Origin of the sequence: Desulfovibrio sp. JC022 (genome assembly GCF_010470665.1) — a bacterium.
In the GTDB taxonomy this organism is placed as follows: domain Bacteria; phylum Desulfobacterota; class Desulfovibrionia; order Desulfovibrionales; family Desulfovibrionaceae; genus Maridesulfovibrio.
In genome coordinates this window covers 57672-115342 of sequence record NZ_VOPZ01000001.1, presented here as the reverse complement: position 1 = coordinate 115342, position 57671 = coordinate 57672, and the positions used below count along the sequence as shown (strand labels likewise).

The following is a 57671-nucleotide window of genomic DNA, read 5'->3' as shown; positions in this document are numbered from 1 at the left end:
ACCTCACCGGATTTTACCCGCACCCGGATGGCATCGCCGTCTGCAACTTCATCAGGGCTGCGCAGAAATGTACCGTTCTTTTCCACGGTCACGAGGGAATAGCCACGCTCCAACAGACTTTCCGGGTCCAGCATGCGCAATGAGGTGGACGAATTTTCAAATTCAGCCAATTTATCTTTCAAAAAAATATCCGCAGCACGGGATAACCTGTTTTGCAATCCAGAAAGGTCATATTCCATGCGTTCAATCCGCTCTTCGCCAAAGACAAAGGCCAAACGATGTGACAAAGCTTCAACCTTATCAGACTTTGCATTCACAAATTTATCCGCAGCTCGATTCAGTCGCCCCCCTTCCTCATCAAAAGAAGTCAGCAACCGTTCGATACGTTGTGCGGGAGAAAGCCAACTCAATCCCTTTTGCAGGGTTTCAAGCCGTGACTCACGCACATTCAAAAAAATTTCAAAACTGCGATTAAGCGAACCGTCCAGTTCGTCCACAGTCTGCATCAGAGTCTCGCGCCGTGGCCAAAGCTCCTGCGCCGCATGGCTGGGGGTCGCCACCCGCTTATCAGCCACGTAATCGGCAATGGACACATCAACTTCATGCCCTACCCCGCAGACCACCGGGACAGTAGCCCGGAAAAGAGCATCCGCCACCTGCTCGGTGTTAAAGGCCCAGAGATCTTCCAGAGAACCGCCGCCGCGAATGAGCACAACAACTTCGGCCCAGCCGTCATCGTAAACAGTGTCCAGAGCCTGTGCAATCTGGCCCGGAGCAAGGTCGCCCTGCACCAGTGTGGGATAAATCCGAATCTCAGCCCCGGTGCCGCGTGCTTCAGCAATCTTCAGGAAATCACGTACAGCCGCACCGGTAGGTGCCGTAACCACCGCCACCCGTTTGGGTGAACGGGGAATTTCCATCTTGCGGTCTTCGTCAAAATATCCTTTCTCAGCCAGTTTGCGTTTCATGGCCTCGAAAGCAAGTTTTAAATCACCGACACCCTGCTCCTGCACCAGTTCAGCGACGAGCTGATACACTCCGCGCGGGGGATAAACATTCATATGTCCGGCAACGAGGATTTCCATGCCGTCCTCAAGTTCCAGCGACCCGCCGGATTCAATTTCCCCGGTCAGAGGATTAACGGACTCTTCTCCGTCACCGCTGCCTGTACGCTGGTTGCCTTTAAACCAGACCACGGAAAGCCCCGCGTCACCGTCAGTGAGCGTAAAATAAATATGCCCGGACGCAGGCCGGGCCAAGTTCGTAACCTGACCCCGCACCCAGATAAAAGGAAATTCCGTTTCCAGAACATCTTTCACAGCGCGGGTAATGTCAGTTACAGAAAATATTTTCATATATTATTTATGTGGTGGTGCTGCGTTGCAGCACCACCACATTATATTATTTGGATTCAAGTCCCCATGACTGCCAGATCTCGGCGCGCCATGCTTTGAAGGCTTCGGTAAAACCTTCGAGGGGCAGTTCAATTTTCTCACCGGTCTTGCGGTTCTTGGCTTCCACAATACCATTCTTAAGTCCTTTGCCGCCGATAACCAGCTGCATGGGGTAACCGATCAGGTCCGCGTCAGCAAATTTTACTCCCGGACGTTCCTTACGGTCATCGTAAGCGGCATCAATGCCCATTTCCATAAGCTCATTGTAAAGTTCTTCTGCTTTTTCATTAACAGCAGCGTCCTTACCGCCAAGGGAAATTACGCAAAGCTCAAAAGGAGAGATAGTCGGCGGGAAGATGGCACCGTTTTCATCGTTGTTCTGCTCAATGGCGGAAGCAACAATACGGGAAACACCGATGCCGTAGCAGCCCATAACCATAGGCTGGCTCTTGCCGTTTTCATCAAGAAAGACAGCTTCCATGGATTTGGAATACTTGGAACCGAGTTTGAAAACGTGCCCAACTTCAATCCCTTTGGTGAACTCGATAGCCGCTCCGCACTCGGGGCAGGGGTCAGCTTCGGTGATCACGCGCAGATCGGCGAACTGTTCGATCTTGCAGTCGCGACCAAGGGAAAGGTGCTTGATGTGGGTATCGCCCTTGTTTGCTCCGGCAATCCAGTCGGTGGCGGCAAGCAGTTCATGGTCGGCGAAGATACGTTCAACCTTGATTCCCACAGGTCCGGCAAAACCGACAGGTGCATCGGTCCATTCCTTGACCTGCTCCTCGGTTGCCATTTCAATTTCGTTACCGCCAACGAGGTTACGCAGCTTGACGTCATTGAGTTCACGATCACCGCGAACCAGAGCAGCAACAGGCTCTCCATCAACGGTGAAGAGCATAGTCTTGACCAGCTTATCCTGACCTACACCGAGAAATTCGCAAACTTCTTCAACAGTATGCTTGCCGGGAGTAGCAACTTCTTCGATAGCCGGACACTCAGCATTAAGCATGGATTCACCGGCAGGAGCAGCAACCTTTGCTTTTTCAAGGTTGGCAGCGTAGCCGCATTTTTCATCCTTGCAGACTGCGATGGTGTCTTCACCGGTATCGGCCAGCACATGAAATTCGTGTGAAAAATCACCGCCGATGGCACCGGAATCAGCCTGTACGGGACGGAAGTTCAGTCCGATACGGGTAAAAGCTTTTTTGTAAGCCTCGAACATGTTCGCATAAGATTCTTCTGCACCGGCTTCATCCTTATCAAAGGAATATGCATCTTTCATGATGAATTCACGGCCACGCATCAGGCCGAAGCGGGGGCGGATTTCATCGCGGAACTTGTTCTGAATCTGATACAGATTGAGAGGAAGCTGCTTGTAGGATTTTACTTCGCCGCGCACGAGGTCAGTAATAACTTCTTCGTGTGTAGGTCCGAGGCAGTAGTCGCGACCATGACGATCTTTCACGCGCAGGAGTTCCTTACCGTAGTAATCCCAGCGTCCGGTTTCCTGCCAGAGATCACCGGGCTGTACCATGGGCATGAGCACTTCCAGCGCGCCCGCACGGTTCATTTCTTCACGCACAATGGCGGCAACCTTGTTCACGGCTTTAAGACCCAGCGGCAGGTAGTTGTAGATACCGCTGGTCAGCTTGCGGATCATACCCGCACGCATGAGCAGTTTATGGGAAACCACTTCCGCTTCGGAAGGATCTTCTTTCAATGTGGGAATATAGTAACGGCTTAAACGCATTTATTGTCCTCTCTTTTCTTTCAGGAATAATTCTATTTCTTTCATAAATTCAGGTAGCAGATTCTCATCGCCCTTGACCTTGCGGATGACTTCGCCTTTACGGAAAATGATGCCCAGTCCGCGGCCCCCGGCAATACCGATGTCGGCCTCGCGAGCTTCTCCGGGACCGTTAACTACGCAGCCCATGACCGCAACAGTAAAGACATCTTCAACACCGCGCAGGTTCTCTTCAACCTTCTGGGCCAGATCAATCAGTTCAATTTCAGTACGTCCGCAGGTGGGGCAGGAAACAATCTCAGGTCCGCGCTCACGAAGTCCCAGTGAACGCAAAATTTCCCATGCAACGCCCACTTCCGCCACCGGATCATGGGTCAGGGAAACACGCATGGTGTCGCCCAGCCCTTCCCAGAACAGGATGCCCAGCCCCACGGCAGATTTAACCGCGCCGCGCACCAGTGTTCCCGCTTCAGTGATGCCCACGTGCTGCGGGTAATCCACTTTTTCGGAAAGAAGTTTGTAGGCGGCGATGGTGTTCAGCACAGAAGAAGACTTAAGAGAAATCTTGGTGTTGTAAAATCCCCGTTTCTCAAGCATGCCCACATGTTCCAGCGCACTTTCGACCATTGCTTCCGGGGTGGGACCGCCGTACTTGGCGAGCAGGGATTTATCCAGCGAACCGCCGTTTACCCCGATACGGATGGGGATGTTATTGGCCTTGGCAGCGGAAACAACAGCGTCCACGCGCTTTTCATTGCCAATGTTACCGGGGTTGATGCGCAGGGCGTCGATTCCGGCATCAATAGCGGCAAGGGCAAGGCGGTAATCAAAGTGGATGTCCGCCACCAGCGGGACCGGGGAGCCTTTACGGATCTGCGGCAGTGCTTTAGCAGCTTCTTCGTCAGGAACCGCAACACGCACGATTTCACATCCGGCCTCGGCCAGAGCATCGATCTGCGCCCGAGTGGAAAGGGCGTCGCGGGTGTCGGTATTACACATGGACTGGACCCTGATCGGGTTGTCTCCACCAATGCCGACATCCCCGATGAACAACTCACGGGTCTTTTTTCTATTGATCATTTTTCACCTGATTCATTCAGTTTGGCAGCTAATTCAAAAATAACGTGCGCGGTAGCATAATACATATTGCTCTGAGAGCCAAGGCTTGCCTCCGGCGGCCAAAGGAGAGGGGAAAACCCTTTTGCTAACGCCAAAAAGTGTTTTCCCCTCTCCTCTGGACTCCTCTCCCCTTTCCCAAAACGCGTTAATAAGCTTCGCGTCTTAAGATGGCAGAATCGTGCGGGATAAAAGCCGCAGTCCGGTTAAATTTTTATTTCACCCAATTAATCTCCGGGCAATCGGCGAAATGGTTTTCACCGAGGAAGGAGCCGGGAGTTTTATTGAACAGACGCGGGTGATAGCTGGTCTTCTTCTGGGCTTCGGGTACAAATGCTGCAAATTCCTGCGCATCCTTGCCCCAGAGCAGCCATTTGGCGTTGGGATTTTTCTGCGCAATGTACTGAAGAAGTGCGGTGGTGTAACCCCGCCATATTTCAGTGTGACTACCGGAATTATCAATCTGACAGGTCAAAGCGGTGTTCAAGAAAAGCACACCCTCTTCTTCAAGATGGGTGAAAAGCTTTTTCGGAGGCAGCACCGGAAATTTACCGGACTCAATATCAGTCCTGATCTTGGCTATACCTTCAACATCATCAGCCTGAAGATAATTCTTATGCAGAAGCTTGAGGATGTTAATCAGCGAGGCATTACGCTTCAGCTCTGCCCAAGCCTTGATGTCACCAACTTCAAAGGCCCTGCCGGTGGCAACGCCCATCTGCGGGTAAGGGTCCTGACCGAGAATGACCACTTTCATATTTGAAAGATCAGTCTTGCAAAAACGCAGAACTTTATCAGCATTGGGCGTAAAATCCTTGCCGATGGATGAACTGATCCTGTCCAGCTCCATCATCCGGGGAAGGGTGAAAAATCCACGCCAGGAATCATCAACATCATAACTGGACAAACAAAAATTAACTCTCATATCTCTATTTCTCTCTTTATATTATACTATACGCCCCTCTAAAAACTTTCCAAACGAAGCGGCGAAGCCTTAATAAAAGTTTTTGAAGAGTCCAGAGAAACTTTTTTCAAAAAGTTTCTTTGGCCGCCGGAGGCGAAATCAAATATCAAAAAGCGCGATAGCGCATCAACTAATTCTTAAAAATATCCCATAGAAGTAAGCTGTTCCAGATTACGCTCTTTTTCTGCACTGCGCCCTGCACGCTCACCATCCCCGCCTTTGGTTGTACAGGGCTGACAACCTAGTGAGCGATAACCCTGATCATAAAGCTCGCAATGCGGAATCTGGTGCATGGTGATAAACGACCAGATATCCATCTCAGTCCATTCGAGGATGGGATTAAGCAAGGTGTGGTCGGGTTCATCACGCACTTCCATATACTTGCGCCCTGCCCTGCTTGGATGCTCGTCACGACGAATCCCGGTAATGAGCAGGTCAATTTCAAATTCTTCTATGGCTTTCTGTAAAGGCTTGATTTTGAGATCGGCGCAACATTTCACCGGGTCCTCGGCAACGGGATAAGTGGTGAGATCAACATCAGGCCTGATAACCTTTACGTCAACTCCCCACTGCAAGGCAATACGGTCCCGGAAGGACATTACTTCGGGAAACTTGATCCCGGTATCAATAGACAATGCCTGCGGAACCAGCACCAGCGAGGCTTCCTTGCCCTTGCTTTTTAGCACCTCCCGCCAGAGGGCCAGCACCACTGTGGAATCCTTGCCCCCGGTCCAAGCCACGGCAATACGCTGCGGCGGATACATTTCCAGCATACCGGACATGAGGCCGGCACTATGTGCCACTTTGGCGTCGAGAGGTGAGGATGCGTTTATTTCAGTCAAAATCAGACTCCTTAACGAAAGTGGTTCCCTTGTTGCCTGAAACAGCTCTTTTTGCAAGCGGCTCAAACCTTATTGCAAACTTAATAATTCTTAATTAAATCTTTATAAACACTGGCCGAAACATTGCTTTGCTTAAGACAGTTTTAAATTTCTTAAACATAAGGAGTGTTTTTATGGTCACGATTGATTCATTGGGAAATTCATCCGCAACGGGCGTATTTCAGCTGAACAAAAATGAACAGGAAGAGCAGAGAAAAGCCATTGATGAACGGCTAAGGGACGGGGATACCGTTAAAATTTCCGCTGAGGCCATGGAACTTTTCAAATCCAAAATGGAAGAATACGGGGCCAGTAATCCCGGTGATCTGACTAAAGATCAGAAGGAAGACTTGAAAGACACCATGGAAAGTTTTGCCGAGGAAAACGGCATTGACCCGGAAAATATGCCCCGTCCGGGCAGGCGTCCCGGAGAAATGCCGCCTGAAGGTGAAGGCGGGAATCCCGGCGGTAAAGGCGACAGGGGCATGGGCGGAGGCAAACAGGCTGCCGCAAGTGGCGCGGCGGGCGGAACATCCTCCAGCTCAAGCACGGATGTAGAAGATAAGGAAGACGAAATCGAAGAACTGGAAAGCGAAATCCAGCAGCTTCGCAGTGAAGCCACCAACGATGAAAAAGCCGCAGAAAAACTGAAGACAAAGGAAGTTGAACTTGCCGCACTTCAAGCTGAACTCGCATTACTTGAAAGCCAATCCGCGTAATTCTTTGTATACGCAGGAATACGAAAGCCCCCGCATCCGATGGATGCAGGGGGCCTCGTTTTATACAGACACTTCTGCTGTGGCTTGATTAATCTTCTGAGTAATCAAGCTCAGCAAGCTGTTTGAGCATTTTGAATCTCTGCTTGCAGTCTTTTTCAAGACCAGCACGCATGGTTTTGGATGCTTCAGGCATCATACGCTCGAGCATTGCGTAACGGTTTTCGCCGGAAAGGAATTCCTGCAAGGTTCCGTCAGGCTCTTTGTATTCAACAACCAGCGGATTCTCGCCGTTTTCTTCGCGACGGGGGTCGAAGCGGTAAAGCGGCCAGTAACCGGACTCAACCGCGAGTTTACCTTCAAGCTGAGTTTTACCCATACCCTTGCGGATACCTTGGTTGATACAAGGAGCGTAAGCGATGATCAGGGAAGGTCCGGGATAGGATTCAGCTTCGAGGAAGGCCTTCATAACCTGATTCTTGTTGGCACCCATGGAGATGGAAGCAACGTAAACGTAGCCGTAGCTCATCATCATGCGACCGAGGTCTTTCTTGGCTGTGTGCTTACCGGCAGCTGCGAACTTGGCAATAGAGCCGAGCGGGGTTGCCTTGGAAGCCTGACCACCAGTGTTGGAGTACACTTCGGTATCCATTACGAGGATGTTGATGTCCTTGCCGGAAGCGAGAACGTGGTCAACACCGCCGAAGCCGATATCGTAAGCCCAACCGTCACCACCGAAGCACCATACGGACTTCTTGGTGAAGATATCTTCCTGCTCTTCGATTTCGAGCAGCAGTTCGTAACTGTCAGCTTCCACAGCAAGGAGTTCACGGAGCTGATCGCCGTATTCGAGGGACTTTGCAGCGTCGTCCTTGTTTTCGATCCAGCCTTTGAGGGCCGCCTTCAGATCATCGGTAATGTCCAGCTCAAGTGCCTTTTCCATCTGCATTTTCAGACGGTCGCGACGGTTGGAGATAGCCATTTCCATACCGAAGCCGTATTCAGCGGCATCTTCGAACAGGGAGTTACCCCAAGCGGGACCGTGACCTTCGAGATTCTCGCAGTAAGGAGTGGAAGGAGCGGATGCACCCCAGATGGAGGAACAACCGGTTGCGTTAGCAATGATCATGCGTTCGCCGAAGAGCTGGGTAAGAACCTTGACGTAAGGTGTTTCACCGCAACCGGAACATGCGCCGGAGAATTCCATCAGAGACTGCTGGAACTGGCTGCCCTTAACGCTGGTGCGAGGCAGGATACGATCCTTGAAGGATACGATTTCAGAGAAGTCGTAGTTGGCAACTTCTTTCTCGGTCTGGGTAGCCAGAGGCTTCATAACCAGAGCTTTTTCCTTGGCCGGGCAGATGTCGGCGCAGTTGCCGCAGCCCTGACAGTCAAGGGTGTTAACCTGCATGCGATACTTGAGTCCTTCCAGACCCTTGCCTTTCGCATCCATGGCTTCAAAGCTCTCGGGAGCAATTTTCATTTCTTCTTCATCTACGAGGACAGGGCGCAGGGCACTGTGCGGGCAGACAAAGGAGCACTGGTTGCACTGAATGCAATTATCCATGATCCATTCGGGGACCTGAATTGCTACACCGCGTTTTTCAAAGCGGGAAGTACCCATGGGGAAACGTCCGTCAGGTGAAAATGCGCTGACCGGAAGTTCGTCACCCTTCTGAGCAAGAATAGGCTTAACAACGTCAGTGATGAATTCAGGTTCGAAGGATTCGACTGCTTCTTCATCTTCTGCGGTTGCCCAGCTTTCGGGATATTTAATTTCAATCAGATTTGCTTCGGCCTGATCAACAGCAGCGTTGTTCATGTTGACGATTTTCTCGCCTTTCTTGCCGTACGCGGTCTGAATGGATTCTTTGAGGTATTTGACTGCATCTTCAAAGGGAATGACGTTTGCCAGTTTGAAGAACGCGGTCTGCATGACCATGTTGATGCGTCCGCCCAGTCCAACTTCACCGGCGATCTTAACACCGTCGATGACGTAGAATTTGAGATTGTTCTGAGCAATCTTGCGACGCAGTTTTGCGGGCAGTTCTGCTTCCAGCTCTTCAAGATCCATGCTGGTGTTGAGCAGGAAGGTTCCGCCTTCACGGATGCCGTCCAGCAGATCGTAAAGTTTTACGTAGCTGGGATTATGACAGGCGATGAAGTCTGCAATTTCAACAAGGTAAGTGGACTTGATGGGGCTTTTACCGAAACGCAGGTGGGATACGGTAATACCGCCGGATTTCTTGGAGTCGTAGGCAAAGTAGCCCTGTGCGTACATGTCGGTTTTATCACCGATGATTTTAATGGCCTGCTTGTTAGCACCAACAGTACCGTCGGAACCGAGTCCCCAGAACTTGCACTGAACAGTACCTTCGGGGGTAGTATCGATGCTTTCGCCCACTTCGAGAGAAAGGCGGGTCACATCATCATTAATACCGATGGTGAAGTGATGTCTGGGAGCCAAAGACTTCATGTTGTCGTAGATGGCCTTGATCATGGCAGGAGTAAATTCCTTGGAACCGAGGCCGTAACGTCCGGCATAAACGGGCAGGTCAATGCTCATTTCCTTCAGTGCGGTGCAAACATCAAGGTACAAGGGATCGCCGATGGCTCCGCCTTCTTTGGTGCGGTCCAGAACGGTGATCTGCTGACAAGTCGCGGGGATGGCGCGGCCGAGATGCTCGATGGAGAAGGGACGGAACAAACGAATTTTTACCAGACCGACTTTCTCGCCCTTGGCAACGAGATGTTCAATTGTTTCTTCAATGGCTTCACAACCGGAACCCATTGCAACAATAACATCTTCAGCTTCAGGGTGACCCACGTAGTCGAAAAGTTTGTATTCGCGACCGGTGATTTCCTTAACTTTAGCCATTGCATCTTCAACATAACCGGGAACAGCATCACGGTAGGGGTTAATTGCTTCAGTGGCCTGAAAGTAGATATCCGGGTTCTGTGCGGTACCACGGGTGTGCGGATGCTCAGGGTTCAGAGCGCGGTCGCGGAAGTCACGGACTTTATCCCAGTTGAGGGCGGCAGCCATATCTTCGTAGTCGATCAATTCGACTTTCTGCACTTCGTGGGAAGTTCTGAAGCCGTCGAAAAAGTGTACAAAAGGAATGCTGGATTCAACGGTTGCGAGATGTGAAACCAACGCGAGGTCGAGAGATTCCTGGACAGAGTTGGATGCCAGCATGGCGAATCCGGTCTGACGACAGGCCATTACGTCCTGATGGTCACCGAAAATGGACAGAGCCTGTCCGGCAAGGGCACGGGCGGATACATGGAAAACTGTGGGCAGAAGTTCACCCGCAATCTTGTACATGTTGGGGATCATCAGCAACAGACCCTGAGATGCGGTAAAGGTACAGGAAAGGTTACCTGCTGCCAGCGCACCGTGCAAAGAGCCTGCGGCACCTGCTTCAGACTGAAGCTCGCGGACTTCCATGGTTGTGTCAAAAATATTCTTAACACCCTGAACAGCCCACTCGTCAGCCAGTTCGGCCATGGGGGATGAAGGGGTAATAGGATAGATGGCTGCGGTTTCACACATAGCGTAGGCTACGTAGGAAGCGGCTTGGTTGCCATCCATAGTTTTCATTTTTTTCGCCATTATAATTCTCCGTGTCTTTATGGTTGGGAAGGCGTGCGCCGAAAAGTGTAACACACGACCCTACGCGTTGCCTACCCGTATTTCACAGCTTCCGGGCTGAACTTTGCAAAAAAGTTGGTCAGCCGTTCAAAATGCCTGAAACCCCTGCACTTCCGGGAGCTATATCCAATCCTGAAAGCAGATATCACCCTTGGAAGTGTATTCAATCACACAAAAAATATTTTAAAAAATCACTCTCCCCCGGCTTCCTTTTTCGCCAGTTCTTTTTCGGCTATGGCCTGAATAGCGGTAATAGCTACGGTGTTGACCACATCACGCACCGTGCATCCACGGCTCAGGTCGTTGACCGGTTTTTTCAAACCCTGCAAAACCGGGCCGATGGCAACGGATTCCGGCTGTGACCGCTGCACGGCCTTATAAGTATTATTTCCGGTATTAAGGTCAGGAAAAATAAGTACGGTAGCACGCCCGGCAACATCGCTGTCCGGCATAAGTTCGGCTCCTACTTTCGGGTCCACGGCAGCATCAAATTGCAACGGCCCTTCCACTGCGATTTCCGGAGCCAATTTACGGACCAGATCCGTGGCCTCCTTGACCTTGTCCACGGAAAGACCTTTGCCGGATTCCCCGGTGGAATAGGAAAGCATGGCTACCCTCGGTTCAATGCCGAAAATTGCAGCGGTATGAGCGGAACTGATGGCGATTTCGGCCAGTTCCTGAGCGTTGGGATTGGGATTCACCGCACAGTCGCCGTAAGCCATGACCCGGTCATTCTGGCACATAAGGAACACGCTGGAGACAATGGAAAATCCGGGTTTGGTCTTAACGAACTCAAAAGCCGGACGAATGGTCTGGGCTGTGGTGGTGATGGAACCGGAAACCATGCCGTCGGCAACTCCGGTATAAACCATCATGGTCCCGAAATAAGTGGGATCACTCATGCGGTCACAGGCATCGTCTCTTACAATACACTTATGCTTGCGCAGTTCTAAATATTCATCCACAAAACGGTCAAAATATTCGGACTTTACCGGGTCTATAATCTCAATCCCGTTCAGACTGACATCAATTGCCGAGGCAACCTGACGAATCTCATCCTCATTTCCAAGCAGGGTCATGCGTACCACTCCGCGACGACGAAGAATGTCAGCCGCACGTAAAATGCGTTCTTCCTTACCTTCCGGCAGGACAATATGCTGTTCATCTTCGCGAGCTTTGTGCAACAGGGTGTGCTCAAACATATAAGGAGTTATCCGTGTGGAACGGCTGGAGACAAATTTCTGCTGCAATTCATGGGAATCAACACAGGTTTCAAAAAGCCCCATAGCCGAAAGCACCTTAACCTGATTTTCCGGGTCAATCTTGCCGTGCAGTCCGCGCAGGATCTGGGCTGTCTTGTGAGTATGTCCCGGTGCGACAAGAATCGGCAAAGGCACTCCCTTCCACCCTTCGATTAAATGATGGATAGTCATGGCCGGACGGATTCCACCGGTAAGCAGGATGCCCGCTACATTGGGATAAGCATCGGAAAGACGTGACGACAGACTTGCGAGAATGATATCGGAACGGTCACCGGGGGTAATGATCAGGCTGCCGTCATTGACGTATTTCAAAAAATTTTCAATCTGCATGGCTGCGACCACATAGTTGTCAATGGGAGTGTCGAGCCTGTCCTTGCCATAAAGAACATTACAGCCCAGCCATTTAACAACATCATTCATGGTCGGATTGCCCAGCCGTTTGTCATTGGGAAGCACGTAGACCAGCGGGTTGCTTTCACTCTTGAGACAACCCCGCAACCGCTCTCCGAGATCCGGGGAAAATTCCTTGGCCGCCCGGTTGACCATGACCGAAATAACATCCAGCCCTTTTTCCTCAAACATGGCTACGGTGCGGTTGGCAAGATCGCAGATTTCATCTTCATAACTGTCCATGGCATTGAGAACAGCCAGAACAGGGCAACCCAGATTGCTCGCCACATCAAGGTTTATCTCAAATTCAACAGCAGCCTCGCCGCCGAGATAATCAGTTCCCTCGCAAAGTACGAAGTCATAATTTTCCTCCAGCTCTTTAAAACGGTCGAGGATATTCTCCATAAGCAGGGCGTGTTTACCGTCATTGAGCAGACGGGTGGCTTCGCTCTGAGTGTAGGCGTAAGTGGTATCGTAATCCTGCGGAAGCTTGAAATGACGCAGGATAAGATCAATATCGTGATCCCGGTCATGAAAATTATCGTGAATGATTGGCCTGAAAATCGCCACCTTGCGCAGGTGGGTCAAAAGCAGCTGCATAACTCCGAGGACGATTGCTGATTTCCCGCTCCGGGCCTCTGTAGCCGCAATGTATAAGCTCTTTGACATTCTTTCTCCTGATTCAGTTACTGCATGGGAATCCACTAATACCAAATCTTTTATTTTTAATCACGCCCATGAGGTAACGGAAAAAGATACGCTTTTTAACCAGACGGTAAAGAAGGTACCAGATGCAAGAAGCAAGAAAAAGATTGGAACGAAGCGTATATCTGCATACGTGAGTTTCAATCTTTTTCGCAGCGCCGCCGCAGATGGTGCCTTATCTGCCGTCTGGTTCGGAGACACCCGGCAGCGGCCACAGGAGGTGCTGATGAGGTCCGCCATGCTGCCTTGAATAAATGCTGCAACCCTTTGTAGCGATAAAAAGGCAAACAGGTAGTGACCCTGCCGGGGAATGTTTGCGGAACATTCGGTGTCTCCAGGTCCGAATTTCGGACGCAGATACGGAACCCGCAACCTTGCGGTTGCAGAAAAAATTCTCAAAAAACGAATTATATCAAATAGCTTTACTGAATTTGTTTCCGGGCGGAACAAACCGCCCGGAAACGTAGGGGGTGTTACTTAGGCATAACAGCCCAGTCTGGGAGGACATTTAAATCGATACCCCAAAGTACCGGAAGCAGATAGACCACGGAAATAGTGATCAAGACCGCGCCGATCATATTGAGCCAGAAACCTGCCGAGGCCATCTGTTTGATGGACACACAGCCGGACCCGAACACAACGGCGTTAGGCGGGGTTGCTACCGGGAGCATGAAAGCAAACGATGCTGCTACGCAGGCACCGACGATGGTTGCAAAGGGGTGCACGCCCATAGCGATTGCAGCACTGCCCATGATTGGGACAAGCAGGGTCGCGGTGGCGGTGTTGGAGGTGATTTCAGTCAGGAAGATGGTGATAACGACCACGATAGCGACGAAGGCAAGAATGGTCAGACCGTCGAGCATGGTCAGTCTGGAGGCGATAAAGGTCGCCAGTCCGGTCTTGGAAAAACCGTTTGCAATAGCAAGACCACCACCGAAGAGCAGGATTACGTCCCAGGGGATCTTAACAGCGGTTTTCCAATCAAGCAGGAATTCACCTTTCTTGAAATTGGTAGGAATGGCAAAGAGCAGCAAAGAACCGAGAATACCGATAGTTGCATCATGCACAAAACCGAAGTTGGGCCAGAGGTCAGCCATGAAGGCAGCTTTCTTGAGGAATCCGCGGGATAACCAGAAAGCGGCTACAAAACAACCGACGATAACAATGTACTTTTCTTCTTTGGACATGGGTCCAAGAGCTGCAATTTCTTTATCGATAATGGCTTCACCACCGGCCAGTTCCAGACCTTTAGCCGGGAACAGGACCTTGGTCAGAATCCACCATGAAACACCGATCATGATTGTTGCCAGAGGCACACCGTAGAGCATCCACTGCCCGAAACCGATCTGCACGCCGTACATTTTGTCGACCATGCCGACCATAACGGTGTTGGGGGGAGTACCGATAATGGTACCCACGCCACCCATGGAAGCGGCATAAGCAATACCGAGCATGAGACATTTACCGAAGTTGGATTCAGGGCCGGAGGTGGCACAAGCTCTGAGTGTTTTGGAATCAAAACCGGTAGCCTGCTGAATAACTGCGAGACCGATAGGAACCATCATCATGGTTGTGGCGGTATTGGAAACCCACATGGAAAGGAAACCGGTAGCAATCATGAACCCAAGGATCATACGGTTCGGGCTGGTACCGACGGTTTTAATTGTATGCAGGGCGATACGCCTGTGGAGATTCCATCTTTCCATGGTCACAGCCAGAAAAAAGCCACCCATGAACAGATAAATAAGATGGTTTGCATAAGGAGCACAGGCCGCTTTGGATTTCATTACACCCAGAAGTGGAAAGAGCGCGATAGGCATTAGAGATGTTGCAGGAATTGGAATTGCTTCAGTAATCCACCAGATTGCCATCAGGGCTGTTACTGCCGCGACTTTCCACGCGTTGGGTTCCATTCCGGATGGAGCCGGCATAAAAATCATGAGCAGGAATACTATCGGTCCCAGAAAAAAACCGATTCTACGTCCGTTACCACTATCTTGTTGATCGCTCATAGTCCCTCACTTGAGCTTATGGCCACCCTTACGGAAGAAATGTCCCCTTCTGCCCCGGCAGTGACATGATTTGTATCACTTTACGGGTTGTCAGCGCATTAGGTAAACAACTGCCTGATCCGTCAGGACCGCCGATACATTACATACAGGACCTCATAACCGTTTTTGTACCCTCCCGATCCCCCACAGGACCGGGAGGGTTAGTTTTCATTATTCAAACAAGACTAGAAATCGAGATTGTAGGAACTGATGAAATCACCCACACGTTCTCTGGAAGCAGCCAGACGTGCGCGCAGTTCTTTCTTGTACTCTTCAATATCGATCTTCTTGCGGGCTACACCGGTATCCATAGCGGCCTGTGCAACTGCTGCTGATTCGAATTCGATCAGACGCAGGTCAAGCGGTTTAGGGATGATGTAGTCAATGCCGAATTCGAGTTTATCCACACCGTAAGCTTCGCAGACATAATCTGGAGCCGGCTCTTTTGCCAGAGCTGCCAAAGATTTCGCTGCTGCAATCTTCATTTCTTCGTTGATGGAAGTAGCATTTACGTCCAGCGCACCGCGGAAGATAAAGGGGAAACCCAGAACATTGTTGATCTGGTTGGGGAAGTCGGAACGTCCGGTACCCATGATGGCATCAGGACGTGCTTCCTTGGCATCGGTGTAAGGAATTTCAGGATCAGGGTTAGCCATAGCAAAAATGATGGGGGAGTCAGCCATAGACTTAACCATATCTTTGGTAACCATGCCCTTTACGGACAGGCCGAGGAATACGTCGGCACCGTTCATGGCATCGGCGAGATCCTTGTACTCTTTGTCGGTAGCAAAGGATTTCTTCTGCTCGTTGAGACCTTCACGGCTGTTATTGATATGACCGCGGGAATCGAACATGGCGATGTTCTCAGACTTGATACCCAAAGACTTGTAGAAGGTGGTGCAAGCAACAGCGGAAGCACCTGCGCCGGAAACAACCAGACGCATATCTTCAATTTTCTTACCGGTAATTTCAGCAGCGTTGATCAGCCCTGCGCCGGAGATGATGGCGGTACCGTGCTGGTCATCATGGAAAACCGGGATATCCATTTCTTTTTTGAGTTTCTCTTCAATGTAGAAGCATTCAGGAGCCTTGATATCTTCGAGGTTGATACCACCGAAGGTGGGTTCCATGGCTTTCACGATCTTGCAGAGTTCATCAGGGTCGGTGACATCAAGGTTGATGTCAAAAACATCAATGTCGGCGAAGACTTTAAAAAGAACGCCTTTACCTTCCATAACCGGCTTACCTGCTTCAGGACCGATATTACCGAGACCGAGAACTGCGGTACCGTTGGAAACAACAGCAACGAGGTTTCCGCGAGCAGTGTAGAGATAGGATTTTTCTTTATCTTCAGCAATTTCCTTGCAGGATTCAGCAACACCGGGGCTGTAAGCCATGGAAAGATGTTTCTGGGTATCACAAGGTTTTACGGGAACGACTTCAACTTTACCCTTTCTACCTTTGGAATGGTAATCAAGAGCTTCCTGTTTAGTGAAAAGAGCCATAAATATTCTCCTTGATTGTCTGCTGTAACTCAGCGGACTTGTTACTCAACACCCGCCGCCTTACGGTCAGGGACGGCGTACAATTCGCCACCGTGGGAATCATTGATGACCAGCAGGGGAAATTCCTCCACGGTCAGTTCACGGATAGCTTCAGGACCAAGTTCATCAAAAGCGATAACTTTCGCATCCTTGATGCACATGGAAAGCAGAGCACCAGCACCTCCGGTTGCTCCGAAATAAACAGCTTTATTATCCTTCAAGGCCTGCTTGACCTCATCATTACGCTTACCCTTGCCGATGCTGGCCTTCTGGCCGAGGCTGTGCAGCCGGGGTGCGTAAGTGTCCATGCGGTAACTGGTGGTCGGCCCTGCGGACCCGATAGGCCTGCCCGGAGGAGCCGGGCTTGGACCGACGTAATAGACCACCGAACCTTTCAGTTCGAAAGGAAGATCTTTACCGGCATCAAGCAGGTCACAAAGTCTTTTGTGGGCGGCATCACGGGCGGTGTAGATGGTTCCGGTCAATTTGACCACATCACCGGCCTTGAGCTGAACCATATCTTCATCAGTAAGCGGGGTGGTAAGTTTGTATTCAGCCATTAGAGTACAACCTCCTCGTGCCTTGAAGAATGGCACTGGATGTTCACCGCCAGCGGCAGGGACGCAATGTGGCAGGGGCGCATTTCGATCTTCACGTCGAAGACGGTGGTCTTGCCGCCAAGGCCCATGGGACCGATGCCGAGCTTATTGATATCTTCCATGAGTTCGGCTTCAAGCTTAGCCATTTCCGGGTCAGGATGAGGCTCGCCCACTTTGCGCATCAGTGACTTTTTAGCCAGCAGTGCGGAATATTCAAAGGTTCCGCCCACGCCGATACCGACCATGGTCGGAGGGCAGGGATTGGGTCCGGCTTCGGCAACCCGCTCGATGACGAATTTCTTGATGCCTTCCCAGCCCTGAGCCGGAGCAAGCATGGTCACCCGGCTCATGTTTTCGGAACCGCCGCCCTTGGCCATGAAAGTGATTTTGATCTTGTCACCGGGGACGATATCAAAATGGATGATGGCCGGGGTGTTGTCTTTGGTATTGGCACGGGTCAGGGGATCGCAGGCCGACTTGCGCAGGAATCCTTCTTCGTAACCCTTGCGGGTTCCCTCGTTGATGGCTTCGCGGATGTTCATGCCTTCCACACGCACATCTTCACCCATTTCAACTATGTAGACAGCCAGTCCGGTATCCTGACAGAGCGGCAGGCCGGATTCTTCAGCCAGTTCCCAGTTTTCCTTGATCTGCCTGAAGACTTCCTTTGCGGCCGGGGAATCCTCAGCAGCAGCACATTCTTCAAAACGCTTGCGGACATCGGCGGGCAGGTAGCGGTTTGCGCTTACGCACATTTTCGCCACAGCATCGATAACCTGTTCAGCTTTAATGGTACGCATGGCTTACTTCCTGAATATTTCTTTGATTGCGGTGATACCCATCTTGCGGCGCAGAAAACCGAGCTGGTTCTGCAACGGCAGACTCTTGGGGCAGACATCTTCGCAGCCGAGGAGGCCCATACAGCCGAAGATACCTTCATCATTACCAATAATTTCAAAGTAATCGCGGTCAGTACGCTGGTCGCGGGGATCAACTACAAAACGGGCCACACGGTTCAGGGATGCAGCACCGAGGAAATCATCACGAAGGCGGGCGGTACCGCAGGCTGCGACACAACAGCCGCATTCGATGCAACGTTCCAGTTCGTAGATCTGTTCCGCAACCTCGTTTTCCATGCGCTCTTCAAGGGCATTGGGATCAAAGGTCTTATTGGTGTGAATCCAAGATTCAGTGGTCTGGTACATTTCCCTGAACCAGGAACCGGTATCAACTGAAAGGTCACCGATCAGCTGATATACGGGCAGGGGCAACAGGGTAATGCGTTCGGGAAGGTCGACAGTCTTAGTCTGGCAGGCCAGACGGGGCTTACCGTTAACGACCATGGCGCATGCACCGCAGATACCGGCGCGGCAACAGAAGTCAAAAATCAGGCCGGGGTCCTGCTCCTCGCGCAGACGGTTCAGCGCGATGAAGAGGGTCATGTTCTCGGTTTCATCCAGCACAAAAGTCTGCATGTGCGGAACCGACCCCTTATCCTGTGGATTGTAACGGAATATATCAAATTCGAGTTGTCTGCTCATCTTTATATCCTTGTCAGGGGTTATTTCTTGAACATTTTGGCTTCAATCTCAGCCTTGTCGGCTTCGATGATGGAACCGCCGCCGTAACCACGGTCTCCCGGAGGAATTTCATAACCGGGTGTGGCTTCTTCGTACTGAAGTTCGGGCATATCCGCGCCCTCACGCCAGTAGGCCAGAGTCCTGTTCAGCCAATTCTTGTCATCACGTGCGGTGTAGTCCTCACGGTTGTGGGAACCACGGCTTTCAGTACGTTCAAGAGCAGCCTTGGCAATACACAGGCCCAGTTTGACCTGACCTTCAATCTTAAGGGCCGCAGCCAGTTCGTGGTTCGCGCCCAGACCGTCGGAAACAAGACCGACCTTGCGGGCTTTATCAAGAGTACCCTGAAGGGTTTCAATGCATTTGTTGAGTCCGGCATCATTTCTGAAAACAAAACAACCTTCCATGAGGGCGTCCTGCATTTCTTCGCGGACCTTGTAGACATTCTCTTTACCGTTGGCACCGCTGCGCAGTTTTTCAATGCGGTCCTGCTCTTTGCGGACAGCTTCGGCAACAACAGCGGTTTTAAAATCGGTCTCATAACCTTTGAGGAATTCAACGATCTTGGTACCGATGATACCACCGGCAACAACCGTCTCAGCCAAAGAGTTACCGCCGAGACGGTTAAAGCCGTGCATATCCCAGCATGCGGCCTCACCGGCGGAGAAAAGACCCTTGAGACCGTAAACCGCACCATCTTTATTGGTACGCACGCCAGCCATGGTGTAATGCTGGGTCGGACGGACCGGGATGAGCTGTGTACGGGGGTCAACGCCCAGGAAGTGATGGCAGATTTCATCAACTTCACGCAGTTTGGTGGAAATGTGCTTGTCACCGAGATGGCGGATGTCCAGCCAGAGATGTTCGCCGTAAGCGGATTTAACACCTTTGCCTTCACGCATGTGATGGGTCATCCAGCGGGAAACAACGTCACGGGAGGCCAGTTCGGCCTTTTCGGGTTCGTAGATGTTCATGAAACGTTCTTCATTAACATCAAGCAGGGTTCCGCCGTCACCGCGACAACCTTCGGTTACCAGAATATCGGTAGGTACGATTCCGGTGGGGTGAAACTGGATGGCTTCCGGGTTACCGATGGGTACAACCCCGGTATCGTGGGCAATGATGTGCCCGCCGCCGTCACAGATAACCGCGTTGGTGGTCGCCTTGTAAATACGTCCGAAACCGCCTGTGCAGATGGAAGTCGCCTTGGAAAGGTACACTTCCAGTTCGCCCGTACGCAGGCAGCGCACAACAGCACCGGTGCATTTGTCTCCGTCATGAATGAGGGAGATGGCTTCTTTGCGGTCGAAAACATTGATTCCGAGTTCGGCACAGCGGTTGTCCATGGTACACATGACCGCGTGTCCGGTTCCATCGGAAGTATAGCAGGTACGCCATTTGGCTGTTCCGCCGAATGAACGGGCGGTAATCAGGCCGCGCTTTTCTTCTTTCTCTTCTTTTTCAAATTTCTCGCCACCTTTGAAATAGAAGGATTTACCGGGAACAACACGGTTCCAGGGCACGCCCCAATGCGCCAGTCTGCGCATTTCAATGGGAGCCGCGTCAGCGAAAAGACGGGCCACTTCCTGGTCACAGCCCCAGTCGGAACCGCGAACAGTGTCGCCGAAATGGACGTCTACATTGTCTCCCTCGCCCTTGGCACAGTTACCCAGTGCGGCCTGCATGCCGCCCTGCGCTGCCGATGAATGTGATCGGCGTGCCGGGACAATTGAGAGACAAATTACATCAAAACCTTCCTGGGCCGCCTCCACAGCCACGCGCTCGCCCGCAAGGCCCGCGCCGATAACAAGGAGATCAGAGTAATATGTTTGCATTTATGAACCCCGTTTAACTTAAAGTGATGAACCTGATCAGGGTGATGATGCCGATAACCATAAAGGTCGCGAAGAGAATAGACTCAAGCTTCTTGGCCTGTTTCCTGTTCTCAGTCCTGATAAATCCCCATTTGACACCGATGCGGTAGAATCCCACGCTCACATGAAGCTCAACGCAGGGCAAAAGAACCAGATAGAAAAGCATCCATCCGCCTTCTCCAACACGGGCCGCCGACTTTGCAGCAGTAATAGGAAGATCATTGAGCACAACCCACATGTGGATGGCACCCATTACGAGGATAACCATTGCGGTCACGGCCTGAACAACCCAAAGCCAGGTGTCACGATGCTTAAGCATCTGTGCATGCTGCCAAATGGTTGCCTGCCCTTCCGGCCGAAAAGGTATCTTTCTGGCCGCCAGCGCGAAATGTAGCAAAAAAGTTAAGAAAATCAAAGGACCACCGACCTGTGCCATGTATGTTGCTTCAAAGAAATGAGCAATGGCATTCATAATCTTGGGCGAAATGACCACCGAGGAGACCAGAATCATGTGACACCACATAAAGGCCACAAGTCCGGCTCCGGTAAGCATTTGCAGCCAGTCGAGGACCGCATCCCTCTTCCCTGGACGCGCCACGTGCATACCTACATTTACAGCCATAATCATCCTCCTTTGACGGGATTTCTCCCGCATTAATGGATTACCAACACGACCTCATCAGCATGAGTACAGTGGTACTGAATCGTTGCCGAACAATGACGGCAACCCCAAACCCACAATTCCATCCGAAAGGCCGCAAGCCCTCCGGAGCCGATTTAAATACCCGGCTTAAAAGGCACAATCCCTTTACAGGGACATACTGTTATTAATGGATATACAAACTTATGCAAAGAGAAAGGCAAAAAATTCAGCCCCGTTTCCAGAGATGAATTATATTTGGTGTGACTATGATGGAAAAATATGGAAAGAACAGGCTGTGAGGATTTTCCTGATAAAAGAAAATCAGGCCCTAAATGATTTCTTACTGAATTGACTTTCGGGAACGAAAAAAACAATTGAAACAAGGCGACTGCCAGAAGACGCACCAAACGGCGCAAGCTTCCCGCTCCCTGATTTTTCACAACGGCGGGTCCCACCCCACACCTTGCGAATATGTTTTGCTCTACAACTGGCATATATCCCTCGGCTCCCTCAGATAACCAGCGGATAATTCAATCAAGTTTATTCCGTACTATCTTCGGGGAGATTTTTTAAAACCAGACACAAAACCTTCAACTGTCAAACAGCGGTTACAGACCGCCTTCCCTCTTAGTTGTAATCTTTCTAACACCCCTTAATTGGCTGGTCAATCAATTTTGAATTTTTTGTTGACTAATACTTGTTTTTTTGTTCACAAGCTCGCGTGTTACGAAATAAAAAAGATTCAAACCCAAAATTCTCTTTTTCAATCCAAAAAGTTGCCCCGATCACAAGAACGATTCTTCTTATCAAAACTGCCAAATCAACCAAACATCTAATTAAATATATTATTTCACCAAAGATTGCCTGTTTCAGCCTTGTTTATTTTTCTATTGAGGATTAATGATTAATTATCAGGAACCTATCAAATACAACCTGTATATATTCTTCACGGTGAACTTGAGAACACTTTATTACGGTGAGTACTCTTTTTCGCAAACCGTCCTGAAACAGCTCAAACTACGGAGCGTATAATGACCAAGAAAGAAAAGATCCTGCTGGCTGCACAAGAGCAGTTCGGAGAACACGGCTACACAGCAACAACATTAAAAATGGTGGCCGACTGCGCAGGGGTTGCTTCGGGACTGGTTTCACACTACTACGGAAACAAAGACAATCTCTTCCTTGAATCCGGAGGAGAGCTTATCGACCAGATGCTTGCCATACTCACCGATAAAGCCAAGGCGGGTAAAAACGGACTGGAGTGTTTGGAAATATTTGTTCAGGCTTATTTTGATTTTACGGACAACCACAGAACCACCTTTCCGACCCTGCTGCGCAGTTCTCCTTTCAGCGATGAATATCCACATCTTGACCGCACCCACATTGCCTCTAAATTCAAGCAGCTCATTGACCGCATCGACGATTATATCAGGCTGGGCATGGAAGACGGGTCCATCCGTGAAGTGTCGCTGCCGCAAACCTCATATCTGGTATACGGGCACATTGTCGGGGCGGTACGAACCGAATTCCTGACCCCTTTCCAGATCGACAATCTTTTTAAAGAAGCATGCCAATTCATAATTCGAAGCCTAGCCAGAACCTGACCCGGTTCAACATTCCCCTGCTGATGGGGGCGGTATTTGCCGCTTCCATGGGTACCGGGGTTTTCACTTTCACCCTGCCGCTGATGAATCTTGACGAGAAAGCCGGCGGCATGTGGCTCGGGAGCGGCTTTGCCGGATACTTCCTTGCCAAACTGCTCATCGCCCCGCTTTCGGGAAATTATGCTGACCGCTTCGGGAGCAGCAAGCCGCTCTTATTTTCCTGCGGACTGGCCGTACTGCTCCCGCTCCTTTATCTCCTGCACCCGGCAATAGAGACTCTCTACACTATTCAATTTATTCTCGGCCTCTGTGCCGGGACAGTACGCACAGTCAGCATGGCCGCCATCGGAGCATCCATGGACGGAGACAAACTTTCTTCACGCTTTGCCATGCTTTCGGCGGTAATGAATTCATCCTTCCTGCTCGGCCCGCTGCTGGGCGGTCTATTATACATAGATAAGGACTACCTGCCCGTATTAGGAACCATGTCCGGCTTCATGGGACTGGCCTTCATCATTTTCATATTCTGCGCCAGACACCTGCCCACCCGCACGCCAGAGCCAATGAAGACAAAAGCCGACTATCCCGGACCGCAACATTTCATAAGTATCATGGCCGCTCTTTTCGGGCGGGGTATGGGCATCGGCAGCCTGATAGCTTTTTATCCGGTGCTGATTAAATCATCCCTGCAACTCAGTCCGGGGACAACTGCACTTATTTTCTCCGTTCCCAGTCTGGCGACAGTACTGCTGCTCCCCGCATCGGGCAGGTTGCTGGCCGGGTTCGACCGCAAACTGACCACCTGCATCGGGATGCATATAAGCGCGCTGGCACTCTATATTCTTGGCAGCTGCTCCACTGCGCCGGGATTCATATTTACCGGAATCCTCTCCGGCATAGGTGCGGCAATCTCCATGCCCGCATCCATGGCCGTATGTTCGGAACTGGGCTGTGCCAAAGGCAAGGCTTTGGGCTTTGCCAATATGGCCGCTAACATCGGCTTCATGGCCGGCCCGCTTTTCTGCGGAACCATGGTCAGCTCCACCGGACACGTGGGAACTCCATTCAAACTGACCGCAATTATCGGAGCTTTGGCTGCCCTTTTCTTATTATATGAAGGGATACGCGCAAAAGGGCACAAGAAAATCGGACTTGCCACAGCTCTATCCAGTGCTTTAATCCTGCTCCTGCTGATTCCACACAACCTGCAACAGAAAAACAACAACGAAATATTCCGTTACAGTGACATTGCCATGGGCACTGTGGTCAACCTGACCATTCCCGATGGAGACAATCCGGCGACCCAAAAAACCGTTCAAGAAGCCGTGACTATCATGCATCACCTGCAAAAAGACCTCGACCACCGCAACAAGCGCGGCTCAGTAGGCCGGGTCAATCATGAGTCTGGCAAAAAAAGCGTGCATGTATCAGCTAAAGCCTTTGATACCATACAACGCGGCCTTGAAATCAGTGAAAAATCAGGGGGGAGCTTTGACATTACCATCGGAGCCATCACCACCACCCCATTCTATTACGCGCTGGATAAAAGCCGTTTTGCCGGACACAAAGAATTGATCAATTACCGGCTGCTGGAAATCGATCCCGCCGAAAACAAAGTCTTCCTGCCCAAAAAAGGGATGGCCCTTGATCTGGGCGGCCTTGCCAAAGGCACCATCATTGATGCTGCCGCTGATCATCTGAAATCAGCTGGAATCACGACCGCCATGGTCGAGGCCGGAGGAGACTTCATGGTCTTCGGTGACCGGGAATGGACCATCGGCATCCGCAACCCAAGGGGCAACGGAATCATCGGGCATATCAAAATAAAAGACGGCGCAGTCTGCGGTTCAGGTGATTATTATCAGTTCATCACCCCGGTCTCCAAAAAAGAAAAAACAAGAAAACATCACATCTTCGACCCTGCGCTGCTGCAATCATCCGCTGAAAGTATAGCCACCACAACCATCGCCCCGGATGCAGAGACAGCCGACGCACTGGCAACCACAGTATTCATCATGGGCCCGGCAAAAGGGATTGAATTTATGAGGAAACATTTCCCGAACTGCTCGGCCATGTGGATTCTGCCGGATATGAGCATTGTAAGCACAAATAATTTTCCTGAAATCTTAAAAAGAATAAATGCCAATTAATTCAAATGCATAACGTACCAGACCATTCTGCTTAAATATTTAATTAACAAAAAAATTAATTTGTCTTAAAATAACGCTTGACCTGCGAATGTTTTCTCCATAGAACCCTCTTCAGCGTGCGCCTGTAGCTCAGCTGGATAGAGTGCCGGACTACGAATCCGTAGGTCAGAGGTTCGAATCCTCTCAGGCGCACCACGCAATGAATACAAAGGGTTACGATCACATGGTTGTGACCCTCTTCATTTCAAAAGTGATCTTCGGTAAGATAATTCTTCGGAGTCACAACGATCTTAAATTTTATAATTCTTCTTTGTTCTTTTTTTTCATTTTTATGAAATTAACACTTGACCAACTCGAAGAATACACATAAATACTCATCTTCGGTGTGCGCCTGTAGCTCAGCTGGATAGAGTGCCGGACTACGAATCCGTAGGTCAGAGGTTCGAATCCTCTCAGGCGCACCACTACGATAAGTCAAAGGGTTACGATCAAATGATCGTAACCCTTTTTTCGTTTCAAAATTCGCTTTCACCTTGCCCTGCTGTGCCCCGCACAAAAAATCGATTTTTTAAGCCCTCAATAGCAATACTTTCTTGTCCCGCTCTCTGAGCAATGATATATTTTAAAATGAAGGCACCATCCCCGTTCAAAACAAACGGGTTGTGCTCAAATCATTTTAACAAATAGAATCGGTAAGTTCATGAAAAGTATTGTCACCATCTTCTCCCGCTCCATACTGACTCTCTGCTTTTCGTCGATCCTGATTTTCGGCGGGATGACCGTATATTTTATGATTTCCGACTATCAGGATGAATTGCAGGAAACGGAAACTGAAATAATGGGCAGCGTGGAAAATTCCCTGAAAAAAGAAGTTTCACGGATGCAGGCCTATATTAAGTTCAGCCGGGATACAGCCAGAGCCGCAAGTCTCAAAAGCATCAAAACTTCCATTCTGGAAGCACACAGCCTGGCCATGAATATATACGAGACATACAAGGGCACCATGCCTGAAGATGAGCTTAAACAACTCATCAAAACAACATTACAGGCCATGATTCATGAATACGATGACTCATATCTTTTCATTATCGGGATGGACGGAGTATTAGAACTGCACACAGAAGCACCGGACATAACCGGAAACAATGTTTTGGGCACGAGAACATCCGACAGCAGATATATTCTTAAAGAAATGATTAGCCTCGCCGAAAGACGGGGCGAAGGCTACATAGATTATTTGTGGACCAAACCCGGTGATTCTAAGGTTCCGTATGAAAAGACCTCCTACATAAAACTTTTCACCCCATACCAATGGATACTGGGCACAGGTAATTACCGGGATACAATTACCCGCCACACTCAAGAGCTTATTCTGAAACGGCTGAACAAGTTGAACTCCGGCGGTGACGAATATTTTGCCGGTACTTTCGGCGGAATCTCCCTGCTTGGAAAAAACAAAGGCAAAAGCATTATGGAGCTTAAAAGCTCGGATGGAGTGTATATTGTTCAAGAATTCATCAAGGCCGCGAAGTCAGGAGGGAAGTTCATTACCTACAGAAGCCCTTCAATCTCATCCGGTTTCAAAACATACAAAAAAACAAGCTATTGCGAAGCTGTTCCGGGCTGGAACTGGGTTATGGGAGCAAGCATCAATATAGACCAGCTGGAAGATACACTCCAACAAAAAACCGAACAGCTCTGGAATACTTTATTGCTGCAACTGACTGCTGTTCTGGCTCTTATTTTTCTGCACTCTCTTCTCGTTCTAATCTTTGCTGAACGATTCAAACGGGTATTGGCTGAAAACTTCAGTTCATTTGAAAACTTCTTCCGCAAAGGCACTGATTCCACATTGAAGATTGACCGCTCACGAATCGACTTCACTGAATTCGACAAAATGGCAGAGCTGGCCAACACAATGATCGACAGCCGGGAAACAGCTAAAAGCGAACTCCTCAAATCAGAAATTACATACCGCGAAATATTCAACGCCACCAAGGATGCCATCGGAGTTCTGGATATCAATAAAAAAGTTTTCATAGATGTGAATCAGACCTTTCTGGACTTCTTCGGCATGGAGAGGGCTGAAGCTGTAGGGATGGGGCCGGAAATAATAAGCTTCAACAGCCCGCCTTACGATGGCAAATACGCGGCAGAATTGTTCAATAAAGCCCTTTCCGGGGAATCTGTCCATTTCGAATGGATGGTTAAAAAGAAAACAGGAGAACCTTTCTGGACTGACAATCTCGCACGGGTGGCATCCATAGGCGGGCAGAAGAAACTTCTCATAGTGATGCGTAACATTACTGAACGCAGAAAAATGCAGAAGCTCATGGTCCAAACAGAAAAAATGATGTCCATCGGCGGACTTGCCGCAGGCATGGCCCATGAAATCAATAATCCTCTCGGTATCATCATGCAGGTGACCCAGAACATCATCCGCAGGACCTCGCCGACGCTCAAAAGCAATCTTCCCGTTGCGGAAAAATGCAATATAGATCTGGATAATCTTCGAAATTACATGGATAAAAGAGGAATAAACGAATATTTAAGCAGTATTCAAGAGGCTGGGACCCGCGCTGCCGCAATAGTGAAATCAATGCTCGAATTCAGCCGTAAAAGTAATTCATCAAAATCTTCCGGCAATATTGAACCGGTGATTGAAACTGCCCTGTCACTGGCTGCCAATGACTATGATTTCAAGAAAAAATACGATTTCAAAAAAATTAATATTATCCGCGACTTCAATTCCTCTCCCATGTTCAACTTCACAGAGATGGAAATAAGTCAGGTAATTCTCAGCCTGATAAAAAATGCCGCTCAAGCTCTTATGGAAGAAAAAAATGAGCACAAAATACCAACCATAACCATCAGGACCTCTTCTGATGAAAACTTTGTGCGGGTGGAAATAGAAGATAACGGTCCGGGAATTGACCAGAAAGAACTCGAAAGAATATTCGAACCTTTTTATTCCACCAAAGATCCGGGAGTCGGAACCGGTCTTGGTCTTTCGGTATCCTATTATATTATCACCCAGAACCACGGAGGAACGATCACAGCTGACTCTAATCCCGGTGAAGGAACCAGATTCACTATTATCCTGCCCATATTGACATAAGGGTTGATCTAATTCAGCCCTTCCAGAAGCATATCAGCATAAATCTGGTTTTTGCTCTTGCCCAGATCAGGAAGATATTCATCACCTGCAATCATTGCCCAGACAAGCCTTGCTACCCGTACAGGGGCTACGTCTGTGTAACTGTTCCCACTCTGACGCAATTTTTCATGCAAAATACGGGAGACATTTGCATCACCGGTAAGATCGAAAATAACTTCTATTTCTATACCAAGCGCAATTATCTCGTTCAACTCCATGACAGGAACGGACTTTTCCTCGGCAAGCTTACGTCCCGGAGTATCACACATTTCACAGACCGCTCTTAAATTCATCACACAATCACTGGATAGAGTTTTTTTAAGAAAAGCAGTCCCCACTCTCCCCAGCCCGATTATCGCAATATTATGATTTTCCAAAACTATCTCCAAAACAACTTAAAATTACACCTTCAATTCTCCATATAACCATACATGGTTAACGACATCTTGCAAACAACACCTGCCGAACAGACAATTCCATAAAAAGCATGTTATTATAAAAAAAGACCATACTCTGCACGATGACTGCGCGCAAAAAAAATGGCATTATCTGCGTGGTAATCAAACGTAATTAAATAAATTTCACATAAAGACGAGGATTCCAAAATGGATAGAGGACCTACCCCGTTCAAAGACAAAAAAAATATCATCATCGCCCTGCTGCTCATGATCTGCATCATTCAGGCGGCAGGTTTACTTAAAACAAAACACGAATCCGTTTCCGCAAGAATGAATGCGGGAGAAGGAGTTAAGGTCACTGACGTCAGCCTCGACAGTCAGGGGTATTCGCAGTTGCTGTTGGCCTTTGACATGCCCATCGGCCCGGAAACCCCATCTTTTGCCCTGAAGAAAGTACCGGCCACAATCACCCCGGAAGTAAAAGGGGAATGGCGCTGGATCAACCCCTATGCCCTGCGCTTTACTGCCGATCCTGCATTCAAGGGCGATACCCGTTTTACCATTGAACTTAAGCCGGAAAATTTCCTGCTCAAAGGTCAGATTCTCAGTGGGGAAAAGACCTTCTCTGTGCAGACCGGAAGTTTCGGGGTCAAGGAGATCGGTTTGCGTACCGAACCTGTGGCAGGCCAAGGACGCAAGGTACGCATTGAAGGGCATATTAATTTCAGCAATTACGTAACCCCGGAAAATACCCTCAAAAATCTCTCCCTGAGCGGACCGGACGGCAAACAGATTCCCTTAAGCATCACCACCAATTATGATGATTACTACCAGCGTTTTGTCAGTGCGCCCGTAGAAAAAGAGATCGATCCGAAAACATACGTATTAAAAATAAACAAAGACCTGCCCGACGGACGCGGAGCCATGGTGCTGGGCAAGGATTATGAAAAGAAAATCGAAGTGGTTTTCGATCCGGTGCTGGGCTATTCTGGGTACAAGGCTGCAAGTTCCCTTTCCGGAGCAAGGGTTGAACTGGGCTTTTCCAGTCCGGTAATCCCGGCGCAGGGACTTGAAATGCTGAACATCAAGCCCGCTATCAACATTTCCGCTGCCGCATCAGGCAAAAAGCTGATCCTTTCCGGCCCCTTTAAACCGGGCAAAAAATATTCCATCACCCTGAAAAAAGGACTGGTCGCAGCAGACGGAGCCCTGCTTGAAAAAACAATCACCGAAAACATAACCATCCCGAATATCGAACCCACTGCGGATTTTTCCTCCGCCGGTATGTTTCTCTCAGAATCCGGCTACAAAACCCTTGGTATTAAAACCGTAAACACCCGTGAAATAAACGTAACCGTGGACCGGGTCTTTCCTAACAATCTTTTCTCGCTCTTTACCCATTACGGATACATGGCCTTTGACCCCAACACCTACGGCGGCGGAATCTCCGCAGCACTGGGCAACCGCATTTTCTCCGGCAAGGTTAAAACTTCCGGCAAAAAGAACGTACTCAAAACCACCCCCCTCTCAGTAAAAAGTTTTATTGCCGAGGGTGGCAAAGGTCTTTATCGCATTGCGGCCACTGTTCCGGGCAAAGGGCGCGGCGTGCAACGCTGGGTCATGGTTACCGACCTCGGTGTGGTTGCCAAACAAGGCGACAAAGAAACCCTGTTCTGGATTTCCTCACTTTCCAATCTCAAACCAATGGTTGACGCAAAAGTACAGCTGATAAGCAACCGCAATCAGATTATAGCTTCCGGAACCACCAATTCACGGGGCATGCTGGTCATCAAGAAAAAAGATATGTCCAAGGACCTCGGCCGCCCGTACATGGCAGTAGTCACCCGCAAAAACGACATGACCTTCATGCTAATGGACCGTTTTGCCACAGACCGGGCCGGACTGGATATTGCCGGGCAGCGGATCTCTCCCAAAGGCTTAACCGCTTTCACCTACGGGGAGCGTAATCTCTACCGTCCCGGCGAAACCGTGAAAGGCGTAGCTGTGGTCCGCGACCGCAAGCTTAAGCCGCCCAAGAAAATGCCCGTGGTCCTGATCTATTCCGACCAGCGTGGACGGGAACTTTTCCGCCGCACAGTACATACCGACAATCAGGGCATGATCGAATTTAAACGGGCCATCCCCGATTACTCGCCAACCGGACAATTCAACATCAAAATGCTGGCAGGTAATGAACGCATCGGTAACTTCCGCTATTCCGTGGAAGATTTCATGCCTGACCGCATCAGCGCGGAAATCATCACCGCAAAACCAGCTTCCGCAGGGCAGAATCTCAATTTCGAAGTGGAAGGCCGCTATCTGTTCGGTCCCCCGGCTGAAGACCTTCCGGTAAATGCACGGGTGATGCTTGAGCCTGCTCAGTTTAATCCTGAAGGATATGAAGCTTATCGCTTTAACACAGATGAAAGTTCCTTCAAACCTCGTGAGATTTTGAAGACTGAAGCCAAGCTGGACCAATCAGGGAAATTTGCTTTCTCTGCTTCTATCCCGGCAAGCCTCAAATCAGACTCCGCCATTCAAGCGCGCATGACCGCACGGGTCAGCGAAACCGGAGGACGCGGAGTTACTGCAACAAAGACCGATCCGGTACTCATTTCAAAGTTTTACCCCGGCCTTAAAAAACTGACCAAGCAGGGCTACGAGCAAGGCGAATCTGTCAAGCTCGACTACGTGACCCTGACCCCGCAAGGCGATAAGACCAAGGCCGGAAAGCTGCTCATGAAGCTTTACCGCGACCGCTGGCAGACCATTGTCCGGGCCACCCCGTCCGGTTCTTATAAATATGTAACCGAGCGCGATCCGCAATTGCTGGAGACCCGCGAGATATCAGCTAAAGAAGCTACTGGGTCATTCAGGCTCAGCCCGCCGGAATTCGGCAGCTACCGGGTAATTCTCAGTGCCCCCCAGTCCGGTGTTTCTGCTCAGGCTGACTTTTTCTGCGGCGGCTGGGGTTATTCCCCGTGGGCTTTGGAAAATCCGGCCCGCCTTGAGATCGTCCCCACCCGCAAAGGCGATTACAAACCCGGAGAAATGGCCCAGTACCAGATCCGCACTCCCTTTGCCGGACGTATGCTGGTCGCCATTGAAGACAATTCCATTCGCTGGACCAAAACCCTTGAGGTAAAAGGTAACACCGCCACCATCAAGGTTCCGGTACAAAAAGGAATCAGCCCCAATGCATACGTGACCGCCACCCTGATCCGCTCAGTGAACAAACTTGAAGCAGGTTCCAGTGCGCGGGCAGTGGGCGCGGTGCCTCTGTTTGTGGATCGCGAAAGCAACAGACTCGGTATCGATATAACCTGCCCCAAGACCACCCGTCCAGAACGGACCGTGGCCTTGCAGGTCCAAACCAAACCCGGTGCCAAACTTACCATTGCCGCAGTAGATGAAGGCATCCTGCGCTTATCCGGGCAGAAAACACCCAGTCCCTTTGACTACTTCTACGCCAAGCGTGCGCTTGGTGTGCGCTGGTCCGATACCTTCGGTCTGCTCATGCCCGATGCCGGACCTATTAATAAGGCTGTTGCTGGCGGCGGCATGGAACTGGCTATGATGAAGCAGTTCGCTGGCAGTTCCGCCATCCGCAGGGTCAAACCGGTCACCTTCTGGTCCGGGATTATCACTGCGGACAAGCATGGTAAGGCCATCTTCAATGCCGAGATTCCCGAATTCAGTGGTGCTTTGCGCATCATGGCTGTTGTCAGTGACGGCAGGAAATTCGGCTCGGCCTCGAAAATCATGACCGTGCGTTCACCGCTCATGGTCACCCCGACCCTGCCCCGCTTTCTGGCACCGGATGAAATATTCGATATCCCGGTCAACGTACGCAACGACACCCCGGAAGACGGCAATTTCAACATTGCAGTCAAAACCAGCGGTGCCATGAAAACTGAAATGGGACTTGAAGGGTTCATAGTTCCGCAATCCAGGCAGAAGACCGCTTTCTTCAAAACCCAAACCGGGGCGAACCTCGGTCCGGCAGCCTTCAAATTCTCAGCTGAGGGCAATAGTGAAATAGCCGAAACCAGCATTGATTTGAACATCCGCGCGGCTCTGCCTGTGCAGCGTTCATCTCAGTCCGGTTTCATAAAAGATAAATCAACCAAACTTCCGGCAAACCTTGAAGGTATGCGGGTAGGTACTGCCGAGCGGACCCTGCTTATCGGTAACCAGCCCATGCTTCGCCTTGCCGGGAAGCTCGATTATCTGCTTCATTATCCTTACGGATGCGCGGAGCAGACTGTCTCTCAAGCATTCCCGCTGCTGAAGTTCCCGGAACTGGCCCGCGAGCTTTCACCGCAGTCCTTTGATAAAGAATCCCCGCAGTATATGGTTCAGTCCGGACTGAGCAGACTGTCCATGATGCAGACCTCCGACGGCGGTTTTTCCATGTGGCCCGGCGGACATCGTTCCGAGCCGTGGGTATCCGTCTACGTGCTGCATTTTCTGCAACAGGCCGCCATTTCCGGTTATCAGGTTGACAGTATGCTCCTGGACCGGGCCAAGCGTTTTGTTGCCAACAACTACGCTGACACCATCCGCGATGGCTATTCCTACCGTCTGCCCTGCTACGCCCAATATGTGCTGGCCCGTTCCGGCAAGGTCATGCACGGCCCCATGAACTACCTGCGTGAACAAAAAGCAGCGGACATGGATAAGCTATCCCTGACGCTGCTTGCCGGAGCCTTTGCCGCTTCCGGTGACATGGCAGCTTATCGGGAACTAATCTCATCCAAACCAGCCGCAGTAAAAGGCAAGGACAAAGATCAGCTGTTCAGTTCCGAAGTGCGTGATCTAGCACTTGAACTTTTAGTACGCATGGAAGCTGACCGCAAAGACGGAGCCATCCCGCAGCTTGCGAGCAAGCTTTACAATCTCATGGCTGACGATGGGCGCAACGTTACTCAGGACAACGCTCTTGGGTTCCTTGCGCTGGGCACTTTCTTCGGGCAGACCAAGTCCGCGCCGCATCCGGCAGGGAAGATCATGAGTGGTGGTAAAGAACTTGCTTCTTTCGAAATCAACGGAACCGCACAGGTGACAGTCAAAGACAATGCGGATCTTTCCATTGAGCTTGATTCCACGCCCGAAGAAGGAACATTTGTCTGGGCTGTCAACAGCCGCGCAGTACCGACCATCGAAAGTTGGAAGCCTTATTCAAACGGGCTTGAGATCAAGCGCAAGTTCCTGACTCGTGACGGTGAACCACTGGACATAAATTCCATTAAGCAGGGCCAGCTTGTTGCCATGCGCACTGTGGTCAGCTCCACAGCCAAACCTGTCTCCAATGCTGTGATCAGTTGTCTGCTACCGTCCGGTCTGGAGCCCGAGAACACCAAGCTTGCCACCCGCGAAGATTTACCGTGGATCGACAAAGGCAATGTTCGCCCGGACCACGTAGATATTCGCGATGACCGTATATTGGTATTCTCTTCCATTCCCGCAAAGGGCAAGGTCGAGAACGTAACCCTGCTCCGGGCTGTGACCCGTGGGGAATTTAAAGTTCCCCCGGTACAGGTGGAAGGGATGTATGATCCTGAAAAGTCCGCAGCTACCGAACTTGGTAAGATGATTATCAAATAATTTGCCTCCGGCGGCTGGGGAAGGGGAAACTCTTGCAAGAGTTTCCCCTTCCCCAGACCCCATCCCCTTCAGAAACTTTTAATAGTACCGTTGGTTAAGTTCATATCGTGATGAGGAAGAGAATTTTATTTATACTTGGTGGAGTCGTATTCTTCCTGATCGCGTCTTTTTTTGCGCTCGATCTACTTTTTCCGTTTCCTGAGCACAAGCTTCATCCTCCTGTTGCCTCAGTTGTTAGGGACCGTGAAGGAAAGGCCTTGCGTATTTTCCTGCCCCCGGATGGGGCGCGACGCATGCATGCGGACTTTTCTAGGATTTCCCCAGTCTTGAAGAAGACACTGATTGCTTCGGAGGATCGATGGTTTAAATATCATCCGGGAATTAATCCGGTTTCAATCCTTCGCGCGTCGATTGCAAATATATCAGCCGGACACGTTGTCTCCGGGGCCTCAACTATCCCCATGCAGATTGCCCGCATGGCTGAGCCGAAAAAAAGAACTCTATGGGCCAAGACCATTGAGGCTTTTCGGGCTTTGCAACTCAAGTTGCATCATTCAAATGATGAGTTGCTGGAAATATATCTGAATATGCTGCCCTACGGCGGAAACATCGTCGGAGTTGGCGCGGCTTCCCATTTCTATTTCGGTCATGGCCCGGACACTCTTTCACTTGGTGAATCTGCCTTACTGACCACCATTCCGCGTGGACCTGTATTTTATGATCCGCTACGCAATCCGCAGCAAGCTCGCGCGGGACGTAACCGGGTTATGCATCAATTGGCGAAGAAAGGAGTATTCCCGCCAGATGAAATTGAACGCAACTTGAAGCTGCCCTTGCCGGATTCAGTTCGCCCCGTTCCCCTTAAAGCTCCCCATTTTTGCCGCATGGTTTTAGAGCGCGGCGGTCGAGTTCCTGAAACAGTTACCACTCTTGATTCAACTTTGCAGCAGGGTGCGCAGGAAATTATCAAGAACCACGTAGCCCGGTTGCGCGGAGATGACATCGACAATGCTGCCTGCATAATCATCCATATACCCACTCGTGAAATTCGGGCATTGGTCGGTTCGGCGGACTTTTTTGAAAATGGGTTCGGCGGGGCAATTAATCTGGCAGACAAACAGCGCTCTCCCGGATCGACCCTCAAATCTTTTATCTATGGTTTGGCTTTTGATCAGGGTAAGCTGGTGCCGAATTCATTTGTCTATGATATCCCGGTGGATTACGCCGGATATTCCCCGCAAAACTACGACCGCATGTATCACGGGCAGGTCACGGTCAGGCAGGCCCTTGCCAAGTCCCTAAACATTCCGGCAGTAAACACTCTCGCCCGAACCGGAGTGGCGGAATTCATCGAGCTGCTAAAAAAAGGCGGGATCAGTACCCTTGATAAGGCTGCTATGGAATACGGATTGCCCCTCGCGCTGGGCGGCTGTGAAATCAAGCTGACCGAATTGACGAATCTTTATGCATCTCTGGCTGATGGCGGGAAATTCAAACCATTTAGCGTCACTGCCGGGGAAAACAATATCAGCACGCAGATTCTTTCCCCGGAATCAGCATGGCTGGTCCTTGAAATGCTTTCCTCGGTAACCAGACCGGAAATGAACGAAACATGGATGCTCACCCGCGACATGCCCGAAGCTGCGTGGAAAACCGGAACATCTTTTGGGCATCGTGACGCATGGGCTGTAGGGATTTCAGGAGATTACGCCATCGGCGTCTGGGTAGGAAACCCGGACGGCAGGCCGCGCAAGGGTATTTCAGGAGCTGTCCATGCCGGGCCGTTGCTCTTCGACCTGCTCCGTCTGGCTGCACCGGGCGGAAAACTACCCGCGCCCCCGGAAGGCTCCGGCATCAGCGAAGTGGAAGTCTGCGCACACAGCCGCCAGCTTCCCGGTCCGTTCTGTTCCAAGCGCACAACCATGCGTAGCCTTTCCGGCAAAACAAGGCTGCACCCTTGCGAAGAGTGCCGCCAGATTTTCGTGGACGGAAAAAGCGGTTACCGCATTTCCGGGGAATGCCTCGGACGCAAGGGCATCAAAACAAAAATAATCCGCACCATCCCGGCCAAACTGGCAAGATGGCGGGCTGAAAACAATCTTGAAGTACCGCAGCTGCCCCCACTGGCCCCGGATTGCGACCTGATTCCATCCGGCATCGCCCCCAAAATTATCTCCCCGGCAGCCAATACCCCCTATCTGCTACGCAAGGACACCCCGCTGAAATTCCAGCAGATAGCCCTAAAATCCGAAGCAGGCCCGGACAGCGGAACCCTGCACTGGTTCCTTGATGGACGATTGGTAAGTCAGGGCAAATTTGATGAAAAACTGTTTACTGAAATAAGTGTCGGGAAACACAGGATTTCAGTATCAGATGAGATTGGGCGGGTGGATGCTGTAGAGTTTGAGGTGCGCTAGCCCCACCGATCCCCCAAAGCACGTGAAGCAATGCAGCACCCCGCTGCCATGGCGGACCATTCGATAATTTCCGGTAATGATATGGTGCTGTTGAAGTCGCCGAGATGCGGCCCGGTGGTCAGGGGGATATCTTCTTTATTCTTTTCGATGGAATATGCCTTATCCGGTTCCATGCCGCATTTGATGAGATATTTGCGGAACTCATCATCTTCTAAAATTTCCTGATCCACCACGCGCATGAATTCGAACATGTGACGATCCACGCCCATTTCATTAATCATATCCTGCACCAGTTCAGGGATGTGCAGGTCAATTTCATTATGGAACTTTCTTCCGGTGAAGCCGTGGTAATATTTATCGAAACAATGTTTCACCACACGCTCAAAAAAATCAGCATCAAAGAGATGACGGGCATCAATGGGTTCGTTATTCGCATCAAGCCCGCAAAGCTGCGGCTCCTGCGCCCGAAACCAGCTGCCCAGCACCAGCAGGATGGACATGAAATGCGACCCGATAGCCCAATAAAAGGGATCGCGCCCCGGCTTCATGACCTGAAAATGCTCAAAATCCCGCAGACCGGAACGTCCGAAATTCGGGTAACGGCAGGAATCAAGCCAGCGGTCCAGCCTTCCGAACCTGCGCCATTCGTAAACGCCTTCATCCGTGCGACGGGTGGCCTGCACCCGGTTATGAAAAAGGGGAATCGGCGCATCATGCACTACGCCCTGCCCTGCTAATTGTCCCAGCAGAAAAGAATTACGGCCCATGATTTCCAGCATTTCATCAGCTGAACTGCGCTTCTCCTCACGGTCATCATTGGGGTAAATAAAATAATCACTGTGGGCATGATAAGCCATGGCGTAAAGTTCTTGGTGCAGATTTTCCGGTGCCTCTGCTGGCAATCCTTCCAGCTTGAAAACCACGTGCCCCCCGATGGTATACGGACAGGGACAATCAAAACGGACATTATCGGCCCCGGATTCATTGCAAAGCCGTTCCATCCAGCGTCCTTCGAGATGCAATCCTTCTGGAACTTCTCCTTTACGCAGGATCTTAATAGCAAAAATACGGTTCTCGCCCTCCGCCTCCATGACCGCGCTGCGTCCTGAAAAGGCAGGTTCGCCCACAACTCCGGCATTCTTGAGCAGAACTTCCCATTTTACAGAAGGTGCAAAGCCGGAAAACGGTTCCGGGGGATCAGGCAATGGGATCTCAAACGGCAGCACGCCCAGCCCGCCGGAAGCTTCTACGGCAGCATATTTTTTACAACTGGAAGCTGCCTGAATCTGCAAATGCAAAGCAGAGTGCGAAACAGCACAATCCGGGCAACCGTGACCAATGGCGGCAAGGGCCTTGGCACATTCCCGATAAAGCAGCTGCGACATGCGCTGGGAGCTGTAACGTTGCTCCATAAGTACATCCGAGACCGCGTGGACAATTTCATTATCCGCACATTCCGGTTCTTTCTGGAGCAGTGCCCGCAAATTACGGACATCCATATAGGCCGCGCTGAATTCCCGTTCCGGGGTCAATCCCCGCGCGTATGCTGTGGCTTCGTCTTTTCTCAATTTATCCCTCGCGCTTTTGTGCAGCAAAGAGTTATACGAAACGCTCCTTTAAAGCCAGCTAAAGGAATTGCACCTATCAGCCACACAAATCCATTAATCTCAAACAGATAAATTAAATCTATTTGTCGCAACCCCGGAACTGATTTATTCAAGAGAGGTTTGGCCAGACCCTTTTTCAACAATAAATCCGGGAGATTTGACCATGGAAAAAGCTTCGTACACCGACATGTGGGAAAACCTGAACCTCGATATTGAAGCCCATGAGGGGCTGCTGGAAGTTCTGGGTAAATTTTACGGCGATATCTATATGAGTCAGCAGGGCCGTTTGCAGGGCATGGAATATCTGGATTTAGTGCTTTCAGAAGTCCACGGACTGCGCATTCAGGAATTGGTGGATGCCCAAAAAGAAGGCCGCAAAATCATCGGTACCTTCTGTGTTTTTGTCCCCGAAGAACTGACCCTTGCGGTGGATGCCATCCAAGTTGGTCTCTGCGCCGGAGCTGATGCCGGAACCGAGGCAGCGGAGACCGTTGTGCCCCGCAATACCTGCGCCCTGATCAAATCATTCATCGGCTTCAAGATGGCTAAGATCTGTCCCTACACTGAATCCTGCGACCTGATCATCGGTGAGACCACCTGCGACGGCAAAAAGAAAGCTTACGAAGCATTCGGTGAAATGGCTCCCATGTACGTCATGGAAATCCCCCAGCGCAAGGAAGCTTCCGACCGCGAACTTTGGAAAGCCGAAGTTATGCGCTACAAGGAAAAGCTGGAAGAGCTGACCGGGAAAAAGATCACTGCTGAAACTCTCAAGAAATCCATCAAAACCGTCAACGACAAGCGTCGTGCCCTGCAACGGCTGAACACCCTGCGCGCCGCTGTGCCCACCCCTATCTCCGGGCGTGATGTACTGCTCATCAATCAGGTCAGCTTTTATGATGATCCGGTGCGCTTCACCAGCTCCATCAACGCCCTTTGCGACCAGATCGAAGAACGCATTGCCAAGAATGAAGGGATTGTTCCTGAAAAAACTCCCCGACTCATGCTGGCAGGTTGCCCAATGGCTGTACCCAACTGGAAACTGCCTTACATCGTGGAAAGCTCCGGCGCGGTGGTTGTTTCTGAAGAATCCTGCATCGGAACCCGTAACTCCCGCGATCTGGTAGATGAATCCGCCGAAACCGTGGAAGAGATGATCGACGCAATCTGCGACCGCTACATGAAGATAGACTGTGCCTGCTTCACTCCCAACAATGAACGGCTCGAAAACATTACCAAACTGGCTGAAAAAACCAAAGTGGATGGCGTAATCCATTATTCACTTATGTTCTGCCAGCCCTACACCCACGAAACTTTCAAAGTAGAAAATGCGCTTGCCGATTCCGAAGTGCCCATGCTGGCAATCGAAACAGACTACAGCATGGAAGATGTAGAGCAATTAAAGACCCGCGTTGAAGCATTTGTCGAAATTATATCTTAGTATTAAAAGGGGTAGGTGTTTTACATCTACCCCTTTTAATAGGAGTTTACATGATTGCAGGTATTGATATTGGATCACGTTCCATGGAACTGGTTGTTCTTGATGGTGATAAAATCGCCCTCAAACGCAAACTTCCCACGACTTTTGATCCATCTTCGCAGATCAATAAAATTCTGGACGGCATAAATCTTAAACGCATTGCCGCCACCGGATACGGGCGCAAACTGGTCACCGAAGAACTGACCGGATGCGAATGTCTTTCACTCACTGAGATTAAGGCATACGCGCTGGGAATTTCGGATCTTTACCCGGAAGCGCGGACCATTCTGGATATCGGCGGGCAGGACACCAAGGCCATCTCCCTGCTCGGCAACGGCAAGGTGGCAAAATTTGAAATGAATGACCGTTGCGCTGCCGGGACCGGGAAATTTCTGGAACATCTCGCAACTGTTTTCCAAATTCCCATTGAAGATTTCGGAAACTATGCGCTGGAAGGTAGTGAACCGCTCCAGATCAACAGTATGTGTACTGTTTTTGCGGAAACCGAAGCCACTTCACTCATGGCGCAGGGAAAAAATCCACGCGACATTGCCTTGGGGCTGCATGGATCAATCGTACGCCGCACAACAAATATGCTGAGCCGGGTTGGATTGAAAGGACCGCTGGTCTTTGCCGGAGGGGTCGCCAACAATCCCTGCGTTGTCAATATGTTAGAAGAGTCATTAGGCATAAAACCGCTCATTCCCGAAGACCCTGATTTTGCCGGGGCACTGGGCGCGGCTAGGCACGGAAAAGCGCAATAAAAAATATATGAATAAATCGTTTGAAAATTACGCCTTTTCCCGTTAGGTTCCCATTGTCCACGGCACTATAAAAAACCTACCTTGCCGGGATCAATTTGCCCTTTCAGGAGATACAAGAGCATGTCCGAGAAAAACTTGGAAACAAATGGCGAAGAGAACTTTGCCGAACTGTTTGAAGCCTTCCAGTCCGAATCCAACGACAACCTTCAGGTCGGAGACCAGATCAAAGGAACCGTCATTTCCATCACCAAAGATTCCGTGTTTGTTGACACCGGGTCCAAGGTAGACGGAGTTGTCGACCGCGATGAACTGACCGATGAAGAAGGCGAACTGACTGTTAAAGATGGAGACAGCGTGGAACTCTACGTTATCTCCATGAACAACAATGAAATCGTTCTTTCCAAAGCCATGTCCGGCGCGGGCGGTCTCAATATGCTTCGTGAAGCATACGAGAACAAAGTCCCGGTCGAAGGCAAGGTTGCAGAAACCTGCAAAGGCGGTTTCAGAGTAAAAATGATGCACCGCAAAGTGTTCTGCCCGGTCAGCCAGATCGACACATCCTTTGTCGAAGATGCTGAAGCTTTTGTTGGCAGCACCCACAATTTTCAGGTCATCAAGTTCGAAGAAAACGGTCGCAACATCGTTGTTTCCAGAAGAGTTCTTCTCGAACAGGAACAGGAAAAAGTCCGCGAACAGTTTGTTCAGGATGTTCAACCAGATGCAGTCCTCGAAGGTAAAGTCACTAAGCTGATGCCTTTCGGCGCATTTGTTGAACTAGCACCCGGCGTAGAAGGAATGGTTCACGTTTCCGAACTGAGCTGGTCCCGCTCCGCCAAGCCGGAAGACATCGTCCAGCCCGGTGATGAAGTAACCGTACGCATCCTTGCCATGGAGCCGCGCAAAGACGGCAAAGGCCTCAAAATCGGCCTGTCCCTCAAGCAGCTTCAGGCTGACCCCTGGGATGAAGTTGGTGACAAATTCAAGGCCGGAGACAAAATCAGCGGTACAGTTGTACGCTGTGCTGATTTCGGTGCTTTCGTTGAAATCGCACCCGGCATTGAAGGCCTCGTGCACATTTCCGAAATGAGCTACACCAAGCGCGTTCACAAACCGGAAGACGAAGTTTCCCCCGGTCAGGAAATTGCCGTCATGGTCAAGGACATTGATCCGGTCAAACGCCGTATCGGTCTGTCCATGAAAGACGCTGCCGGTGATCCTTGGATGGATATGGAAGACAGTTTCAAGGTTGGTCAGGAAGTAGAAGGAACTGTTGAGAACCGCGCTGAGTTCGGTATCTTCATCAACCTCGCTCCCGGAATCACCGGCCTGCTGCCCATGTCCCGCATCACCCGCTCCGGCAAACAGGCCGAGCTGGAAGCACTCAAGCCCGGCGACAAGGTGACCATCTCCATCGAAGAGATCAACACCTCTGACCGCAAGGTGACCCTCACCGCAGGTGACGCACAGAAGGCTGACGGAGATAATGACTGGAAAGAATACACCAAGTCTGCTCCCAAAAAGTCTGCACCCCGCAAATCCGCTCCCAGAACTTCCTCCACCTCCGGTGGCTCCGGCGGTTTCGGCGGCCTGCTCGGTGACAAGCTTCAGGCAGCCCTGAAAAACAAAAAATAGTCATTCCAAAGGCCGGACATTCTTTTGGGAATGTCCGGCCTTTTTTTATTTTATTATGAATAACAACAACACTGTCATCTGCTGGAGAGATTGCTGAACAGGATTTAAGGAGGTGAGTTCACGCCTTCAAAGCATCCAATCCGGCAAAACCGTCAAGCTGGAAATCCGCCCGGACCAGCGATCCAACATTGATATTATCTGTAAGGTCAGAAAATCTGAAATCATTGCCGAAGAACCTATCCACGACAATCTCATCCTGCTGACTTTACGCAAAAAATAATTTTCACTCTCTTTCAACTGCGCACATGCAGTTCATCATGACAAGGATTCCCCCATGTCTCCATTAATGATCATGTCTCCATTTGTATTAGTCCCCGCTATTTTTTTCATTGCCGGACTCATGCAGGGATTAACCGGATTCGGTTGCGCCCTCATCGCCATGCCCTTGCTGGCCTATGTTGTTGATATTAAAATCGCAGTACCGGTGTGTACGCTTTGCGGGATTTTCATCAACCTGAACATGACCTACAAACTGCGCAAAAGCCTTGATCGCAACAAAATACTTCCCCTCATCATCGGCAGCGTGCCCGGATCTGTTTTTGGGACTATGATGCTAAAAGAAGTTAATGGCGACTATATCCGTTTGTTTCTTGGCCTCCTCATCGCCGGATTCGCAGCATATTCACTTATCGCCAAACCAATCAAATTGAATATCAGTGACAAATGGGGATATCTTTCAGGATTCATGACCGGAGCCATAGCCGCCGCAGTCAGCGCAGGAGGCCCGCCTACCATCATATACACTTCTCTTCGCGATTGGGACAAAGACAGCTTCAAGGCAACTCTGGTCAGCTTTTTCATGGCCGCAGGCATAATGGCAGCCGTCGGCCATCTCTTAAGCGGGCTGACCACCATTTATATTTTTAAGCTCTTTCTGGCTTCCACCCTGCCCATTGTGATGGGAACATTGGCAGGCGGCATGATTTCCGGACTGCTTTCGGAGGATTTTTACCGCAGAATCGTCATGGTACTGCTTGTCATCATGGGATTGATGCTTATATTCCAGAACGTCTAACTATGAAATTAAGCACGGGAGATTAAATGTTCGCTAAGATTTTTCTGGGTTTTGTACTCATTCCCCTGATCGATCTCTACATTCTGGTACAGATCGGTTCTGAAATCGGGACCCTCAATGCCATTGCCCTCTGTCTGCTGACCGCCTTTGTCGGTGCGGCCCTTGCCAAATCGCAAGGCGTAGCCACCATGCAAAAAGTGCAGGAAAACCTGAATAAAGGCATCATGCCCGCCGAGGACATACTCGACGCGGTACTTATATTTCTGGCCGGACTGGTCCTGCTCACACCGGGCTTCATGACCGATATATTCGGCCTACTCATCCTTTTCCCCCTCACCCGCAATTATTTCAAACGCATGCTCAGATCCCAGTTTGAAAATATGAAGAACAATCCCAATATCCATGTGGTCCACCATAATTCAGAATTCACCGCCTGGACCAATCAGGAACAGCCCAAACGACGCATTGATGACCATGATGTCATTGATGTGGAAGTGGAAGACAAAAAGGATGATAAGCCGCTGCAATAATAACGGCTGCAATTCGACTCAAAAAAAGTCCCGCAACACGGAAAGTGTTGCGGGACTTTTTCATATCAAATTTAAAAAAAAGACCTAATCCTGAATCACATCCGCAAGAATAAACGTCCCCGGAAAGCCTTTTCCAAGAGAACCGTGCGCTTTACGGACATTTGCCAAGGTCTTGTACATACCAAGCTGAACCTTGAAAATCTGGGCACTGTCGGTGACAACCCGGACAGTGCGGGTATTGTGGAATCCGGCCTTATTCAGCCTTTCAATGAGACGGTCGGCATTGGCCTTTACTTTATAGGCTCCGGCCTGAATGTAGAATGCGCCGTAAAGCTTCTTGTGCACAATGACCGGAGCAGGAGCGGCCGCAGGCTTCGGTTCTGGTTCCGGGCGGTAGGGCTCAATAAGCACCTTGACCTTACCGGCATCAATAAAACCAAGTTTCTGAGCTGCGGCGCGGGAAAGATCGATAATGCGATCCGGCACAAAAGGACCACGGTCGTTAATGATCACTGCAACTTTCTTCTTATTGCTGAGATTGGTGACACTTACTTTAACGCCCAGCGGCAGGTAATTGTGGGCGGCGGTCATTTTTTCCATGTCATATGGCTCACCGCTGGCGGTAAGCTTTCCCTGAAATTTTTCCCCATACCATGAAGCCATGCCTTGCTCTTTATAATCTGCGGGAATCACAATTGTCTCAGCCCCGGAGGAACTCCCTTCCGTCCTGTTCTGAGTTTCATCCTGCGCAAAAGACGGAACCGCGACCATCAGCAGCAAAAGCTGTACAAACAAAAAACATCTAATCATTTATCTCTCCTGCCCATTTTATTACAATGCATGTTACCATTATGCAGATTTCGGGACGGTGGCAAGCTTCTATAACTTTTTCATTTCACGGCGGTGTTTCTCTTCGTTGTACTCGCCAAGCTCATACATACGAATTTTGTTGCTGCGTGGAAATTCCCTTTTAAAAAGGGTCTTCAGGAGTTTTTTCATGCCCTTGATTGCAGACTCATGCTCCATTGTTTCATAGCCGTCTTCGTAAATAATGAATTCCTGCTCTCGAATATGCAAAATTAAAAGGGAACGGTTGCGTTTATAAGTGCGCAGGTCTATGCAATGCCCCACGGGAAGTTTTTTAAGCTTCCGCAAAACCGATTCAAGTGCTGTAGCTTTATCAATCATGGACTGAAGCGTACAGCGACCAAAGGAGAACTGTCAAACATGAGCAATGATACCAAGCCTATCCGTAAAGGCGATATAATTGAAACCAAAATTGAATCACTGGCTTTCGGGGGCCGTGGCATCGGACGCTACGAAGGCCTGACCCTGTTTGTGGAAGGAGTTGTTCCGGGTCAGACAGTTCGCTGCGAAATCACCAAGTCGAAAAAACGGTTCGCAGAAGCACGGCGCACTGAAATCATCAGCCATGTTGAAGAAGAACAGACTCCGGCCTGTAAACATTTCGGTTCCTGCGGCGGCTGCCTACATCAGGATATAAAATACAGTGCACAGACATTCTGGAAAGGACGTCAGGTCTGTGAAACACTGGAACGCATCGGAAAAATAGCTGATAACACTCCGGGCATGGGCGATGAAGCCCTGCCTTCTCCCTTGGAATACGGCTACCGCAACAAAATGGAATTTTCCTTTCACGGCATCGGCGATGCCCTGAAACTGGGATTTAAACGACGCGGCTCTGAAACTGAAGTGCTCAATATCCACAGCTGCCCCCTGCTCCCGGAACAATGTGCCGACATCCCGGCACTGGTCCGTGATTATTGCGCCCGAACCGGGATCGGCACCTACCGCCACAACCGGGGCGGATACTGGCGCAAGCTGGTGGTCCGTTTCTCCCACTACAGCGGGGAAATGATGATCCATCTGATCACCGAACCGGCAAAATCCCATCACACCATCAAGGGGCTGGGTAAACTCCTATTCGACAACATTCCGCAACTTAAGAGCTTTGCGCACTCCACCCGCAAAGGACGTGCGGACCTCGCCACCGGTGAAAGACTCATTTCGCTGACCGGGCTGGATTACATTACCGAAACACTGACCCGTGCCGACGGCAGTGAAATTAACTATCGTATCACTCCCAATGCCTTTTTCCAGACCAACTCTAAAGGAGCGGAGATTCTGTACCGAAAAAGTTCAGAGCTGGCTGCTCCCGGCCCCAACGATGTGGTCTGGGACCTTTTCTGCGGGTCCGGCGGCATCGGCATGTTCATGGCCAAGGATGTTGGTAAACTCATCGGCATTGAGGTTTCCGAAGAATCCGTGGAATCAGCAAAAGAAAACGCTACGCTCAACGGACTGGAAAACACGCAATACATTGTAGGCAACCTTGCTTCCGAAATAGGGCTGCCAGCTGATCTGGACCGCCCGGATATGGTCATCGTTGACCCTCCGCGTTCCGGAGTGCCTGAGCCATCTTTAAATAAACTGCTTGAGCTGAGACCTGAAAAGATTCTCTATATCTCCTGCAACCCTGCAACTCTTGCCCGTGATGTGGCTAAAATGGATGGCAGCTACAGACTGGACCGCTTTGCAGCAGTAGATATGTTCCCGCATACGGCTCATGTGGAATCCATCGCGCTGTTGACGAAAACAAGCTAAACAGGTCAGGATATTTTATGGCTGAGACTGAAACACATGACACCCTGCTAGGGGAACTGCGCAGGCTGAATCTCTACCCTCCTGAAGAACGGCAGCTTGCGGAATTGCGTTACAAAATTGACGGCAAATTCAGCAGGGTTCAAACTTCCCCGGACGGTATTGAATCAGCCAGATACGCCATGCTGCTTTACGGTCTCGGCCTGAAATCCATTGAACTGCAAGCTGAGCAGAGCGGTAAAATATCATTTGCGCCAGTCCCGGATGATACGACCGAGGACATCTGTCTCGACAATCTCGCCATGATGGGACCTTGCGGCAGAAACCTTGCCGCCCTCCTGCTCTGCAATCGGTTGCTTCCGTTTTCACGGATAAAGGACTGGTTCTCCCGGCAAAACGATCACACAGCCATTGCAGTAGCTGACCGCATGCTCACTGTGCCAAATGACGATGTCCCGGAAAGGATCAAATTCGCAAAATCCATTCTTGATCTGGCAAAAGATCTGGACCTATCCAAGAGCATTGATTTCTTTGAAAAAAATGGGACCCGCAAAGGACAACTTTCATTCAGCTCGCTGGCCCGGTTCATGGCCGGCAACTATGGTGAAAACTGTCGGAAACAACTGCGCGAACCGGAAAGCCTTGATGAAATAACCCTCTGCACGGACAGCATGCCCCCCTACCCGGACGGGGAAATGGTCAGTGATGTCTCTTTTCACCTGAAAACCATGGACCCCATTATCATGGAAAAGGTGCTCCGTGCAGTGGAAAGGCTCGCCGATGAAATTGATGACGAACTGCTTAAGGAAGTTCTGCCACTGGCTAAGTCTCCTTCCCTGCCCTTAGCCAAAGCGGCCATGGATTTTTTGACTAAATTCGGGGACAGTCGCAGAGGCAGGATATTTGCCCAGATATTCAATGAAACGCCCAAACTACGTGCGGAACTTATCAACCGGGTTCCGCTGCTGAACAATGATAATTTTGCGCGCTTCATGAACGAAATTCTAGAAGGATTTCGCACCCCGGTGCTTGCGGTTCTCTATTCAACAATAAGTGAAGAGGACCCTCAATGTTTCGGAAGTCTTTTGAGCGAGGTACTCAAACAATCCCGCAGTAAAAAGAAAAACAGCCTCAAGCCGGTGCTGGCCCGAATAATGGATACCGACACCCTCGCTGAACCGATCAGACCGGAAATGATTGAAGGAAAGACCGTCCCCGGTGTTGATTTCGTCAAACAGGGCGGCCCCATTGTGCTCAACATTGAGAACAAGGAGCAGGAAAAGACCGGATTCAAGCGAATTTTCGGAAAACCGATAGCACAACAATCCGACGGCATGCCGGACGTATATACAGATGGCCAGATCACCAATCAAAGGCTGCACAAACTCAACAAATGGAAAAGCCTTTCCCGAGGGCTGACCTTCCAGACCTCAACTTTTTCAGCCTGCGAATTCAAAGAATCATTTATGGAGGAGTGCTCTTTTAAGGGATGTACCTTTGAAGGCTGCACCTTCAGCAATGCTGTCTTTCTTGAATGTGAATTCCATGATTGCAATTTCAGCAGTTGCTCCCTTGATGAATCCACATTCTATGACTGTACGTTTGAAAACTGCTTTTTTGAAACTTCCCATTTTGATTCAGCGGTATTCTTTCTGAGCAATCTCAAGAATTGTCAGTTCAATGCGGTTGCCACTACCGGTACATATTTCTGCCGCACAAGATTTACACGAATAATGTTCCTAGCCTGTGATTTCCGGGAAGCTTTTTTTTATAAAGGAATGATCAGGGGATGCGATTTCAGCTTGTCTGATTTTGAAACCGCATTGTTCAGGGATTCAGGAATCCACGGTTCACATTTTACGCAATGTAACACCAATACCTGCCGGGCCATGAATGTAAAGTCGGAATCACCGGAATTACTGAGAGCCATGGGCAAAACATTTGCGGCAAGGCTCTCTGCAAGGGAAAAAAAGAAAAAAAGATCCGCAGGATTCGGCGACATCAGCGAGTACGGGCGCGGGATTTTGCACAAAGCCATCAAACGCTGGTATGTACTTAAAGATATTGAACATTGCCACAAATGCTTTGCAGACAACAATAACAGAAGGCTGAAATGGTCTGAGTCAAAATTAGAAACTGACAGCAAAAAATTACTTAAAATTCTACCAGCCTTGCTGCACACGAACGTATTCGAAATTAAATCAGGAATGGACCATCTATGCATGGGCTCCAGAATCTGCGGTTACGAACTTTCCCCGCTGACGATCAAACTTCTGGAAGAATTCTTCCCGGAAATAAAATATGACATCGGAGCGAAATCAGCCATTCCCGTTGAAGCTTTCATGTCTATCGGCAGTACCGGTACCATCGCCCAGACCCCTGATTCAGACCTAGACTGCTGGGTTTGTTGCAACTTTGCGGGCAAGACAGCCGAAAACAGGGAAAAACTGAGCATAAAACTTAAAGCCATTGAAAAATGGGCCATGAATGAATTCGGCCTTGAAATCCATTTTTTCATCATGGATACCCGCGAAATACGCAACAATCTTTTCGGGCTAAGTGATGAAGAAAGCTCCGGCTCAGCGCAAAGCGCAATACTTAAAGAAGAATTTTACCGCACTGCCCTGCTGTTGGCCGGCAAACCGCCTTTATGGTGGTTCACTCCTCCCGAAACCGGGGAAAAGGGATATGGAGACACTAAAAAGAAAGTCGCCCTGCTCAAAGATAATGATTTTTACGTAGACCTCGGCAATATACCAAGCATTCCGGTTGAAGAATTTTTCGGGGCATCCCTCTGGCAGATCGTCAAAGGCATTAAAAGCCCCTTTAAATCAATTATGAAATTCGGTCTCTTGGAGCTTTATACTTTGGACAGCAAATACTCCCTGCTCTGCGAGAAGCTGAAAAAGAACATTATCAGCGGGAAACGCAGTATCAAACGGGTTGATCCCTACATGCGCCTTTATCAGGATCTGGCTGAATTTTACAAATCACACGGGCAAGAAGAATACATCTGGCTGACAGCCATGGCCCTGCGCTTAAAATGCGGACTTGTCGGAAAAAATGATGTTCAGTCCATCCCGAACCGTCCCGAAGAAATTGAATTGCTGGAATTCACCATGAATTTGTCCGGTGATGAAGCCAGCGGAGCCTTTGAAGACTTCAAAGACCTTTCCGATTTCAGTTCCGTGGCAGAGCTCGGCAGGCGGATAAACCAATTCATGATCAACACCTATATGAAGGTACGGGGAAAACAGGATAAAATCCCCGGCATGTCCATAACCCCGGAAGACCTGACCCGCTTGGGCAGGGTCATCTTCTCAACCTTTGCCAAGCGCAAGGACAAAATCCTGCGCTTATCCCTGCCCGGCCCCAGAACCCACTTTTTCAATTCCATTAATATTTCCCGCTCTGAACAGGAAAATATCTGGAATGTTCACGGAGAATACCCTGATGAATCCGGGGCCAGAAATATCCTGACCCGCATTGAATCGGGCCGGAACCTTCACTTCATGCTGGTCTGGCTGACCTTGAACGGTTTGTACAATCAGGACATGCAGGTCAAAACCGATATAAGTTCCGGTCCACTGCGGGAACGTGAAATAAAGAAGCTGTTCAGCGAACTGATGCTGTTTTTCCCGCCCAAGGTAACTTTCAATATCCCTATTGAGGAAACCTTGAATGCAGAACGCATGGTAAGAGGATTCTTTATTGTGAACCTGTGTTCCCCGCCTGAAAGCAAAAAAATTCAGGAAGTGCATTTTGTATACAGCACCAACTGGGGTGAAGTTTTTTGCAGACCGCTCAAGGTCAGTATGAAATTACTCGAAACACCGGAAAAATATTTGCAAGAGGAGCTTGGCTCACTTTGCGACGGGGAAATTAAACTGGGACAGTTTGTACCTCAGAATTCTGAATGCCCGTACCTTAAGATCCCGGTGGTCTAGGGCTTCAGACAATATATAAAACCACCACCGGATAAAACAGACGCAAGGAAAACTCCAATGCCCATAATTCGCAAAAGCCTGCTCCAGCTGATTTTTTCCGGTTCATTCATGAAAAGATGGAACGACAAGCTCCGGCCCATGGAACTGGTGGAAGTGGACAAGCAGGCCCACAAAATGATCGCCGCATGGATTCTCTTCGTCCTCAATGGAGACAAGCTGGAGCCGAGAGAAAGAATCAGGCTGGGCAATGAAATAGTTGAAGGCGGAATCTTCGAATACCTCTTCCGCATGGTCATTACCGATATCAAGCCTCCGGTTTTCTACCGCATTAAAGAAAATCCCGAACATTACCATAAACTGTCCAAGTGGGTCCTTAAGCAACTCAGACCGCGCCTAATGCCGCTGGGTAAAGAGTTTTTGGAAAGACTGACAGAATACCACCTTAACCCGGATGAGAACTCTCTTTCACGTCAGATTTTAGATGCCTCGCACATGTATGCCAGCTATTCCGAATTCAAGCTGCTTAAGCATCTCAACCAACCGGACGATGAACTTACCGGAATTGAACAAAATTTCATTGACCGTTTAAAATCCTATTCCGACCTTGAAGGTGTAAACGAGTTACTGAATTCGGAATCAACGCCCCTGGGCAGATTCGCCGACCTTTGCGGGCGGCTGCGTTTTCAGACCCGCTGGTCCCAGACTCCGCGCATACCGGAAACCTCTGTACTTGGACATGTATTCATTGTGGCCACCTTTGCATGGTTTTTCAGCCTTGAAAAAGGGGCCTGTCAGTCCCGAAAACAAAATAATTTTTTTGCAGGGCTCTTCCACGACATCCCGGAACTGCTGACCCGCGACATAATCTCCCCGGTCAAAAAGTCAGATCCCACCATCGGCGAGCTGATCAGGGAATACGAAGATCAGGAAATGGAAAGACGGATTATGGCCCCGCTTAAGGAAAACGGGTACGACCAGATAGCAGATAGGTTAGGATATTTCCTCGGGGTGGACACAGGGTCGGAATTCGACGCCGCAGCCATGGTCGGCGGTTTTGCAAAAAAGATATCCACTGAAGCACTCGATGCCCGGTACAATGACGATTCCTATGATCCCAAAGACGGGGAGCTGCTCAAGCTCTGCGACCATCTTGCCGCCTTCATGGAAGCGTATAACGCCCTGCAAAACGGGATTACTTCCCCGCATCTGCATCAGGCGTACTGGCGCATCAGCCAAAGCTACATGGAAGATCCGGTAGTCGCCGGAATCCACGTGGGCCCGCTGCTGGCGGACTTTGAGTAATCCGCTTTTGCATGAATTCGTGAAATATGGTTTAACTATGGTGAATGATTACCAGCTGAATTTGTTCAACCGCTAATTAAGTTCAAAAGGAGAAGTCGATGCTGCTGAGAAAAAGAGCATGGGATATAATGAATGAAGAATTTTCCACAATTGATGAATCCGCAAGCCTTTCCGAGGCGGTACGCTCTCTCCGGGACAGCATGAAGGAAGCACCGGACAACCATATTGTGGTAGTGAAAAAGAAAAACGGTTCCCTGCGCGGAGTGGTCTCCATCTGGACCATGCTCAAGGCGGTAGAAGATCTGGTGCTTAAAGACGAAGACCTGAGCCTGTCCGAAGAAGCGGATTGGGACCGGGCCTTCAAAAGGGCCGGAACTGCATGCTGCTCCGCAGCACTTGATGGTCACATCGAAGAAGACGTTGCGATTCTCAAACCCACCGACCCCATGCTGGTTGTACTGGAAATTTTCCGCAAAAAGAAAAGAACCTGGGCACTGGTGCAGGAAGGCGGAAACATCATCGGCGTAGTACTGCTAAGCGACGTGTATCGCGAAGTCACCCGCGATCTGGTTCAGCAATTTTAAATTACATTTCTGCTTCGCCGCTTCGTGTAACAATCTGTTATCATAATAAAAACGGCCCTGCTTCTTTTATGGAAACAGGGCCGTTTTTATTGCTTATGAAATAAATCTATTTCTTCAAAGTAAGTGCCCAAGCCTGGATATTCTTGGTGACTTCCGGGTCATAACCCTTGTCTTGTGAAATGGCAGTGGCAGCCTTGAGCGGATCAATTCCTTCAGCAAAAGGACGCTTGGTAATCATGGCGCAATACGAATCGATTGCGGCGATAATGCGACCCAGCTGACTGATCTCACGGCCGGATTTTTTCTGGGGATACCCTTTGCCGGTCAACCTTTCATGATGCTCAATAACGCAAGCCTCGATCTCCTTATATTTAAGGTCGAGTTTGCTGAGCATTTCATAGCCGAGCATGGGATGTTTATCCACTTTCTGACGCTCATCCGTGGTCAGCGGCTTAGGCTTTTCACGAATAAACAGAGGAATCTTGCTCATACCCATATCGTGCAGGAAAAATCCGGCGGTCAACCGATCAAAATGGGTACGGCTGATATCCCCGCTGGCAAAATTTTTGCCTTTCATGCGGATAAAAATTGCAAGGGCAAGTACTCCGCAATTCACACTATGCTGAGCAAGGGTGTGCTCCTTGTGCAGCCTCTTGGCAAGAGCCTTGATCCGGTAGGGATCATTCCACAGATATTCAGTAAGAACCATCAGATCGGTCCAGAGCTTATCGGTAACAGCCGCAACAGGCTGATCCAGAAACTCACTCATGCGCATGGTCAGGGCTTCCATAAAAATATCCGCAATCTCGCTTTCCTTAAGGTTGCGGTCAATAAGCACGAGGTCCAGCTGATAAGCGATATGCTTTACGTATACCGGGTGGTCCTTACGGGAAACAAAGATAAGACCTTCTTTAACCAATCCGGCAAGCTGCTCAATCTGCTCCTTGCTCAGCCTTCCTCCCACCTTGTAGTAAGGCGCGATTCGGCCCACTTCCTCCATGAACATAAAAATATCGAGAGGCGGCCTGAACTTATTGAAACTCTGAAGAATATCGGGACTGATCTGGTAATATTCCTCGTTCAAACCATCGGGAACATCCATTCTACCTTTTGCATTCATAGTTCAACCTTATCCCCATCTCTTATAAACGACTGAAATAATTAGAGTTAGTAAGTAGAAATATGTACGAAACAAAAATTCCCACCCAAAGTTCCCCCCTGCGGGATCTTATTGGATAAAAAGGAACCGAATCTTTGTTTTCAATTGCCCTATAGCACTCATATCCATATTCGTGAAGCCTGTGTCTGACAGGTTCCAATTTTTATCTATTATTTTTAAAAAAAAGATAAACTTTTTTTGTTCATTTATTAATTCTTTCTAAACTCCGTATATATAAGCTTTTAGGACAGGCAAAAACCTTCCGAACCATTGAAAACAGCCTGTTTTCGACCCTGTTATTTCATTGAGGGGCCTTGACTTTTTCCCTATTTTCACACACAGGTGGTGAGACGGGGGGAATTGGTGGTAAATCTGTGTGATTGAGTGGTAAAAAAATGAAGTTCAGAGGTCACGCACATCGCAGCATGGATGCCAAAGGCAGACTGATGCTTACACCGGAGTACCGGGATCAGGTTTATTCTGATTCCCCGGACGGTCGCGTGACATTAACTATTTTCGAAGGAAACATAGTCGGCTTCACACCACCGGACTGGGCAATACTTGAGGAAAAACTCACAAGTATCAAAAGCCCCAGCCGGAAGCTCAGAAATTTCATCCGAATAATCATTTCAGGTTCCGAAGAAGTCTGCCTCGACAAACAGGGCAGAATCACCATTCCTTCCTATCTGCGAAAAAGCGGCAAGCTGGACAAGGACGTGGTCCTTGCCGGAGTAGGCGACAGATTTGAAATCTGGGACAAGCGGGAATTCGAAGCCCTGCTTGAACAGGATTTTGATGATGTCTCCGATGAATTGGCTGAATGCGGAGTTGAACTCCCGTTCTAGCCTGTTTTTGCTGTTTCGCGCCACTGACGCATCTACATACTGATTTTTTAAACTTGATTTTCAAAACCGCCATTGGTTTACCATGCTCCCCCCAGAGTTACGGTCAAAACCGACAAATGTTTTGGATCAGGAAATTATGGAAAGCAAGAAATTAAAGCCTGAACAGGTCCACACATCCGTCCTGCTGAACGAAGTCATCGACTGGCTGGCTCCTAAACCCGGAGGCCGCTACCTTGACGGAACCCTCGGCATGGCCGGGCATTCCAGTGCAATCCTTAAAGCCGCAGGCGAAGGAGCCGAACTGGCCGGACTTGACCGGGACGAACAGGCACTAGAACTGGCAGGAGAACGGCTTGCACCTTTCGGTGAGCGCGCACACAGGTTCCACCTTGCTTTCAGCAAGTTTGAAGCGGCCCTCAATGAACTGGGCTGGGACACCGTTGACGGCGTTGTTCTTGATCTCGGCGTATCCTCCCTCCATCTGGACCATGCCGAGCGCGGGTTCAGTTTCATTAAGGACGGACCGCTGGACATGCGTATGGACCCGGCAGGCGGAATGCCCCCGGCTTCTTCTATAGTTAATAAAGGCTCCTATTCAGATCTGAGCAGGATTTTGAAACTGTACGGTGAAGAACCGCTGGCTTCCAAGATCGTCAAAGCGATCATCGCAGCCCGGGAAGAAGAAAAAATTACCACCACCCTGCAACTGGCCTCCATTGTGGAGAAGGCTTATCCGGCCAAACGCAAGGCATTGTCCCGAACTCATCCGGCGACAAAAACTTTTCAGGGATTGCGTATTGCCGTGAACTCCGAACTTGAAGAGTTAAAAACTTTTCTTGACCGGATTCCGGAAAGACTCAGTCCCGGCGCGAGGGTTGCGATCATATCCTTCCATTCTTTGGAAGACCGCATCGTAAAGAAAACCTTCAAAGCCCAATCGCAAAGCTGCGACTGCCCGCCCATGCAGCCCATGTGCACCTGCGGGAAAGTTAAGCTGATGAACGTGCTGACCAAAAAGCCTGTCCTTCCCACCGAGGAAGAGATGGAAGTCAACACCCGCAGCCGCAGCGCAAAACTCCGCGTAGCCGAAAGGACCGGGGAGGACGGATAAACGGCCATGAAAGCTGATTCCAAAGGAATAGCCATGGCCCTGACCCTGACCATGGGATCGGCACTCATACTAGGGCTGGTCTCGGTCTGGCTGAACATCGAGCGGGTCGACAAAGCCTACGACCTGAGACGTATGGAAAAACGGCTCGATGAACAGGAAGCTCTGGCCGCAAAGCTGGAAGTAGAAAGAAACAATCTGCTCTCTCCAATAAGATTGAGGGAGCTGGCAAAAAAATACGGTTTCGGACCGGCCTCACAAGGGCAAATAAGAAGACCGAAACCATAGCTGAATAACAGGGAGCCCCAAGCAATGGCTAAAAGGAAAAAAGAAAGCCTGAAGGCGAGCAGAACAAAGCTGCTCTTCGTCATGGTCCTTTTCGCCCTTGTATGGACAGGTCTTTTGGGCAGAGCGGCATGGCTGCAATTGTTCAAGGGAGCTGATCTTTCACGCATGGTTTCCCGCCAGCACCTTGCTGCGGAACTGGAACGCGGTGAACGCGGCTCCATTTATGACCGCAACGGCAACCTGCTGGCAACCAGTGTGGAAGCTTCTTCCGTGTACATCCGCCCGGTCAAGGTTACCGATGTGGACGGCACAGCTTATAAGCTTTCGAAAATTCTCGGCATCCCGCAGGCGAAGCTGAGAAAAAAATTGTCCCGCAAGTCGAACTTCATCTGGATCAAGCGTCAGCTCAATGACCGCATTGCCCAGAAAATTGTGAAGGCCGACCTGCCCGGCGTATACCTGACCACAGAATACGTAAGGCTTTATCCCAACAACTACCTTGCAGGACAACTGCTCGGTTTTTCCGGGATCGACGGCAACGGACTTGAAGGACTTGAAAAGAAATTTAACGACCGCCTTGCCGGACGCAAGGCACAGTTCGTTGTGCAGCGCGATGCCTCCGGGCGCAGGCTGTACCTTGATGCCATGGGCCGTGAAATGGACGTCCGCGGCAAGGACATCCACCTGACCATTGATTCACACCTGCAATCGGTAACAGAGAATGCTCTGGCCGAAGCGGTGAAGAAATACAACGGCAGATGGGGTTCCGCCATAGTTGTTGAAGTTGCAAGCGGCGATATTCTGGCTGTTGCCAACTGCCCGCGCTTCAACCCTAATATTTTCCGCACCAGCTCCCCCAATATCTGGAGGAACCGTGCGGCTCTTGACGTTTATGAACCGGGATCAACCTTTAAGTCGTTCCTCATGGCTGCTGCTCTGGAACACAAGGTAGTAACCCCGGAAAAGCTCTTTGACTGTGAAAACGGACGCTGGAAGATCAACGGCAAGTACATCAAGGACACCCATAAGGAAGGGTGGCTCCCGGTGCATAAAATCCTGCGTTATTCAAGCAACATAGGATGTGCCAAAATCGGTCTGGAATTGGGAGTGCAGAACTTCCATAAATTCATCAGCGATCTTGGATTCGGACACAGAACCGGACTGCCCATTCCCGGTGACCGCAAAGGCTTGATCCGCCCGGCCGCCAAGTGGAATGAAATCGACCTTGCTGCCGGATCATTCGGGCAGGGAGTCGGGGTAACAACAGTACAGATGGCAAAAGCTTATCTGACTCTTGCCAACAAAGGGCTTGAAAAGCCTCTCAACTTGGTGCAATACCCCCGCTCCGAGCAGGATGAAGCACCCAAGCGCATCTTCAGTGCTGAAGTAGCGGAAAAAGTCCTCTCCATGATGCGCGAAGTTGTGCAGGACGACGGAACCGGACGCAAAGCCAGAATCAGCGGGACCACCGTTGCGGGCAAAACCGGAACCGCCCAGAAAGCACACAGCAAAGGCGGATACGGCACTGAATACATCGCTTCCTTTGTAGCTTTGGTTCCGGGATACAACCCGGATTACATCGTCTACATGATGGTTGATGATCCTAAGCCTAACCATTACGGCAGCACTGTAGCAGCCCCGGCGGTGAAAAAGATCATGACCCAGACTCTGGCTTACTACGGCAAGCTTCCGGAACATCGTAAGCCGACACCGGTCATGGCTGCGGGACAGACTTTCACAGCAATGCCCAAGAAGGCTTTGCGGGCTACCCCGTTTAAGATCAGCGCGTCCGGGGACAAGGTCCCTGATTTAAAAGGAATGCCCATTCGCAGGGCAATTGAAATATTGGTCCAGAAAGGATTTGTCCCCACACTGAAAGGTCAGGGGATGACAGTTACCAAACAGCTTCCTGCCGCAGGCGACAAATGGCCTGAGGACAAGAAAGCGGAAATGGTTCTCTGGGTTTCTTAAAGGAAATTTTATGTCGAAAACAGTACTGAACAAAACCAAATGGGACGCACTCCTCGCCAAGGTCAGCGAAGGATTGATGGTCCGTACAGATTCACGGGAAGTCTGCGAAGGTGATTTATTTGTCGCCATCTCAGGGCCTCTTCGTGATGGTGCTGATTTCGTAGCGCAGGCACTTGAGAACGGTGCCGCCTATATTATTTGTGAGCAAGATGTAGCAACCGGTTCCGCCGAGCTGATCACCCACCCCTCCCCCCGTGAAGCTCTGGGTGAACTGGCCATGACCTATTTCAAAACAGCTGA

42 protein-coding genes and 2 tRNA genes (2 of these 44 cut by a window edge) are annotated in these 57671 nt (G+C 50.0%); 24 read left to right on the top strand and 20 right to left on the bottom strand.

Translation table 11 applies throughout. The features are described 5' to 3' along the window. From xseA to FMS18_RS00460, 5 genes are all read right to left on the bottom strand, one after another. A protein-coding gene (gene xseA, locus FMS18_RS00480; RefSeq protein ID WP_163291780.1) for an exodeoxyribonuclease VII large subunit crosses the window boundary here: on the bottom strand, nt 1-1355 show its 5' portion. 25 nt of this gene lie to the left of the window's left edge; only the first 1355 of its 1380 coding nucleotides appear in the window; its start codon is at nt 1353-1355; the stop codon falls past the left edge of the window. A 46-nt stretch (nt 1356-1401) separates the two neighbouring features. Further along, nucleotides 1402-3147, bottom strand: coding sequence for a proline--tRNA ligase (locus FMS18_RS00475; protein ID WP_163291779.1), 1746 nt, complete (start codon nt 3145-3147; stop codon nt 1402-1404). Continuing rightward, entirely contained in the window at nt 3148-4224 is a 1077-nt protein-coding gene (ispG, locus tag FMS18_RS00470; RefSeq protein WP_163291778.1) for a flavodoxin-dependent (E)-4-hydroxy-3-methylbut-2-enyl-diphosphate synthase, read from the bottom strand. Nucleotides 4225-4474: 250 nt separating this feature from the next. Continuing rightward, nucleotides 4475-5185, bottom strand: a complete 711-nt coding sequence (locus FMS18_RS00465; protein WP_163291777.1) for a uracil-DNA glycosylase — start codon at nt 5183-5185, stop codon at nt 4475-4477. A 176-nt stretch (nt 5186-5361) separates the two neighbouring features. Next, entirely contained in the window at nt 5362-6066 is a 705-nt protein-coding gene (locus tag FMS18_RS00460) for a phosphoadenosine phosphosulfate reductase family protein (protein WP_163291776.1), read from the bottom strand. A 173-nt stretch (nt 6067-6239) separates the two neighbouring features. Here FMS18_RS00460 and FMS18_RS00455 point away from each other — a divergent pair, with 173 nt between their 5' ends. Then, nucleotides 6240-6824, top strand: a complete 585-nt coding sequence (locus FMS18_RS00455) for a hypothetical protein (protein WP_163291775.1) — start codon at nt 6240-6242, stop codon at nt 6822-6824. 88 nt (nt 6825-6912) lie between these two features. Here FMS18_RS00455 and nifJ read toward each other — a convergent pair whose 3' ends face one another. Together nifJ and pta are read right to left on the bottom strand one after the other, a co-directional pair. After that, the gene (nifJ, locus tag FMS18_RS00450) at nt 6913-10437 is read right to left on the bottom strand and encodes a pyruvate:ferredoxin (flavodoxin) oxidoreductase (RefSeq protein ID WP_163291774.1); all 3525 of its coding nucleotides are present in this window, start codon (nt 10435-10437) and stop codon (nt 6913-6915) included. 230 nt (nt 10438-10667) lie between these two features. Then, nucleotides 10668-12797 (bottom strand): phosphate acetyltransferase, encoded by a 2130-nt coding sequence (pta, locus tag FMS18_RS00445; protein ID WP_163291773.1) that lies wholly within the window; start codon nt 12795-12797, stop codon nt 10668-10670. Between pta and FMS18_RS00440 the strand changes: the two genes are divergently transcribed. Further along, nucleotides 12778-13083 (top strand): hypothetical protein, encoded by a 306-nt coding sequence (locus FMS18_RS00440; protein WP_163291772.1) that lies wholly within the window; start codon nt 12778-12780, stop codon nt 13081-13083. The two genes, pta and FMS18_RS00440, sit on opposite strands and share 20 nt — an antisense overlap. 223 nt (nt 13084-13306) lie before the next feature. Here FMS18_RS00440 and FMS18_RS00435 read toward each other — a convergent pair whose 3' ends face one another. The 8 genes from FMS18_RS00435 to FMS18_RS00400 form a co-directional block, all read right to left on the bottom strand. Then, a complete protein-coding gene (locus tag FMS18_RS00435; RefSeq protein ID WP_163291771.1) occupies nt 13307-14845 on the bottom strand; it encodes a DASS family sodium-coupled anion symporter in 1539 nt (512 codons plus the stop codon). A 224-nt stretch (nt 14846-15069) separates the two neighbouring features. Further along, nucleotides 15070-16389 carry a malic enzyme-like NAD(P)-binding protein gene (locus FMS18_RS00430; RefSeq protein WP_163291770.1) on the bottom strand — a complete coding sequence of 440 codons (1320 nt, stop codon included), beginning with the start codon at nt 16387-16389 and terminating at the stop codon, nt 15070-15072. Between the two features lie 41 nt (nt 16390-16430). Beyond that, a complete protein-coding gene (locus FMS18_RS00425) occupies nt 16431-16988 on the bottom strand; it encodes a Fe-S-containing hydro-lyase (RefSeq protein ID WP_136673638.1) in 558 nt (185 codons plus the stop codon). After that, nucleotides 16988-17827 (bottom strand): fumarate hydratase, encoded by an 840-nt coding sequence (locus FMS18_RS00420; protein ID WP_163291769.1) that lies wholly within the window; start codon nt 17825-17827, stop codon nt 16988-16990. Before FMS18_RS00420 ends, FMS18_RS00425 begins: the two co-directional genes overlap by 1 nt. 3 nt (nt 17828-17830) lie before the next feature. Next, the gene (locus tag FMS18_RS00415; RefSeq protein ID WP_163291768.1) at nt 17831-18568 is read right to left on the bottom strand and encodes a fumarate reductase iron-sulfur subunit; all 738 of its coding nucleotides are present in this window, start codon (nt 18566-18568) and stop codon (nt 17831-17833) included. Nucleotides 18569-18588: 20 nt separating this feature from the next. Further along, nucleotides 18589-20442: a fumarate reductase flavoprotein subunit gene (locus tag FMS18_RS00410; RefSeq protein WP_163291767.1), complete on the bottom strand. Its 1854-nt coding sequence runs from the start codon at nt 20440-20442 to the stop codon at nt 18589-18591. A 13-nt stretch (nt 20443-20455) separates the two neighbouring features. Further along, entirely contained in the window at nt 20456-21103 is a 648-nt protein-coding gene (locus tag FMS18_RS00405; protein ID WP_136673634.1) for a succinate dehydrogenase/fumarate reductase cytochrome b subunit, read from the bottom strand. 155 nt (nt 21104-21258) lie between these two features. Next, a complete protein-coding gene (locus FMS18_RS00400) occupies nt 21259-21618 on the bottom strand; it encodes a hypothetical protein (protein ID WP_163291766.1) in 360 nt (119 codons plus the stop codon). A 537-nt stretch (nt 21619-22155) separates the two neighbouring features. On the opposite strand from FMS18_RS00400, the gene FMS18_RS00395 reads away from it, so the two are divergent. The 5 genes from FMS18_RS00395 to FMS18_RS00375 all read left to right on the top strand — a co-directional run bounded on the left by FMS18_RS00395 (nt 22156) and on the right by FMS18_RS00375 (nt 27996). After that, nucleotides 22156-22728 (top strand): TetR/AcrR family transcriptional regulator, encoded by a 573-nt coding sequence (locus FMS18_RS00395; protein ID WP_163291765.1) that lies wholly within the window; start codon nt 22156-22158, stop codon nt 22726-22728. After that, nucleotides 22692-24878: an MFS transporter gene (locus FMS18_RS00390; RefSeq protein WP_239060904.1), complete on the top strand. Its 2187-nt coding sequence runs from the start codon at nt 22692-22694 to the stop codon at nt 24876-24878. Before FMS18_RS00395 ends, FMS18_RS00390 begins: the two co-directional genes overlap by 37 nt. 118 nt (nt 24879-24996) lie before the next feature. Then, a tRNA-Arg gene (locus FMS18_RS00385) sits at nt 24997-25073 on the top strand. A gap of 192 nt (nt 25074-25265) precedes the next feature. Then, a tRNA-Arg gene (locus FMS18_RS00380) sits at nt 25266-25342 on the top strand. A 236-nt stretch (nt 25343-25578) separates the two neighbouring features. Next, nucleotides 25579-27996, top strand: a complete 2418-nt coding sequence (locus FMS18_RS00375; protein WP_163291764.1) for a cache domain-containing protein — start codon at nt 25579-25581, stop codon at nt 27994-27996. Nucleotides 27997-28004: 8 nt separating this feature from the next. On the opposite strand, the gene FMS18_RS00370 is transcribed toward FMS18_RS00375, so the two are convergent. Then, entirely contained in the window at nt 28005-28412 is a 408-nt protein-coding gene (locus FMS18_RS00370; RefSeq protein ID WP_163291763.1) for a hypothetical protein, read from the bottom strand. Between the two features lie 228 nt (nt 28413-28640). On the opposite strand from FMS18_RS00370, the gene FMS18_RS00365 reads away from it, so the two are divergent. After that, nucleotides 28641-34040 (top strand): alpha-2-macroglobulin, encoded by a 5400-nt coding sequence (locus FMS18_RS00365; protein WP_163291762.1) that lies wholly within the window; start codon nt 28641-28643, stop codon nt 34038-34040. A 110-nt stretch (nt 34041-34150) separates the two neighbouring features. Beyond that, a complete protein-coding gene (pbpC, locus tag FMS18_RS00360; protein WP_163291761.1) occupies nt 34151-36457 on the top strand; it encodes a penicillin-binding protein 1C in 2307 nt (768 codons plus the stop codon). On the opposite strand, the gene FMS18_RS00355 is transcribed toward pbpC, so the two are convergent. After that, nucleotides 36454-38025 carry a SidJ-related pseudokinase gene (locus FMS18_RS00355; protein ID WP_163291760.1) on the bottom strand — a complete coding sequence of 524 codons (1572 nt, stop codon included), beginning with the start codon at nt 38023-38025 and terminating at the stop codon, nt 36454-36456. The genes pbpC and FMS18_RS00355 overlap by 4 nt on opposite strands. 202 nt (nt 38026-38227) lie before the next feature. On the opposite strand from FMS18_RS00355, the gene FMS18_RS00350 reads away from it, so the two are divergent. The 6 genes from FMS18_RS00350 (at nt 38228) to FMS18_RS00325 (ending at nt 43545) form a co-directional block, all read left to right on the top strand. Continuing rightward, entirely contained in the window at nt 38228-39505 is a 1278-nt protein-coding gene (locus FMS18_RS00350) for a double-cubane-cluster-containing anaerobic reductase (protein ID WP_163291759.1), read from the top strand. A 50-nt stretch (nt 39506-39555) separates the two neighbouring features. Next, nucleotides 39556-40308: an acyl-CoA dehydratase activase gene (locus FMS18_RS00345; protein WP_163291758.1), complete on the top strand. Its 753-nt coding sequence runs from the start codon at nt 39556-39558 to the stop codon at nt 40306-40308. Between the two features lie 120 nt (nt 40309-40428). Continuing rightward, the gene (locus FMS18_RS00340) at nt 40429-41940 is read left to right on the top strand and encodes a 30S ribosomal protein S1 (RefSeq protein WP_163291757.1); all 1512 of its coding nucleotides are present in this window, start codon (nt 40429-40431) and stop codon (nt 41938-41940) included. 112 nt (nt 41941-42052) lie between these two features. Beyond that, entirely contained in the window at nt 42053-42220 is a 168-nt protein-coding gene (locus tag FMS18_RS00335; RefSeq protein ID WP_163291756.1) for a hypothetical protein, read from the top strand. A 54-nt stretch (nt 42221-42274) separates the two neighbouring features. Then, a complete protein-coding gene (locus FMS18_RS00330) occupies nt 42275-43015 on the top strand; it encodes a sulfite exporter TauE/SafE family protein (protein WP_239060903.1) in 741 nt (246 codons plus the stop codon). Nucleotides 43016-43041: 26 nt separating this feature from the next. Next, complete coding sequence (locus FMS18_RS00325) at nt 43042-43545, top strand: FxsA family protein (RefSeq protein WP_163291755.1); 504 nt, start codon at nt 43042-43044, stop codon at nt 43543-43545. 84 nt (nt 43546-43629) lie between these two features. On the opposite strand, the gene FMS18_RS00320 is transcribed toward FMS18_RS00325, so the two are convergent. Both FMS18_RS00320 and FMS18_RS00315 read right to left on the bottom strand, forming a co-directional pair. Beyond that, a complete protein-coding gene (locus FMS18_RS00320) occupies nt 43630-44355 on the bottom strand; it encodes a septal ring lytic transglycosylase RlpA family protein (RefSeq protein WP_163291754.1) in 726 nt (241 codons plus the stop codon). A gap of 69 nt (nt 44356-44424) precedes the next feature. After that, nucleotides 44425-44733, bottom strand: a complete 309-nt coding sequence (locus FMS18_RS00315) for a hypothetical protein (RefSeq protein ID WP_163291753.1) — start codon at nt 44731-44733, stop codon at nt 44425-44427. Nucleotides 44734-44772: 39 nt separating this feature from the next. Between FMS18_RS00315 and rlmD the strand changes: the two genes are divergently transcribed. The 4 genes from rlmD (at nt 44773) to FMS18_RS00295 (ending at nt 52000) form a co-directional block, all read left to right on the top strand. Beyond that, nucleotides 44773-46170, top strand: coding sequence for a 23S rRNA (uracil(1939)-C(5))-methyltransferase RlmD (rlmD, locus tag FMS18_RS00310; RefSeq protein WP_163291752.1), 1398 nt, complete (start codon nt 44773-44775; stop codon nt 46168-46170). Between the two features lie 17 nt (nt 46171-46187). Beyond that, nucleotides 46188-50114: a class I adenylate cyclase gene (locus FMS18_RS00305; RefSeq protein ID WP_163291751.1), complete on the top strand. Its 3927-nt coding sequence runs from the start codon at nt 46188-46190 to the stop codon at nt 50112-50114. Between the two features lie 57 nt (nt 50115-50171). Continuing rightward, nucleotides 50172-51416: an HD domain-containing protein gene (locus tag FMS18_RS00300; protein WP_163291750.1), complete on the top strand. Its 1245-nt coding sequence runs from the start codon at nt 50172-50174 to the stop codon at nt 51414-51416. 98 nt (nt 51417-51514) lie between these two features. Beyond that, entirely contained in the window at nt 51515-52000 is a 486-nt protein-coding gene (locus tag FMS18_RS00295) for a CBS domain-containing protein (RefSeq protein ID WP_163291749.1), read from the top strand. A gap of 106 nt (nt 52001-52106) precedes the next feature. Here FMS18_RS00295 and FMS18_RS00290 read toward each other — a convergent pair whose 3' ends face one another. Further along, nucleotides 52107-53120: an HD-GYP domain-containing protein gene (locus FMS18_RS00290; protein ID WP_203544473.1), complete on the bottom strand. Its 1014-nt coding sequence runs from the start codon at nt 53118-53120 to the stop codon at nt 52107-52109. 434 nt (nt 53121-53554) lie between these two features. On the opposite strand from FMS18_RS00290, the gene mraZ reads away from it, so the two are divergent. From mraZ to FMS18_RS00265, 5 genes are all read left to right on the top strand, one after another. Next, nucleotides 53555-54004 carry a division/cell wall cluster transcriptional repressor MraZ gene (gene mraZ, locus FMS18_RS00285; RefSeq protein ID WP_163291748.1) on the top strand — a complete coding sequence of 150 codons (450 nt, stop codon included), beginning with the start codon at nt 53555-53557 and terminating at the stop codon, nt 54002-54004. A 136-nt stretch (nt 54005-54140) separates the two neighbouring features. Beyond that, entirely contained in the window at nt 54141-55115 is a 975-nt protein-coding gene (rsmH, locus tag FMS18_RS00280) for a 16S rRNA (cytosine(1402)-N(4))-methyltransferase RsmH (protein ID WP_163291747.1), read from the top strand. A 6-nt stretch (nt 55116-55121) separates the two neighbouring features. Beyond that, complete coding sequence (locus tag FMS18_RS00275; protein WP_163291746.1) at nt 55122-55400, top strand: hypothetical protein; 279 nt, start codon at nt 55122-55124, stop codon at nt 55398-55400. A 24-nt stretch (nt 55401-55424) separates the two neighbouring features. Then, nucleotides 55425-57371 carry a penicillin-binding transpeptidase domain-containing protein gene (locus FMS18_RS00270; protein WP_163291745.1) on the top strand — a complete coding sequence of 649 codons (1947 nt, stop codon included), beginning with the start codon at nt 55425-55427 and terminating at the stop codon, nt 57369-57371. A gap of 10 nt (nt 57372-57381) precedes the next feature. Beyond that, on the top strand, nt 57382-57671 hold the beginning of the coding sequence (locus FMS18_RS00265) for a UDP-N-acetylmuramoyl-L-alanyl-D-glutamate--2,6-diaminopimelate ligase (protein WP_163291744.1). 1171 nt of this gene lie beyond the right edge of the window; 290 of the gene's 1461 nt are visible here — the first part of the coding sequence; its start codon is at nt 57382-57384; the stop codon falls past the right edge of the window.

Bases quoted from the DNA above. Each gene is read 5' to 3' on its own strand.
- FMS18_RS00275 (WP_163291746.1), top strand. From the start codon at position 55,122: ATGAAAGCTGATTCCAAAGGAATAGCCATGGCCCTGACCCTGACCATG.
- pbpC (WP_163291761.1), top strand. From the start codon at position 34,151: ATGAGGAAGAGAATTTTATTTATACTTGGTGGAGTCGTATTCTTCCTG.
- FMS18_RS00395 (WP_163291765.1), top strand. From the start codon at position 22,156: ATGACCAAGAAAGAAAAGATCCTGCTGGCTGCACAAGAGCAGTTCGGA.
- FMS18_RS00375 (WP_163291764.1), top strand. From the start codon at position 25,579: ATGAAAAGTATTGTCACCATCTTCTCCCGCTCCATACTGACTCTCTGC.
- FMS18_RS00300 (WP_163291750.1), top strand. From the start codon at position 50,172: ATGCCCATAATTCGCAAAAGCCTGCTCCAGCTGATTTTTTCCGGTTCA.
- FMS18_RS00270 (WP_163291745.1), top strand. From the start codon at position 55,425: ATGGCTAAAAGGAAAAAAGAAAGCCTGAAGGCGAGCAGAACAAAGCTG.
- FMS18_RS00340 (WP_163291757.1), top strand. From the start codon at position 40,429: ATGTCCGAGAAAAACTTGGAAACAAATGGCGAAGAGAACTTTGCCGAA.
- FMS18_RS00320 (WP_163291754.1), bottom strand. From the start codon at position 44,355: ATGATTAGATGTTTTTTGTTTGTACAGCTTTTGCTGCTGATGGTCGCG.
- FMS18_RS00465 (WP_163291777.1), bottom strand. From the start codon at position 5,185: ATGAGAGTTAATTTTTGTTTGTCCAGTTATGATGTTGATGATTCCTGG.
- FMS18_RS00420 (WP_163291769.1), bottom strand. From the start codon at position 17,827: ATGCGTACCATTAAAGCTGAACAGGTTATCGATGCTGTGGCGAAAATG.
- FMS18_RS00330 (WP_239060903.1), top strand. From the start codon at position 42,275: ATGTCTCCATTAATGATCATGTCTCCATTTGTATTAGTCCCCGCTATT.
- FMS18_RS00455 (WP_163291775.1), top strand. From the start codon at position 6,240: ATGGTCACGATTGATTCATTGGGAAATTCATCCGCAACGGGCGTATTT.
- FMS18_RS00410 (WP_163291767.1), bottom strand. From the start codon at position 20,442: ATGCAAACATATTACTCTGATCTCCTTGTTATCGGCGCGGGCCTTGCG.
- FMS18_RS00475 (WP_163291779.1), bottom strand. From the start codon at position 3,147: ATGCGTTTAAGCCGTTACTATATTCCCACATTGAAAGAAGATCCTTCC.
- FMS18_RS00440 (WP_163291772.1), top strand. From the start codon at position 12,778: ATGTATAAGCTCTTTGACATTCTTTCTCCTGATTCAGTTACTGCATGG.
- rsmH (WP_163291747.1), top strand. From the start codon at position 54,141: ATGGAAAGCAAGAAATTAAAGCCTGAACAGGTCCACACATCCGTCCTG.
- FMS18_RS00405 (WP_136673634.1), bottom strand. From the start codon at position 21,103: ATGGCTGTAAATGTAGGTATGCACGTGGCGCGTCCAGGGAAGAGGGAT.
- FMS18_RS00350 (WP_163291759.1), top strand. From the start codon at position 38,228: ATGGAAAAAGCTTCGTACACCGACATGTGGGAAAACCTGAACCTCGAT.
- FMS18_RS00430 (WP_163291770.1), bottom strand. From the start codon at position 16,389: ATGGCTCTTTTCACTAAACAGGAAGCTCTTGATTACCATTCCAAAGGT.
- FMS18_RS00325 (WP_163291755.1), top strand. From the start codon at position 43,042: ATGTTCGCTAAGATTTTTCTGGGTTTTGTACTCATTCCCCTGATCGAT.
- FMS18_RS00415 (WP_163291768.1), bottom strand. From the start codon at position 18,568: ATGAGCAGACAACTCGAATTTGATATATTCCGTTACAATCCACAGGAT.
- FMS18_RS00390 (WP_239060904.1), top strand. From the start codon at position 22,692: ATGCCAATTCATAATTCGAAGCCTAGCCAGAACCTGACCCGGTTCAAC.
- pta (WP_163291773.1), bottom strand. From the start codon at position 12,797: ATGTCAAAGAGCTTATACATTGCGGCTACAGAGGCCCGGAGCGGGAAA.
- FMS18_RS00295 (WP_163291749.1), top strand. From the start codon at position 51,515: ATGCTGCTGAGAAAAAGAGCATGGGATATAATGAATGAAGAATTTTCC.
- FMS18_RS00315 (WP_163291753.1), bottom strand. From the start codon at position 44,733: ATGATTGATAAAGCTACAGCACTTGAATCGGTTTTGCGGAAGCTTAAA.
- mraZ (WP_163291748.1), top strand. From the start codon at position 53,555: ATGAAGTTCAGAGGTCACGCACATCGCAGCATGGATGCCAAAGGCAGA.
- FMS18_RS00435 (WP_163291771.1), bottom strand. From the start codon at position 14,845: ATGAGCGATCAACAAGATAGTGGTAACGGACGTAGAATCGGTTTTTTT.
- FMS18_RS00290 (WP_203544473.1), bottom strand. From the start codon at position 53,120: ATGAATGCAAAAGGTAGAATGGATGTTCCCGATGGTTTGAACGAGGAA.
- rlmD (WP_163291752.1), top strand. From the start codon at position 44,773: ATGAGCAATGATACCAAGCCTATCCGTAAAGGCGATATAATTGAAACC.
- FMS18_RS00425 (WP_136673638.1), bottom strand. From the start codon at position 16,988: ATGGCTGAATACAAACTTACCACCCCGCTTACTGATGAAGATATGGTT.
- ispG (WP_163291778.1), bottom strand. From the start codon at position 4,224: ATGATCAATAGAAAAAAGACCCGTGAGTTGTTCATCGGGGATGTCGGC.
- nifJ (WP_163291774.1), bottom strand. From the start codon at position 10,437: ATGGCGAAAAAAATGAAAACTATGGATGGCAACCAAGCCGCTTCCTAC.
- FMS18_RS00400 (WP_163291766.1), bottom strand. From the start codon at position 21,618: ATGCCAGTTGTAGAGCAAAACATATTCGCAAGGTGTGGGGTGGGACCC.
- FMS18_RS00365 (WP_163291762.1), top strand. From the start codon at position 28,641: ATGGATAGAGGACCTACCCCGTTCAAAGACAAAAAAAATATCATCATC.
- FMS18_RS00305 (WP_163291751.1), top strand. From the start codon at position 46,188: ATGGCTGAGACTGAAACACATGACACCCTGCTAGGGGAACTGCGCAGG.
- FMS18_RS00345 (WP_163291758.1), top strand. From the start codon at position 39,556: ATGATTGCAGGTATTGATATTGGATCACGTTCCATGGAACTGGTTGTT.